The organism is Blastomonas sp. (assembly GCF_046294995.1).
GTDB lineage: Bacteria > Pseudomonadota > Alphaproteobacteria > Sphingomonadales > Sphingomonadaceae > Blastomonas.
This window is the reverse complement of the sequence record NZ_JBKBOG010000001.1, coordinates 920,500-968,598: the sequence shown is the minus strand read 5'-3', so window position 1 is coordinate 968,598 and position 48,099 is coordinate 920,500. Positions and strand designations below refer to the sequence as shown.

Here is a 48,099-nt window from a genome sequence, read left to right as displayed (position 1 = left end):
TGGCGACCATGCTGACGCGGGCAAATCCGGTCAGGATGATCAACAGATTGTCGCCCTCATCACCCTGGCCCATGATTTCCTGGCCCTTGCGATAGCGCACGAAGTGGCCCCGCAGGATGATATCGGACAGTTCGTCGGTTTCGCAGTCGGCAAATAGGCTATGGCTGGCCAGCAGTTCGGCAAGCTCATTGGCGTGCATGATTGACCTCACCCCTTCCTTTCTGTCTGGCTGCGCATTGATTGAGCAATTTTGCTTCAACCCCCTTGCCGCTGCCGACAGATTTCGTTTCCCACGAATCGCAGTACGCCGCTGTGCGCCACCGCACAATGCTGTCAATTACGGTAAAATACGGATGAAGAGGTGTGGTAAATTAGGGCATGACGACGCGTTTTGCGGTCAGGCCGCAGCGCGAAGAGCATGCATCACGTCATTTCGTGCCGGAGCCCGAACCCCGGCTGCAGCTCAGACGAGGCGGCTTTGCGCCAAAGCTGCTTCGATGAAGCTGGCGAACAGCGGATGCGGATCGAACGGCTTGCTCTTGAGCTCGGGGTGATACTGCACGCCGACGAACCAGCTGTGGTCGGGCCGTTCGACGATCTCCGGCAGCACGCCATCTGGCGACATGCCTGAGAACACCAGCCCACCCTTTTCAAGCCGGTCATGGTACGCGGTGTTGACCTCATAGCGGTGCCGGTGGCGCTCGCTGATCGTGTCGCTGCCGTAGATGCCGCGGACCCGGCTGTTGCCCGAGAGCTTTGCCGGAAACGCGCCCAGCCGCATCGTGCCGCCAAGGTCACCCTCGGCGCTACGCTTCTGCAGGCCCGATTCGCCCATCCACTCGGTGATCAGACCGACGATCGGCTCGTCGGTCGTGCCGAATTCGGTCGTCGATGCCGCAGCGATGCCCGATGTGTTGCGGGCCGCCTCGATGCACGCCATCTGCATGCCCAGGCAGATGCCGAAGAACGGCACATCGCGTTCGCGCGCAAAGCGGACCGAGGAGATCTTGCCCTCGCTGCCGCGTTCGCCAAAGCCGCCGGGCACCAGGATGCCGTGCATCGGCTCAAGCAATGCGGCCAGCTCGTCGTCGGGCAGCTTCTCGAACAGCTCGGCATCGAGCCATTTGACATTGACCTTGACCCGGTTGGCAAGTCCGCCATGGACCAAGGCTTCGTGCAGCGACTTGTAGGCATCCTGCAGCCCGACATATTTGCCGACGACACCGATGGTGACTTCGCCCTCGGGATGTTCGTGCCGGTCCATGATGTCGGTCCAGCGCGACAGATCGGGCTGCGGCGCATCGGTGATACCGAACGCGCGCAACACCTCGTCGTCGAGGCCCTCGGCATGATATTGGGTGGGAACCGCATAGATGCTCTTGGCATCGAGCGCGGGGATGACGGCTTCCTTGCGGACGTTGCAGAACAACGCAATCTTGGCGCGATCCGAATCGGGCAGCGGATGTTCGCAGCGGCACAGCAGGATGTCCGGCTGGATCCCCAGCGAGGTCAGTTCGCGGACGCTGTGCTGGGTCGGCTTGGTCTTCAGCTCTCCGGCTGCAGCGATATATGGCACCAAGGTCACGTGGACGAAGATGCTGTTTTCACGGCCGATGTCGTTGCGCAGCTGGCGGATCGCCTCGATGAACGGCAGGCTTTCGATATCGCCGACCGTCCCGCCGATTTCGCACAGCACGAAATCGAGATCCTCGGTCTCGGCCTGAGCGAATTCCTTGATCGCATCGGTGACGTGCGGGATGACCTGCACCGTGGCGCCCAGATAATCGCCGCGCCGCTCGCGCTGGATGATCGTCTGGTAGATGCGGCCCGAAGTGACGTTGTCCGACTGGCGCGCCGACACGCCGGTGAAGCGCTCGTAATGGCCAAGGTCGAGATCGGTCTCGGCGCCGTCATCGGTGACGTAGACTTCGCCATGCTGATAGGGCGACATCGTGCCCGGATCGACATTGAGATAGGGATCGAACTTGCGGATGCGCACGCGGTATCCGCGTGCCTGTAGCAGTGCGCCAAGGCTGGCGGCCATAAGGCCTTTGCCAAGCGATGAAACCACGCCGCCGGTGATGAAAATGAAACGCGCCATGGGAGAAATCCGTTAGCCGTTCACGCGCAAGCCTGACAAGCGCGCGAATCCGCATGGGAAACAAAAAACTGTGCACATGCCGCAAAGATGCGGCGGGTGGATCAGTTGGCGGGGGGTGCTTCGGCAGGCGCCGGTGCAGGTGCTGCCGGAGCCGCGTCGGCAGGCGCCGTATTCTGCGCACCTGCAGCCGACAGCGGATCGCCGCTTGCCGGCATGCCCGGGGTAATCGGACCAGGCGCGGCCAGCGGATCAGCCAGAGGCGCTGCTGCACCGCGCTGGAGCGAGGTATCGATATCGCCGGTCGAGTGCATGTTGGCGGCCATCACCGCCAGAACGATGCTGAGCAGAACGAACATCGTCGCAAGCACCGCGGTCATCCGGGTGAGCAGGTCGCCCGCGCCGCGCGCGGACATCAGGCCGTTGGGGCTGCCGCCAACGCCCAGCGCGCCGCCTTCGGAACGCTGCATCAGGATGACACCCACCATGGCGGCAGCGATGATCGTCTGCACGATGGTGATGAACAGGAAAATCGACGACATGAACGGTCAGACCCAGACAAAAGGAGAAGTGTTGGCGCGCACATAGCGATTAGACTTCGCCAGCGCAACTGGCGCTGGCTGGTGCGATTAGACTTCGCCAGCGCAACTGGCGCTGGCTGGTGCGATTAGACTTCGCCAGCGCAACCAGCGCTGCAGGGGGGCGCCAGCGCAACCGGCGCCGCCTTGCGTCAGCGCGGGGCGGCCTGGATGATCGGCAGGAAGGTTTCCGCCTTCAGGCTGGCCCCGCCGACCAGCGCTCCGCCGACATCGGGGATGGCCAGGATTTCCGCCGCGTTGCCCGAGTTCACCGATCCGCCATAAAGAATGCGAACGCCTGCGCCTTCGGCACCCATCCTGTCGGTCAATGTCGCGCGCAGCGCAGCATGCATCGCGGCGATGTCGTCTGCCACCGGAACGCGGCCCGTGCCGATCGCCCAGACCGGCTCATACGCCACCGACAGCCAGTCTGCCGAGGCCGATTGCGGCAGCGATGCGGCCAGTTGTGCGGTAACGATGGCGATCGCATTGCCGCTGTCGCGCTCATCCAGCGTCTCGCCCACGCACAGGATCGCGCCAAGCACGGCATCGTGCAACGCCTCCGCCTTGGCGGCAACATCGGCATCGGTTTCGCCCTGATCGGCGCGGCGCTCGGAATGGCCAACGATCGAGAATGTCGCGCCGGCCTCCTTGATCATCGCCGCAGACAGGCATCCGGTGTGCGCGCCCGACGTCTTGGCATGGCAATCCTGCGCACCGATGTGCACACCGCCAGCGCTTTGTGCGAACGCTGCGATCAAGGTTGCAGGCGGGCAAATCCCGACATCGACCCCGGTATCGCTGCCCGCAGCATCAGCAATTGCCTTCAATATCGCAAGATCGGCGCTGCTGCCGTTCATCTTCCAGTTGCCGACGATATAGGGTTTGAGCTGGCGCATGGTGATCTGTCCCCAGGGGTTCGTTTTGCGAATTGTGCGCGGCGGCTAGCAAATCGAAACGGGCTTGGCCAGTGCCGGGCCACGACACCCAAGCGGAAGGGTTGATGCCTGCGCCAAAGCCCCCTAAAGCTCGCCCGCGTTTTCACCTCACGTCTTAACAGGGCAGGCCGCTTTCCGGCGCCGCCTCATATGACAGGCTCTTCGATGATCAGCTTCTTTCGTTCGTTTTTCCAGTCCAAGATCGGCCTGGCGATCAGCTTCATCTTCTTGGCGTTGATCGCGGTCGCCTTTGCGGCGTCCGACGTCACCGGCGGAGCGACATTCGGCGGGGTGAGCAGCGAAAGCGTGGCGGAAATCGGCGGCGACGAGATCAGCACGGCGGAGCTTTCGTCCACCGCCACCAACGCGTTCAACCAGTTCCGTCAGCAGAGCCCGGAGATGGACATGGCCGCGTTCGATGCACAGGGCGGTATCGACAGCGTGCTGGAACAGATGATCGGCAGCTATGCGGCAGCGGCGTTTGGCGACATCATCGGTCTGGGCGCCAGCAAGCGGCTGGTCGACAGCGAAATTTCCGGCATTCAGGCGTTTAAGGGCGCCGACGGTCGGTTTGACGAAACCCTGTTCCGCAATGCCCTTGCCCAGCAGGGCCTGACCGAGGCGCGGGTGCGCGGCGATATCGCGCGCGGTCTGGTCAGCGACCAGCTGATGGTCCCCGCAAGCTTTGGCGCAAAGATGTCCGCGCAGATGGCGTTGCCTTATGCCGGCCTGATCCTCGAAGGCCGCGAAGGCGAGATCGCCTTCGTCCCCTCGGCGGCTTTCGCCCCCAAAACGGCGCCAACCGATGCGCAGTTGCAGACGTTCCTCACGCGCAACGCCGCGCGCTACCGCATCCCCGAGCGCCGGGTGCTGCGCTATGCAACCTTCATCACCGATCGCTTCCGCGACCAGATCAAGGTCAGCGATGCCGAGATCGCCGCGTTGTACAAACAGCGGTCGGCGGAATTCTCCGCCACCGAAAAGCGTGACCTGGAACAGCTGATCGTCCCGACCGAAGCGGCCGCCAAGGCCATCGCGGCGAAGATCAACGGCGGCGCCACCATGGCCGCAGCCGCCCGGGAAGCCGGACTTGAACCCGTCGATCTTGGCCTGCTGTCCAAGGCCGAGCTGACCCGGGCCGCATCGCCTGCGGTCGCCAACGCGGTGTTTGCCGCCTCGTCGGGCACGGTGGCCGCGCCCGCCCGCTCTGCGCTGGGCTGGCATGTCGTCCGCATCGACAGCATCACCGCGATTGCAGGGCGCAGCCTGGCGCAAGTGCGCGCCACGCTGGAAAACGAGATCGCCCAGGACAAGCTGCGCAAGACCGTGTCCGATTTCACTGCCGATCTGGAAGACCGCATCGCCGATGGCGCATCGCTGGCCGACATCGCCAGGGACGAAAACCTGACGCTGGAAACAAGCCCCGAGCTGCTCGCCAACGGCCAGGCGCCAGGTAGCCCCGATTTCGTACCGGTCGGCGCCTATCAGGCGATGCTTCCGGTCGCCTTCGGGCTTGAGGAAGATGCCGGGCCGCAGCTGGTCGAAGTGCAGCAGGGCAAGGAATATGCGATCTTCGAAGTGCGCGACATCAAGCGCGCTGCCCCTCCCCCGCTTGCCGGTATCCGCGACCGGGTTGCGCAGGACTGGGCGCTGGCACAAGGCCTGACCGCCGGCAAGTCGTTGGCCGACAGCATCGCCAAGTCGTCGCGCACCAGTGCCGAGCTTGCCAAGGCAGTGGCCGGCGCCAAGGTGCCGTTGCCGGGGATCGAGAAGATTGCCACCAACCGCCAGACGATCATGCAGCAGCAGGGCCGTGTGCCGCCGCCGGTGGCCTTGATGTTCAGCATGGCCGAGGGCACGACCAAGGTGCTCGAAGGCCCGAACCGTACCGGCTGGTTCGTCGTCCATCTGGCGAAGATCAACCGCGGTGATGCGAGCAAGGTGCCCGAATTGCTGCAGGTGACACGCACCCAGCTGGGCGAGGTGCTCGCTGACGAATATTCGCAGCAGCTGATGACAGCGATGAAGGCGGCGACCAACGTGAAGCGCAACCCGGCCGCGATCAAGCGCGTTAAGGACCAGCTGACCGGTCGCACCCGAGAGAATTGATGGCTGGGTCGGCAAGCCATTTGGGCACGGTTAGCCAAAACGTCGAGCACGCGGCGCAGGCGCTGGCTGAAGGGCGGTCGGCACTGATATGGCGGCGGCGCATAGCCGATACCGAGACCCCGGTGTCGGCGGCGCTCAAGCTGATCGAGCCCGAACGCGGCGATTTCCTGCTCGAATCGGTCGAGGGCGGCGAGACGCGCGCACGACACAGCTTCGTCGGCATCGCGCCCGATCTGGTGTTCCGCGCATCGGGTGAGAGCGCCGAGATCAATCCAGCCTGGGCCACCGACCGCACGGCATTCGCGCCCTGTTCTGAAGGATCGCTGCAAGCGCTGCGCACGCTGGCCGAACGCTGCCGGATGGATGTTCCTGCCGAACTGCCGCGCGCGCTGGCGTTCCTGGTGGGTTATTTCGGCTATGAAACCATCGGCCTGGTCGAGCATCTGGCCCGCGCACCGCAATCGGAACTTGCGCTGCCGGACATGCTGTTCGTGCGCCCGACGGTGCTGCTGATCTTCGACCGGCTGAAGGACGAGCTGTTCCTGATCGCGCCGGTCTGGGCCGAAGGCGACGTCGATGCCGCGCGTCTGATCGCGGCGGCTGAAGACCGGCTTGATGCTGCCGAGCGCGCACTGCAATCAGCGCTGCCGACGCCATCGCGCGATCCTGCAGCAGACCCGCAGGCGCTTGTCCCCTCCCCCGTGCTGGCGCCGGGCGCCTATGGCGAGATGGTGCTCAAGGCCAAGGATTACATCGAAGCAGGCGATGTCTTCCAGGTCGTGCTCGCGCAGCGCTTCACCGCGCCGTTCGCACTGCCGCCGATCGAGCTCTATCGCGCGCTGCGCCGGGTGAACCCGTCGCCGTTCCTCTATTTCCTCGATCTGCCCGGCCTCGCGCTGATCGGATCGAGCCCCGAGATCCTGGTGCGGGTTCGCGATGGCGAGGTTACCATCCGCCCGATCGCCGGGACACGCCCGCGCGGCAAGACCCCGGCGGAAGACATCGAGAATCGCACCAGCCTGCTCGCCGATCCCAAGGAACTCGCCGAACACCAGATGCTGCTCGATCTGGGCCGCAACGATGTCGGGCGTGTGGCCAAGGCGGGCACGGTGCGGGTCACCGACAGCTTCACCGTCGAGCAGTACAGCCACGTGATGCACATCGTCAGCAACGTGGTGGGTGAGCTGGTCGAAGACCGCGACGCCATCGACGCATTGTTCGCAGGGTTTCCCGCAGGCACCGTCAGCGGCGCGCCCAAGGTGCGTGCGTGCGAGATCATCGCCTCATTGGAGCCCGAAACACGCGGCGCGTACGCGGGCGGCGTCGGCTATTTCGCGCCCGATGGTTCGGTCGACAGCTGCATCGTGCTGCGCACCGCGATCGTCCGCGATGGCACGATGCACGTCCAGGCAGGCGCCGGCATCGTCGCCGACAGCGTGCCCGAATACGAACAGCGCGAATGCGAAGCCAAGGCCGGCGCGCTGTTCGCCGCCGCACGCGAGGCGCTGCGGCTGGCCAGCGAAGCAGGATACGGCCAATGATCCTTGTTATCGATAACTACGACAGCTTCACCTACAACCTCGTCCATTATCTGATGGAACTGGGGGCCGACGTCCGCGTCGAGCGCAACGATGCGCTGACCGCGCGCGAGGCGCTTGCCACCAACGCGCAGGCGTTCCTGATCTCGCCTGGCCCTTGCACCCCCAACGAGGCGGGGATTTCGCTCGATCTGGTCGCGGCGTGCGCCGATGCGGGCAAGCCGCTGCTCGGCGTGTGCCTGGGGCATCAGTCGATCGGCCAGCATTTCGGCGGCGAGGTCATCCGTGGTGGGCTGATGCACGGCAAGACATCGCCGGTGACGCACGATGACAGCGGCGTGTTCGCCGGGCTCCCCTCACCGTTCGAGGCAACGCGCTATCATTCGCTGGTGGTGCCCGAGGCGAGCCTTCCGTTCGAATTGATCGTCAACGCGCGCGTCGCGGTAACCGACGGCTCCACGCCGCATGTCATGGGCTTTGCGCATGCCAGCCTGCCGATCCACGGCGTGCAGTTCCACCCCGAAAGCATCGCGACTCAGTTCGGCCACCGGATGCTCGCCAATTTCATGGAGATTGCCGGTATAGAGGTCCGCCCCATGCGCGCCGAGTTGCTGGCATGAGCCGCCTTCCCGACACCCGCCATCCGCTCAGCCGCGACGATGCCGCCGAAGCCTTCAGTGCAATCCTCGACGGCACCGTAAGCGACGAGGCGATCGCGCAGTTCCTTGTCGATCTATCGAACCGGGGCGAGACCGCGATCGAGATCGCCGCTGCCGCGCAAGGCTTGCGCGACCGCTTGATCCCGATTTCCGCGCCCGCCAATGCGATCGACGTCTGCGGCACCGGCGGGGATGGGCACCACAGTCTCAATGTTTCGACCGCCGTCTCGCTAGTCGTCGCCGCGTGCGATGTTCCGGTCGCCAAGCATGGCAACCGCGCGGCATCGTCCAAGGCGGGGGCCGCCGATACACTCGAGGCGCTGGGAATGGACATGGCCGCTGCCGGCGCGACCGCCGAGCAATCGCTCGCCGAGATCGGCATCTGCTTTTTGTTCGCGGTCAACCACCACCCCGCGATGCGCCGCATACAGCCGATCCGGCAGAAGATCGGCAAGCGGACGATCTTCAACCTGATGGGCCCGCTCGCCAATCCGGCGCGGGTCAATCGCCAGCTGATCGGCATCGCACGCCCCGGCTATGTCCATGTCTATGCCGAAGCGCTCGAGATGCTGGGCACCGAGCATTCGCTGATCGTCTCGGGCGACGAGGGTCTCGACGAACTGTCGCTCGCAGGCGGCAACGAGGTCGCCGATATCGGCGCCGATGGCGTGATCATGAAGCGCTGGTCGGCAAGCGACGCAGGTCTGCCGGTCCACCCGATCGAGGCGATCCGCGGCGGAGATGCGGCGTTCAACGCTGCAGCACTGCGCCGCCTGTTGCAGGGCGAGGCCGGGGCGTACCGCGATGCGGTGCTGTTCAACGCAGCCGCCGCGCTGCTGATCGCGGGCGAGGTCGACACGCTGGCCGATGGCGCCGAAGAAGCGGCAGAAGCGATCGACAAGGGGCTCGCAAACGCGCTGCTGAATTGCTGGATCGATTTCACGAAGGCCGCCGCATGAACAAGCTCGAGGAAATCTGCTCGGTCAAGGCGATCGAGGTTGAGCGCCGCAAGGGGCTGGCGACGCTCGCCGAGATGGAGCGCCGCGCCGCCGACGCGACTGCGCCGCGTGGCTTTGCCAAGGCGCTGGTCCAGGCTTCGCTCGACGGCTTCGGCCTGATCGCCGAGATCAAGCGCGCCAGCCCGTCCAAGGGCCTGATCCGCGCCGATTTCGATCCCGCAGCGCACGCGGCAGCCTATCAGGCGGGCGGCGCCGCGTGCCTCTCGGTGCTCACCGATGTGCCCTATTTCGAGGGGCATGACGATTTCCTGCTCGCCGCGCGCGCCGCGTGCGACCTGCCCTGCCTGCGCAAGGATTTCATGGTCGATGTCTGGCAGGTGGCCGAAAGCCGCGCGCTGGGAGCCGATGCGGTGCTGATCATCGTCGCCGCGCTCGACGATGCGACGATGGCGGATATCGAGACCGCCGCGCTAGACCTCGGAATGGACGTGCTGGTCGAGGTCCACGACGAGGACGAACTTGCGCGGGCGCGCAAGCTGCGCTCGCCGCTGATCGGGGTCAACAACCGCGACCTGCGCAGCTTCGAGACCGATATCGCCAACACCGAGCGGCTGGTGAAGCTGATCCCCGAGGGCTATATCCCGGTCTCGGAAAGCGGCATCTACACGCACGAGGATTGCGTGCGGCTCAGCCAGCATGGCGTGCGCAGCTTCCTGGTCGGAGAATCGCTGATGCGGCAGGAGGACATCACCCGCGCAACGCGGCTGCTGCTCACCGGATCGGCGGACTGATGGCCGACCTCACCCATCTCGATGCGAGCGGCGCGGCGCATATGGTGGATGTCTCGGCCAAGGCCGATACGGTGCGCGAAGCGGTCGCCGAAGGCCTGATCAGCATGGCGCCGGAGGTAATCGCGGCGATCCGCGCGGGCGACATCAAGAAGGGCGACGTGCTGGGCACGGCGCGGATTGCGGGCATCATGGCGGCCAAGCAGACCAGCAGCCTTATCCCTTTGTGCCATCCGCTGCCGATCAGCAGCGTAAGGATCGATTTCGATTACACCGACACCGGCGTCCGCGTCGAAACGCGGGTACGCACTTCGGGCAAGACCGGGGTGGAAATGGAAGCATTGATCGCCGCCAGCATCGCGCTGCTCACCATCTACGACATGGCCAAGGCGCTGGACAAGGGCATGGTCATCGGCCCCGTCCGGCTGCTCGCCAAGAGCGGTGGCAAATCGGGCGACTGGGCCGCGCCCTGATGGCAGGCGGCCTGATCCCATTGGAGGAAGCCCAGGCGCGGCTGCTGGCCCTCGCGGCAGCAAAGCCTGCAGTCACTTTAGGATTGCTTGAGGCGACCGGCCATATCCTCGCCGAGCCGCTGGTCGCGTTGCGCAGCCAGCCCGCCGCCGATCTCTCCGCGATGGATGGCTATGCCGTCCGCGCCGCCGACCTGCCCGGCCCGTGGACCGTCATCGGCGAAAGCGCGGCAGGACGCCCCTTCCTCGGTACCCTAGCGCCAGGAAATGCGGTGCGGATTTCCACGGGCGCCATCATGCCGGGTGGCGCCGATACGGTCGTCGTGCAGGAAGATGTCGCAATCGACGGCACCGGTTTGACGCTGACCGGTGAGGGTCCTGCATCCGCAGGTGCGCATGTGCGCCGCGAAGGCCATGATTTCACGGCCGGAACCGAGCTTGCGGCGGCGGGAACGCGCGTCGATGCACGGTTGCTTGCGCTTGCGGCGATGGCGGGTCATGGGCGCCTCGTGGTCCACGCCCCCGTGCGCGTCACCATCCTGAGTACCGGTGACGAGCTGGTTGCGCCCGGCGCGCCGCTGCCTACCACCGCCCATATTCCCGCGAGCAATGGCGTGATGCTGTCGGCCCTGCTCGATGGGCTTCCGGTCGAAATCACGATGCCGCCGTTGCTGCCCGATCGCCTTGATCGCATTGCAGCGGCATTTGCGGACCACAAGAATGCCGACATCATCGTGACCACCGGCGGCGCATCGGTGGGCGATCACGACCTGATCCAGCCAGCACTGCTGCACAGCGGAGGAAACGTCGATTTCTGGCGGATCGCGATGCGGCCGGGCAAACCGGTGATGGTCGGGACCATAGGGGATGCCATCGTGCTTGGCCTGCCTGGCAACCCGGTCTCGTCTTATGTCACAGCGCTGCTGCTTTTGCTGCCTCTGGTAAAGACAATGTCCGGATATCAGCAGGTTATGCCGCATGTCTCGCACGGGGTTGCCGGTGCGACATTTGCCGCCAATGGTGCGCGCCAGGATTTCGTGCGCGCGCAGATGGTCGGTGGTGCGCTGGTGCCGGTGCGCAGCCAGGACAGCGGCGCATTGTCATCGCTGACCGCCGCCGATGTGCTGGTCATTCGGGCGGCCAACCAAGCCGAGGCAGCACCGGGCGACCGGCTCGACTATATAGCGCTCTGACCGGCGGGATTATACAACCCCTTGACCTGACCGCGTTTGTTTCGTAATTGTTCCTTATTCGTTCGACCGCCGACCCGCCGGCGCAGAAAGGAACATCCAGCATGCTGACCCGCAAACAACACGATCTGATCCGCTTTATCCAGGTACGGCTGGAGGAAGACGGCATTTCGCCCTCGTTCGAGGAAATGAAGGAGGCGCTGGACCTCAAGTCCAAATCGGGCGTCCACCGGCTGGTCAGCGCGTTGGAAGAACGCGGCTTCATCCGCCGCCTGCCCAACCGGGCCCGCGCGCTCGAAATCCTCAAACTGCCCGAAGCCAGCGTCAAGCCGCGCGCCAAGGAACTGGCTGCAGCGGCGGCTGCCAAGACCGACGCGGCCAAGAGCAACATCGTCAGCATGGAAGCCGTGCGCAAGGCCCAGGCATCGGTTCCGGCCAATAGCAACGTTCTGGAAATCCCGCTGCACGGCCGGATCGCTGCCGGTGTGCCGATCGAGGCCTTCGAGGGCACCGAAATCCTTCCCGTGCCCGCCGCGCTGCTGGGCAGCGGCGAGCATTACGCGCTCGAAGTGTCGGGCGATTCGATGATCGAAGCTGGCATCCTCGATGGCGATTTCGCGCTGATCAAGCGCACCGAGTCCGCGCGCGATGGCGAAATCGTGGTTGCGCTGGTGCGCGGCGAGGAAGCAACGCTCAAATATCTGCGCCGTGAGAACGGCCGCATCCGGCTCGATCCCGCCAATGCGTCCTACGATCCGCAATTCTATGCGCCGCACGAGGTTCAGGTTCAGGGCAAGCTTGCCGGACTGCTGCGCCGCTATCACTGATCTGTCGATGTGGGTGAATGCCGGGCAAGGAGCAGTGCATGAATATCCTGGTCGACGCCGACGCATGCCCGGTGAAGGATGAGATCTACAAGGTAGCGCTGCGCCATGCCGTGCCGGTCATGATCGTCAGCAACAGCCCGATCCGCGTGCCCGACCATCCGCTGATCGGCCGCACCGTGGTCAGCGACGGGTTCGATGCGGCAGATGACTGGATCGCCGAAAGGGCAGACCCCCGAACGGTGGTGGTCACCGCCGACATTCTGCTGGCCGACCGCTGCATCAAGCTGGGCGCCGTGGTGCTGGCCCCGAGCGGCAAGCCCTTCACCGCCAACTCGATCGGCAGCGCCGTCGCCACCCGTGCGATCATGGCGGATCTGCGCGCGGGCGGGGATATCGTCGGCGGACCTGCGCCGTTCAGCAAGGCCGATCGGTCACGCTTTCTCCAGACGCTCGACGAGACCCTCGTCCGCCTGAAACGCGCGGCATAGTCTCGGCGGTTCGGGGGCAGCAACGCTTCGGATCACACACCGTACTCGCCAACCCCGGCGCACCGGCAGGCAATCGCTAGAATGACGTCACCAGCGGCATGATTCCGGGAATGAGCGCCGCACGGGCGTGCTGCCGCATCAACTGCTCGGCCTCCTCTGCCCGGCCTTGCAGGATCGCCCGCCCGACCGCCAGATGCTCCTGATGCGCCGCCGCAAGGTGTCGCCAGGCGGTATCCAGATCGTCCCAATCCATCGCTAGCGCAGCCGCCGACGCGAGCGGCAGGTGGTTGTTGCGCGACAATGCGACGCCGATGGCGCGGTTACCGCTCGCACTGATGAGCAGATCGTGAAAGGCGAGATTGTAACTGTAGAACCGGTCGATGTCCTCCGGCTCCATCTGCCCGGAGGCAAACAGCGCATCGCCCTGCGCCAGGCAGGCGCTCAGCTTGCGGGCAAACGCCGGGTCGATCGGCCGGCTGGCGATGATCCGCACAGCCAAGCCTTCGAGCACGCCGCGCACCTCAATGGCATCGTCGATCTGCGCGGGGGTCGGCCCGCGGGCGGCATAGCCGCGCGCACCGACACGGCAGACCAGACCTTCCTGCTCCAACGTGCGAAGCGCGGTGCGCACCGGCATCCGCGAGACGCCGAACCGTTCTGCCGTGGCAATTTCCGCGATCCGCGTGCCGTCGGCGATCTCGCCCGAAACGATCATCTTGCGCAGTGCAAACAGCACGCGCTGGCCCGGTTTCATGCGCTTGTCCATCGGCGGTTTCATACGCCATGGTGAGGCCTCGGCAAGCCCTGAATGTTGGTTGCCCTCTGCTTGCACCCCACGCTCAGGGCCGCGCCTGTCCCCTGCCCCGCTGCCGTGCGGCACGATCACCCGATCCTGGCAAACCCTGCCGCGCCGCTGGGGACCCGTGCCAAAGGTTCGACGGCGGCCGCCGTGTGCAGCGCGGTTTGCAGCGCGGCTGCCGGATCATCCGTGCCCCCCATCATCGCTTCCATCGTCCGCAGGCACAGCGCGACGTTCTCGTCTGCCAGCGTATAGAAGACCTGCTTGGCCACCCGGCGGGTGCGAACCAGCTCGGTGCGGCGCAACTCTGCCAGCTGCTGGCTGAGCGCAGGCTGGCCGATCCCGGTCGCTTCATCGATCTGACCGACGGTCCTCTCCCCTGCCAGCAGCGACGACAAGATCATCAACCGCTGCGGCTGGGCATAAGCGCGCAACTTCTCGGTCATCGCTTCTGCCAGCGCCCGGCTCTGGTACAGCGCGGTCATGTTGCCGCGACCTTCTGGCAGAACCAGTCCGCCGCGCCCTCGGCAGGTTGCCCGGCCGGGTCGGGCGCGCGCAAAAGGTCGTCACCGGGCTGCCAGCCTTCGGGGATCATCACCGATCCGTCATCGGACCGCTGCAATGCCGCCAGCAGCCGCAGCATCTCGGCCACCGATCGCCCGACATTGTGCGGGTAGGTGGTGATGGCGCGGACGACGCCGGTGGGATCGATGAAAAAGGTGGAGCGCATCGCCACGCTGCTGCCAGCGGAATCGTCGATCATGCCATAGGCCCGCCCGACCGCCATCGAGGGATCTTCCACCACCGGAAAGCTGATGCTGACGCCAAAGCTGTCACGGATCGCGCGCAGCCATGCATGGTGCGCATACAGGCTGTCGACCGAAAGGCCCAGCAGCGCGCAGTCCATCGCCTCGAACTGCGCAGCGGCACGCTGCATCCCGATGAATTCGGTGGTGCACACCGGGGTGAAATCCGCAGGATGCGAGAAGAACACCAGCCACCGGCCGCGAAAGTCGTGCAGCGCCTTTTCGCCTTGGGTGGTGCGTGCGGTAAAATCGGGTGCGCCATCGCCGATGCGAACCGGCGGAACGGGGTCGGTGGACATATTCATGCGTTCGATCTCTCACGAAGCGAGGTGCCAAATCAATTGGCTTGACGATCGACCCTTAATTAATTACATACTTCTTGTAAATATGAATTCGAGAAGGATTGCCCCATGTCCGACCCCGCCCTCGCCTCTGCCACTGCACAGATAAAGACCGCCCAGACCGGCGTTCCGATCATCAAGTCGTTCTTCGACAAGGCCACCAACACGGTATCCTATGTCGTCCACGACTCAGTATCCCTGCGCGGAGCGATCATAGACAGCGTGCTGGACTATGACGCCGCATCGGGTCGCACCTCCTTCTCTTCGGCAGACGCGATCATCGCTTATGTCGGGGAGAAGGAGCTTGCGATCGATTGGATGCTCGAAACGCATGCACACGCCGATCATCTGTCTGCCGCACCCTATCTGCAGCAGAAGCTGGGCGGCAAGATTGCCATCGGCGCGTCGATCACGCTGGTGCAGAACGTGTTCGGCAAGCTGTTCAATGCCGGCACCGAGTTCGAGCGCGACGGAAGCGATTTCGATGCCCTGTTCCACGATGGCGATCACTTCCACATCGGCAATCTCGATGTCACCGTGCTGCATGTTCCCGGCCATACGCCGGCCGACCTTGCCTATGTCATCGGTGATGCGGTGTTCGTCGGCGACACCATGTTCATGCCCGATTACGGCACCGCGCGCGCAGATTTTCCCGGTGGCGATGCGCGCACCCTGTTCCGCTCGCTGCGCCGCATCCTTGAATTGCCTGGCGATACCCGGCTGTTCATGTGCCATGACTATCTGCCCGAAGGGCGCGAACATTTCGTGTGGGAGACGACGGTGGCCGAACAGCGCGCGCGCAACGTGCACGCACATGACGGTATCACCGAGGACGAATTCGTCGCCATGCGCGAGAAGCGCGATGCCGGGCTGGATATGCCCAAGCTGATCCTGCCCTCGATCCAGGTCAACATGCGCGCCGGCCATCTGCCAGAGCCCGAGGCCAATGGCGTGCGCTACCTCAAGATCCCGCTCGACACGCTGTGACCGGACCTGTGATCTTGCCTGGATTTCCGGATGCAATGCCGCTGCAGGGCCTGGTCGGCGGGCTGATGATCGGCCTGTCGGCCGCGATCATGCTGCTGGCGCTGGGGCGGATTGCTGGGGTCAGCGGACTTGCCGCACGCGCCACCTGGCTTTCGCAAGGCGGCGCTCCGCGCGGCGTGGCGATCGCGTTCATCATCGGCCTGCCGCTGGGCGCACTGCTGGTCAGCGTGATATCGGGCGGCATTCAGGCAACCTTCCCGGCCAGCCCGTGGCCGTTGCTGATCGGCGGATTGCTGGTCGGCTTCGGCACCCGGCTGGGGTCGGGCTGCACGAGCGGGCATGGCGTCTGCGGCATGTCGCGCCTCTCGCCGCGCTCGCTGTTTGCCACCGCCATGTTCATGACCGCCGGTTTCTTGACTGTCGGCCTGCTGCGCCTGGGAGGATGGCTGTGAAACAGACCGCAATCGCGCTTGCCGCAGGGCTGATCTTCGGCGCTGGCCTGGCCATTTCCGGCATGGCCGATCCGCAGCGGGTGCAGGCGTTCCTTGATCTGTTCGGCGCTTGGGACCCGACGCTCGCCTTTGTCATGGGCGGGGCGATGATTCCGATGGCAATCGCCTGGCGCATCCAGCGCCGGATGGCCGCGCCGGTGGCAGTCAGCCGTTTCGAACTGCCGGGAACCAACAAAATCGACCGCAAGCTGGCGATCGGCGCGCTGATCTTTGGCGCAGGCTGGGGAATCGGCGGACTGTGCCCCGGCCCCGCCATCGCAGACCTCGCCATCGCCCCGGCGTCCGCCGCGACGTTCATTGCCGCGATGCTGGCAGGCATGGCGGTTCACAGGTTCGCGCTACGATAAAGATATGCCGCCAGCTGCGGAACGGGAGAGTAATATGCAGATCACCAGACTGACCGACCGCATCAGCGTTTCGCCCCAGATCGCGCCGGGCGATGTCGCAGAACTCGCTGCGCTTGGCTTCCGTGCGATCATCTGCAACCGCCCCGATGACGAGGAGCCAGGGCAGGTCTCCGAGGCGACCATATGTGAAGAGGTGACACGGCACGGAATGGCCTTTGCCTATGTCCCTGCGGTGTCTGGCGCCATCACCGCTGCCGACGGCGAGGCGATGGCCAATGCGCTTGCGACCCTGCCCGCACCGGTGCTCGCTTATTGCCGCTCGGGCGCGCGTTCGACCAAACTGCATGAGATGGCGCAGGGCGCCGCCCAACCGGCCCCTGCCCCGTCGGTTGCCACCAGAACCCATGACGTCGTGATCGTCGGTGGCGGCAGCGCGGGTATCGCCACTGCCGCCAGCCTGCTCAAGCGCAATGCGCGGCTGGATATCGCGATCATCGAACCGTCCGAGGTGCATTATTACCAGCCCGGCTGGACGATGGTCGGCGGCGGCATCTTCGATGCGCCGTTCACCCGCCGGTCGCAGGCCTCGGTGATGCCCGACGGCGTCAAGTGGATCCGCGCGTCTGCCAGCGGCTTTGCGCCCGAGGACAACCGCGTCATCCTGTGTGACGGCAGTGATGTGCACTATCGCGTGCTGGTCGCCTGTCCGGGTATCAAGCTCGATTGGGATGCGATACCGGGGCTGCGCGAAACGCTGGGGACCAATGGCGTGACCTCGAATTACGGCTACGACCTTGCGCCGTACACCCGCCAACTGGTCGACGGGCTGAAGGGCGGCCGCGCATTGTTCACCCAGCCGCCGATGCCGATCAAGTGCGCAGGCGCACCGCAAAAGGCGATGTACCTCTCGTGCACCCGCTGGGAGAAATCGGGCGTGTTGCCCAGCATCGACGTGCAGTTCCACACCGCTGGCGCCGTGCTGTTCGGCGTTCCCGCCTATGTCCCGGCGCTGATGGAATATGTGGATCGGTATGGCGCGCATCTCAATTTTGAATCGAAGCTGGTGGCGATCGATGGCCCGGGCGGGCTCGCGACATTCGAGCAGAAGCGGGGCGACACGGTGACCCGGGTCGAGGAGCGTTTCGACATGATCCATGTCGTGCCGCCACAGACCGCGCCCGATTTCATCCGGTCAAGCCCGCTCGCCGCCGCATCGGGGTTCATCGATGTCGACGAGGCGACGCTGCGCCACAGCAAATATGCCAACGTCTTCGCGCTGGGCGATGCCTGCTCGGCCTCCAACGCCAAGACCATGGCCGCCGCGCGCAAGCAGGCGCCGGTGGTCGCGGTCAACGTGCTCGCCGCGCTTGAAGGCAAGCCACCGGTCGCAGATTATGACGGCTATGGCAGCTGCCCGCTCACGGTGGAATCGGGCAAGATCGTGCTCGCCGAATTCGGCTATGGCGGCAAATTGCTGCCCAGCTTTCCCACCTGGCTGATCGATGGCACAAGGCCTTCGCGGCTGGCATGGTTACTCAAGGACACCATCCTGCCGCCGGTGTATTGGCATGGTATGCTCAAGGGGCGTGAATGGATGGTCAAACCGCACACGATCGGCAGTTGACAGGTGCGCCCTCCCGCCAACTTTGCCCGCTATCTGCCGGTGCTCGAATGGGGCCGGGGCTATAACCGCACGATCCTGACCAACGATCTGGTTGCCGCCGCAATCGTCACCATCATGCTGATCCCGCAGAGCCTGGCCTATGCCATGCTCGCAGGCCTGCCGCCCGAGATCGGCCTGTACGCCTCGATCCTGCCGATCGTCGCTTATGCGCTGTTCGGCACCAGCCGCGCGCTGGCGGTCGGGCCGGTCGCGGTGATCTCGCTGATGACGCTGACCGCAGCGAGCAGCATCGCCCCGCCGGGCAGCGCCGAATTCATCGCAGCGGCCTTGGTGCTCGCCTTGCTGTCGGGGGTGATGCTGATCATCATGGGCGTGCTGCGGCTGGGCTTTCTCGCCAACCTGCTTTCGCACCCGGTGGTCTCCGGGTTCATCACCGCATCGGGGCTGATCATCGCGACCAGCCAGCTGAAATCGATCCTCGGAATCCAGGCCAGCGGCGAGGCGATGCCCGAGCTGGTGGCGACGCTGCTTGCCAACCTCGCCAGCATCAATCTTCCGACAGTGATCATCGGCGTTACATCAACCGCGTTCCTGTTCTGGGTACGCAAGGGTCTGAAGCCGCTGTTGATGAAGGCGGGCCTCAAGGCGCGCACCGCCGACCTTACCGCCAAGGCCGGGCCGATCGCCGCGGTTGCGGTATCGACGCTTGCGGTGGTGCTGCTCGATCTCGAAGCGCAGGGGGTTAGGGTCGTCGGCCAGATCCCGCAGAGCCTGCCGCCGTTCACCGTGCCGCTGTTCGATGCGGAACTGTGGCAACGGCTCGCCATCCCCGCATTGCTGCTCAGCGTCATCGGTTTTGTCGAGAGCGTCTCGATCGCGCAGACACTGGCCGCCAAGAAGCGCCAGCGGATCAACCCCGACCAGGAGCTGATCGGGCTCGGCGCGGCCAATGTCGCCGCCTCGTTCACTGGCGGCTATCCGGTCACCGGCGGCTTTGCACGCTCGGTGGTGAACTTCGATGCGGGGGCCGAGACGCCTGCCGCCGGCGCCTTCACCGCGATCGGCATCGCCATCGCGGCGCTGTTCCTGACCCCGTATCTCGCCTCGCTGCCGATCGCGACGCTGGCTGCGACGATCATCGTCGCGGTGCTCAGCCTCGTCGATTTCAAGACACCGCAGCACATCTGGCGCTATTCCAAGCCTGATTTCGCCGCGATGGCCGCCACGGTGCTGGTGACATTGCTGGCCGGGGTCGAGCCGGGCGTGATCGCTGGAGTCGGCCTGTCGCTGGCACTGTTCCTGTGGCGCGCATCGCGGCCGCATGCCGCCATCGTCGGGCGGGTGCCAGAGACCGAGCATTTCCGCAACATCAAGCGCCACGACGTGCTCACCGACCCGCGCATCCTCACGATCCGCATCGACGAGAGCCTGACCTATCTCAACGCGCGCTGGCTCGAGGAGTTCGTGCTCGAGCAGGTCGCAGAGCATCCGCAATTGCGTCACCTCATCCTGATGTGCTCGGCGGTCAACGGCATCGATGCCTCCGCGCTCGAGAGCATCGAGGCGATCAACCACCGGCTCTCCGATGCGGGGGTCCAGCTGCACCTGTCGGAGGTCAAGGGGCCAGTGATGGACGCGCTCGAACGCTCGCACCTGCTCGCGGACCTGACCGGCAAGGTCTGGCTGTCGCAGAACGACGCCTTTTCGCAGATCATCCAGCAGATGCTGCGATCTGATGATCCGGACGCAGCAGCGGACCCTTATCTGTCCAGAGGGCTGATCTGACCGACGGGCGCGAGGGGCCGATCACCGCATTTATCCGCCATTCGTCGTGGCCGGGTTGCCCGACCCGGCAAACACCGATAGTCCTTCCACTCATGACCCTCATTGCGAAACAAGAGCGTTGACCAGCATGACGAAGAAAACGGCCGCCGCCAATTGGCTCGGGCTTGTCCGTCGCAGGACGGCCGCTTTGATCGGCGCGGCGTTTCTCGCCAGTACGCTGGCCAGCCCAGCCCTTGCAGCGCCCGATCCGGGCAAGAAAGCCTGTGCGCAGGAAGCGCGCACGCTGTGTCCCGCCGAGATGAAATCGATGAGCCGCAAGAAGGTCGAGGCCTGCATGATCGCCAAGGTCGAAAAGACCTCCCCGCAGTGCAAGGCGGCGATGTACCGGATCAAGGCGGAGCGCGAACAGGCGCGCAACTAGACCCGCAAGCCCGGTGGCCCCGGTTTTCGCGTTGACGCTCCGACCCCAACAATCCTTTGGCAACCGCGCGCTGCCTGCGTTACGACGAGCGCTATGAGCCAGGCAGAAACGTCCAGTTCCCGTTTGCTGCCGTGGTTCGGCTTTCTGTTCATGTGCCTCGGCATGTTCATGGCCATTCTGGACATCCAGATCGTCGCGACATCGCTTCCTGCCATCCAGCAGGCGCTGGACATGACACCCGACCAGATGATCTGGGTGCAAACCGCCTATCTGACAGCCGAAATCGTCGCGATCCCGCTGACCGGATATCTCACCGCAAAGCTGGGGATGCGCTGGCTGTTTGTGATCGGCGTTTCGATATTCACGCTAGCATCGGCAGGTTGCGGGGCCAGCGACAGCTTCGAGGCGCTGATCGGCTGGCGGATCGTGCAGGGCTTTGCCGGTGGCACGCTGATCCCGGCGGTGTTTTCCGCCGTTTTCCTTCTCTTCCCTGCCAGGTCGCAGGGCCTGGCGACGACGATCGCCGGGGTGGCTGCGGTGTTCGCGCCCACGGTCGGCCCCATCGTCGGCGGCTGGATTACCGAAACCTATTCCTGGCACTGGTTGTTCCGCATCAACATCGTGCCCGGCGTGCTGGCCGCGATCGGCGCGACGTTGACCCTGCGCGGCGAGGCCAGCAATGCCCGCTGCGCGCGGTCGATCGACGTTCTCGCGCTGGTATTGCTCGCTGCTGGACTTACCGCGCTGCAGATCGGGCTCAAGGATGCGCCGACGCTGGGGTGGCTGTCCCCGCAAATTGCGGCGCTGCTCAGCGGCTTTGCCGTCTGCGCGATATGGTTCGTGCGGCGCACTTGGCATTCGGCGTCTCCGCTGGTCGAGCTGCGCTGTTTTGCCGACCGCAATTTCGCGGTGGGCTGCGGGCTGAGCTTTATCCTGGGCGCAGGCCTGTTCGGGTCGACCTATCTCATGCCATTCTTCCTGGGGCTGGTGCGCGAACACAATGCGCTGCGGATCGGCGAGATCATGCTGGTCACCGGCATCGCGCAACTGCTGGCGGCGCCGGTCGCGGTGTATCTCGAGCAGCGCGTCGGCGCGCGCGCGCTCAGCCTGTTCGGCTTCGTGCTGTTCGCTGCAGGTTTGCTCGCCAGCACGGACCAGACCGCCGACACCGATTTTGCCGAGATGCTCTGGCCGCAGATCATGCGCGGCGTCGCCACCATGTTCTGCCTGCTGCCGCCCACGCGCATCGCATTGGGCTATCTCGCGACCGAGAAGGTGGCTGACGGCAGCGGCCTGTTCAACCTGATGCGCAACCTTGGCGGCGCGATCGGGCTGGCGCTGATCGACACGACGATCTTCAGCCGCGCCGCGACCTATGGCGCCGACATCGCCGCCAGGCTGCAGGCGGGCAGCGTCGAGACCGCCGTCAAGATCGGTATTCCGCGCGATGCCTTTCTCGAACAGATCGGTACCCCGCCCGACGAGTTTACCGAGGAACTGGTCCGCCCATTGGTAGAACGACAGGCATTGGTCGATGCCATCAACGACGCCTGGCTGCTGATCGGGCTGTTGACGGTGCTGGCGGTTTTTCTGGTATTCCTGATCCGTCGTGCCCCGGCTAAAGGTGCGCCCGCGCAGGCCAACGTAAAATGAAGGACATGAGTATGGATCGCCGCGAATTCGGCATGGGGCTTACCGCCTTGGCCTTCGCCGGGTTGGCCGGGTGCGCGTATGCAGGACGCGGGTCGCGGACGACGGATTCATCGCTCCTTCCCGATCCCGAAGGCCTGCTCGATCTGCCGCCGGGCTATGCCTATCGCGTGATCTCCCGCGCCGGTGACCGGATGGACGACGGGCACGTGGTTGGCGACCGTGCCGATGGCATGGGGTGCTTTGCGCTCGGCAACGGCCGTGTGGCGCTGGTTCGCAACCACGAACTGCAGGTCAAGCATCACGGCACCGGTCCGTTCGGCAGCCGCGCGGTGGCGCTGGCCTATGACCGCTCGGGCGATAGCCGCGCGCTGCCGGGTGGCACATCGACTTTGGTCTATGACCTGCGCAGCGGCAGGGTCGAGGCGCAGTACCAGAGCCTTGCCGGGACCATCCGCAACTGCGCGGGCGGCATCACCCCCTGGGGCAGCTGGCTGACCTGCGAGGAGGATGTGACCCGCGCGGGCAATGGCGTTGCCCGCGACCATGGCTGGGTGTTCGAGGTTCCCGCCGCACACAAGGGCCTGGTGGATCCGGTGCCGCTGACCGCGATGGGGCGCTTCAACCACGAGGCCGCCGCGATCGATCCGGCGACAGGCATCGTCTATCTGACCGAGGACCGCGACGATTCGCTGTTCTACCGCTTCCGGCCCGCAGCGCGCGGACAGCTCGCCGCGGGCGGGCGGCTGCAGGCGCTGGCCTTCGTCGAACCGGGGCTGGATGATACCCGCAACTGGTCCGGGATCACATTGGCGCGCGGGGCGACGCGCCCGGTGCGCTGGATCGACCTGACCGGCACCGAGAGCCCCGAGGACGATCTGCGGCTGCGCGGTCATGCTGCGGGCGCGGCCCGCTTCGCGCGCGGCGAAGGCGTGCATTTCGGCAACGGATCGATCTATTTCTGCTGCACGTCGGGCGGCGCGGCCAAATTGGGCCAGGTGATGCGCTATGTCCCCAGCCGCTTCGAGGGCAATGCGGACGAACGCTCATCTCCCGGCATGCTGCAGAATTTCGTCGAATCCGACGATCCCGACCTGTTCAACTTCGGCGACAATCTCACCGTCGCGCCCAATGGCCATCTGGTCGTTTGCGAAGACCAGTATACGCTTATCAAGAACAATCATCTGCGCGGCGTGACGCCGACAGGTGAGCTGTACACGCTGGCGCGTTGCCGCATTCAAACGGAACTTGCCGGAGCATGCTTCTCCCCGGACGGATCGACGCTGTTCGTCAACCTCTACAGCCCGGCGATGACGCTGGCGGTCACCGGGCCATGGACCAGAGGCTAATGGCCGCCTGGCTGAGCGGACTCGCCGGGACCGCTCAGCGCAGCGTGACGACTTTGGCCTCGCCACCGGCAAAGCGCAGCGTCTGGACGTACTGGCCCTGGCGGACGACGACCTGGTTGATCTGGCGCGGATAGATGTCGCGCAGGATGGTCGATCGCAGCTCCAGCGCTTTTGTCTTGCCGGGCAGCGTACCGGTATAATCCACCCGAACATCGCGCACGCCGACCTCGACCGACGATACCGCAAGCGGCACCGCAGCCCCGTCAGCCGAGACGCTGAAATGCGCGAGCAGATAGGTCTTCAGTTCCTCGATCGCCTCAGGGTCGTCGAGACTGGTCTGCGCATCGGGGGCGATCTCGGCCAGCGCAGGTTCGAGGTCGTGCGCCTCGAACCGGTGCGATACCGTGACGACGCCATCGTCGCCCAGAGTCACGACGCTCATCGCGTCATGCCCCCGGTGCGCGCCCGCCTGCGGGGCGAGCGTTGCCATTCCGATCAGCGCCAGTGCGCCTGCAAGCGAACGTCTGCGCATCATTTCGGCGGCGCATCATAGGTGCGCAGCGAATCCGGCAGCACCTTCATGTCCGAATCCTTCATGCGGTTCTTGGCATCCTCGGGTGTGTCGATTCCCAGCGTCTGGGGTGCGATCTGGCCGGTATAGACATTGTTCGACCGGTCGGCATCTGCAGTTTCCCAAAGCGGATCGACCTCGGCCCGGACCAAGGTCTTGGTCGTCACGAACTGCCAGGTCACCGCCTGCTGGTTGTAACGCCACACCTCGGCCGGAATCCTCGCGGTCTCGCTCGATCCATCGGTGAAGTCCATCTTGAGGATCACCGGCATCACCAGCCCGCCGCGGTTTGAGAAGCTGAACCGGTAGAAATTGTCTGTCACCTGCCGCGCCGCTTTTTCCTCCGCGGTCAGGTCGGCGAAGGTTTCGGATGCCTTGCGCTTGTCGGCAGCGGTGGCATCGAGCGGATCGATGCTGTCGTAGAAGTCCCGCGTTGCAGGATCCCGCTCGACGACGGTTCGTTGGCCGGCGTTGCGCTGGGCGGTGAGCGATCCGGGCTCGGCGTCGCGCTCCCGCTTGCGGGCGGCAGCCGCTGCGGCCGCGTCTGCAGGTTCAAGCGTCGCGCGCACCACCTTGTCGAGCGAAATGTCGACATGGTCGGTCGAATAGAACCAGCCGCGCCAGAACCAGTCGAGATCGACGCCCGAGCTTTCCTCCATCGTGCGGAAGAAGTCATAGGGCGTTGGGTGCTTGAACCGCCAGCGCTCCGAATACTCGCGGAAAGCGCGGTCGAACAACTCGCGGCCAAGCACCGTTTCACGCAGGATGGTGAGCGCGGTTGCAGGCTTGCCATAGCCATTGGCACCGAACTGCAGCACCGAATCCGATTGCGTCATCAGCGGCATCTGGTTGGTCGACAGCATGTACTCGGCGATGTCCTTGGGCTCGCCGCGCCGCACGGGGTAATCCTTGTCCCACAGCTTTTCGGCCTGGAATTGGAGGAAGGTGTTAAGCCCCTCGTCCATCCACGTCCATTGCCGCTCGTCCGAGTTGACGATCATCGGGAACCAGTTGTGACCGATCTCGTGGATCACCACACCGATCAGCCCGTATTTGGCGCGCTCGGTATAGGTGAGGTTGCCTGTCTTCTTGTCCTTCACCGGGCGCGGCCCGTTGAAGGTGATCATCGGGTATTCCATCCCACCGACAGGACCGTTGACCGACTGCGCCACTGGATAGGGATAGGGAAAGGCGAACTTGCCATAGACGTCGATGGTGTGCGCGATTGCCTTGGTCGAATACGCATCCCACAAGGGCCGCGCCTCCTTGGGGAAGAAGCTCATCGCCATCACCAAAGGCTGGTCGGCATAATCCTGGCGTACGCCCAGCGCGTCCCACGCGAACTTGCGCGAGGAGGCCCAGCCGAAATCGCGGACGTTTTCAGCCGCGAACACCCAGGTCTTCTCGCCCGAGGCCTTGCCCCGCTCTGCAGCCACAGCCTCGTCCGGCGTCACGACATAGACCGGGCTGGCGGCCGACTTGGCCTGTTCGAGGCGCTGTCGCTGCGCAGCAGTGAGCGCCTGATCGGGGTTCTGCAGCACGCCGGTCGCCGCGACGACATGGTCGGCGGGAACGGTCAGCGCGACGCGATAGTCACCGAACTCCAGCGTGAACTCGCCCGAACCCAGGAACGCCTTGTTGTGCCAGCCCTCGTAATCCGAATAGACGGCCAGCCGCGGAAACCACTGCGCGCCTTCGAAGATGCAATTGCCGTCCTCGCCTGGCTGGGTGAAGCATTCATAGCCCGAACGGCCGCCAACAACCTTGTTCTCGACCATCGGGAACGACCATTCGATGAAGAAGCTGGTCTCGCCGCCGTTGGGGGCGACCGCCTGACCCAGATCGATCCGCAACAGGCTGTCGACCACGGTGAACGGCAGGGCGCGACCGTTGGCATCGCGGACGGCGGAGATGGTGAAACCGCCTTCCCACTCCTGCAGCCTTTTGACCCGGCGCACTTCTGCCAGGCTGATCTTGTCGCCCGAGACCGTCTCGGTCATCGCCGCGATCGAGCCGCGTTTGTAATCGTTCTGGTCGAGCAACAGCCACAGATACGGCAGCGCATCGGGCGAGTTGTTCTGGTAGCGCACGGTCTGGGTGCCGCTGACCGTGCGCTTGGCCTCATCGAGCCGCGCCTGCACGTCGTAATCGACCTTCTGCTGCCAATAGCGATAGCCCGGCGCGCCCGAGGCGTTGCGATAATCGGTCGGCGTCGGCCAGTCCTCGCCCTCGAGCTGACGGAACTTGTCCTCGTAATTGCCCTTGGTCTGTTCGACGGGCGCGGCCAGCGCAGGCCAGGCGAGACAGGATACCGCGCAGGCAAGCGCGGATGCGGACGTGGAGAATTTGCGGCGCAAGGCGACCCCCTTATTCGGGGCTTGCTGCCCCGGTCTGTTTATGGCCGACAGGAATGTGACACTATAGCATGCGCGTCAATGGGTGAACGTGCAGGTGTCGCGCTATCCGTCGCAGGGGTCCCCCATGGGCTAGAGATTTCAGGCCGCCTGGGCCTTGCCGAGCAGGTCGTAGGGATCGATCCCGCGTGCCTTGAAGCGGTCGTGCGCCAGGCCATAGAATTTGGGCGGGGTAATGTTCAGCCGCTTGCGCGCCTCTGCCAGCGGCTCGGCGAGCAGCGACGCTATCGACTGTTCCGAAATGCGCGGACAGGCCCGGCCAAGCGCGCGCGCTTCGTTGATCGCCTTGAACACCGGCGCATCGCTGCGGATCGTCCGCTTCATGTTCAGCCCGCCCATATAGGCAATGAAGATATTGCCAGGCGCCGGGTTCTGACCGTAGGTGAACGCCAGCACGCACTGCTCGCCCAGCGCGTCGCGGCCATAACCGGTGAGCACATGCAACAGGTCGTGCGTGTCACGCAGCCGGTTGACGTACCATTCGATCAGATCGCCATAGCGACGGCCGCGCTGGAACCGGTCATATTCCTCGACCAGTCCGGCAGCGCTCAGACCTTCGCGTTCCATGAAATCGACATAGGCATGCGCGACGCTGCCCTGCGGCATCGCGCGCAACCGGACATGATCGTCCAGCAGGTCGGGGAGGTAAGGCTCGTCGGCCCGCAACTTTTTTCCGAAATCGCCGTACACGAAGGCGCGCGCCTCATCGACGAGTGCCATGCGCGGCAGACACTGGAAGATGTGGAACACCTGCTCGGTGTCTTCCTTGTCGGCGATCAGTTTGCGGAAATGATGCATCGCCTTGAAGGGCCGGAACTTCGGAACCGGACGATCGGGGTGGCGGAATACGGGTTCGGTCATAATGGCACCTGATCAGCAGCAGCCGGACATACGCGCTTACACAGGTGTAAATAGCATAGGGCCGATCGCGTGAAAACCAGGCAAACGTCTTGCGGTCTTTCGAGCGGGACCGCCGGCCCCGCTCGGTTTGACGTCAGACGATCAGAGAGCCGCACCACCACGCTTGGGACCGATGAAGAACCATGCGATCAGACCGATGACGGGAAGGATGAGAATGACGGCGGTCCACAGCAGCTTGGCTCCCATCGAAGCGCCGCTCGACCAGACGCTGAACAGCGCGATGATGTCGAGCACGAGAATGATGAGGCCGAAAATGCTGTAGTCCATGATGCTTCTCCAGGGGTTCGCAGGCAAGGATTTGCGCCACTCCTCCTCCCTACGACTTGGCGCCCTCAGGGTTGCAATACGACCTTGGTCCATTCGTCCTGATTGTCGCGGAAGTTGCGATATCCATCGGCGGCCTGGTCCAAGGGCAGCCGGTGGCTGATCAGGAAGCTGGGATCGATGACGTCGCGCTCGATCAGGTCGAGCAGCTCGGCGGTGTATTTGCGCACATGGGTCTGGCCGGTCTTGAGCTGCAATCCCTTCTGCATGAACGCGCCAAGCGGGAAGTGATCGGCCTGGCCGCCATAGACGCCGGGCATCGAGACGCGTCCGCCCTTGCGGCACGCCATGATCGCCTGACGCAGCACATGCGCGCGATCCTGCGGCAGCCCCACCGTCTGCTTGATCCTGTCGGAGATATTGTCGATCGACATCCCATGCGCTTCCATGCCGACGGCGTCGACCACCGCATCGGGACCCATGCCGCCGGTCATCTGCTTGAGCGCGTCGAGGACATTGGTCTCATGATAGTTCAGAGGCTCTGCGCCGAGACTTTCGGCCAGTGCAAGACGTCCGGGCACGCCGTCGATGGCGATGACCCTGCCTGCACGCTGCTGAAAGGCGCTGAGGATGGTGAACAGTCCCACCGGACCACAGCCCCATACCGCGATCGTATCGCCTGGCTCGATATCGGCGTTGATGGCGGCCATCCATCCTGTCGGCAGAATGTCCGAGAGGAACAACAGCCGGTCGTCGGGAATATCCTCGGGCACGACCATCGGCCCCACATCGGAATAGGGCAGTCGCACATATTCGGCCTGTCCGCCGGCATAGCCGCCGGTGAGGTGCGAATAGCCGAACAGCCCGGCCATAGGATGCCCGAACGCCATTTCGGCCTCTTCCTGGTTTTCGACCGGGCACGAATTGTCGCAGGCGCTGTACAGTTCCTTCGAGCAATAGAAGCACTGCCCGCAGAAAATGGTGAACGGCACCACGACCCGCTGGCCAACCGCAAGCGTGCTTTCCTTGCCCACCTCGACGACGCGTCCCATGAACTCATGGCCCAGAATGTCGTCTTTCTCGACGCGCGGAATGACTCCGTCATACAAATGCAGGTCCGATCCGCAGATCGCGGTCGAGGTGACCTCGATGATCGCATCGCGCGGGTTGACGATCTGGGGGTCGGGCATCTGGCGGACCTCGATCTTGCCTTTGCCCTGGAATGTGGCTGCTCGCATTGCGTGTTCCTTTGTCTGTGTCTGGCGCTGGTCGGGCGTAAGCGCTCAGGCCTCGTCCCGCCGGTCGGCATAGCGCGCGGTGGCAATCTCGCCGGTCTCGACCAGCATCCTGATCCGGCGCAGATCGCGCAGCAGGCCCTTTTCGACCTTCGTCTCGAGCATGGCATCGGTCTGCAGTCCCTGGCGGAAATCACCCGGCTTGACCGCCATCACCGCCTCGACCGCGGTTCCCTTGCCGGAATTGTCGGTCAGGCGTATCCGCCCGTGCATGTCGGCATATTCGGGGCCTTCGGATCGCCAGACCAGCAAGCCATCGTCCTGGCTGTCGATAAGCCTCAGCATCAACGGCTTGCCCGCCATCTCGCGCAGACTGTCGGAAGGAAGCAGCTGCCCGGGCTGGTTGCCTTCGGGGAACGGAAGATATTCCATCGCGCTCCAAAGCTCGGGCAGCGAACGCCAGGCCTCGACGATCTGCTCGGGCGTCGCCTGAATCGTCACGGTGGCGCCTGCAACCCGATAATCGCCAAAACGCCCTGCATGGCGCGCGGTGCGCGCAGGCGCGGCGTCATGGTTGGCGGCGGCGCGGTTTTTTTGAAGGATCAGGGCCCCGCTGGCCGAGGCGAATGCGGCTGCAAGCCCGTAACGGACCCAAGTGGAAAATGTCATCTCTGGCGCAGTCCCTTTGTCACATCATGGTGACACGGCGCCCGTCAGGGTTTGTCGGGGGGTGGGAAAAGGCACCGTGTCGCCATTGCGTCTAGCGCACGACAAAGAGGCGCTTCATCACATGTGTTGGGATTTCGCGGGTAATTTTGCCTCAACTGTCGCCCTGCTGGGCTCGGGCCAGCGGAATGCTGGCATGAAACGCCAAGCCTCCGGGCTTCATTTCCAGCGCGGTGCTGGCGTCCAGCTCGTACTGGATCGCGCGCTCGAGAAAATCGCGCGCAAGCGCTGGCGGCACGGCGGAATCATCGCCCAGGCCGCGACCGCCTTCCTGCCAGTGGAATTCGAGAACCGGTGGCTCGATGTCGTCGGCAACGGTCCAGGATATCGCCAGCGTCAGCGCGTTGCCGCTTTCGACGCGGCACGTGACCGCATGGCTCGCCAGCTCATGTACCGCCAGCCCAAGCAGGTTCGATGCCTTGATGCCCAGCATCATGTCGGGTCCCGAAACCTTGACCAGGCTTTCGTCCTGCAACTGGTACAGCAACAGTTCGTCGAACACGATATCGCGCAGGTTGACCAGCCCGGTGGGCGACCGGGTCGACAGCGACTGGGTGCGGGCGAAGGCGTTGAGCCTGCCGTCGAACGTCAGCAGAAACTCCTCCATCGTTTCACAATGGTCTGCTGTGCGGCGCGATAGCGCACGGACCGCGCCGAGCATGTTGCGGACCCGGTGCTGCAGTTCGGCCAGCATGAGTCCTTCCTGATCGCGCAGCCGCTTCAGATCGTCGATATCGGTCGATGTGCCCAGCCACTCGATGATCGCGCCATCGGCATCCAGAACGGGTCCGGCCCGGGTCTTGTGCCAGTAATAGCGATCCTCATCGGCCTTGAGGACACGAAACTCGACCTCGAAGACGTTCTGCTCCGGCGCTGCGCGCCAGGCGGCTTGTGCCGCTTCGCGATCATCGGGGTGGACGACGGCCAACCAGCCGTCCCCGATATAGTCTTCCTCCGTCTGGCCGGTAAACGCCTGCCATTGGTTGCTGGCCCAAAGCCATGCGCCATTGCGCTGGGCACGCCACACCAGCAACGGCAGGGTGTCGATGAAGTGATTGAGGGTCTGCACCGGACCCGACCAGCTAGAGCGCATACTGGCTCTCCTGCTTGGAATCCGACTGGCCATCATCATCGCAGATCCTGAGATAGCCGCTGTCGAACAATGCGACGCTTTTCAGCTGGGGCCAGTCGAGTATCGTCAGCATCTTGTGTTCCAGTTGAATAAGGCCTTCGCGGCGAAGGTCCTGCAGGGTACGGTTGACATAGACCGGGGTCATGCCGAGAAGTTCGGAAAGCTCGCTTTGCGTAAGGTGAAAGGCGCAATCCCATCCCTGGGTCAGGCGCGACCCCCGCTGCCGGGTGTACAGCTCGCACATCAGGTGTGCCAACCGCTCGCGTGCGGTGCGCTGGCCGAGCGAGGTCGAAAGCTCTCGCTGGATCGCTGCGGAAACATGCATGTCGCACCATAACGCGTTTTCGAGCTCTGGATGCTCGCGCCGCGCGATGTCGAGAAAATCATCGTCCAGCGTGGTCAACGAGACCCCGGTCAGCGCAGCGATGCTGTGGTCCATGGCCTTGGCGAGGTGCCCGTTGATGTCGAACAGATCGCCGGGCAGCAGCACTGACAGAATCTGCCGCCGGCCATCCTCGAGCGTCTTGTAACGGATCGCCCAACCCTTGAGCAGAAGGTGCAAGGGACCTGTCCCGTCGCCTTGGCGCAGCAGGTCGGTCCTTGCCTCGATATACCGGATATTGCGCGCGGCCAGCGTCTCGAGCCACTGCTCGGTGGCATCCTCCAACTCTCCAAAAGCACGCAGCTTGTGGGTTATATGCGGAGTCAACGCAAAGCCTTCCAACACACCGTGAACGGGAACTTACGCACACGGTGCGAGTATGTTGCATGGGTGTAATGCCTTTCAGGGTGCAGCTAATCGGGTGGTCGATGCTACATACGAACTTGCAGGGATGCCGTGTCCTTCTGGTGGAAGACGACTTTCTGATTGCGGACGACTTCGCCCGTAGGCTGGCGTCCGCCGGTGCCGAGGTCATCGGTCCTGCAGCAACGTTGAGGGCCGGGCTGGCGTTGTACGAGACGTCGGGCACGATCGATGTCGTCATCCTTGATATCAACCTGCGCGGCACGCCGGTGTTTCCGCTCGCCCATCGCCTGACCGAAGACAAAGTGCCGTTCCTGTTCTGCACCGGCTATGGCGAAGAGCCCATCAGCGCCATCTTTGCCAATGTGCCGCGTTTCGAGAAACCGACTTCGCAGCACGGCTTTGCCCAAATGATCGATCTGATCAAGCAGATGCAGCTCACCTCCGACCACCGCCCCTATCGCGCGGCCGCGACATCGCAGCACTCTCCTATGTAAGTTCGCCGACCTGCGCGTGCGGCTAAGGCAGCATCCTCAACTATCAGTCGAGAGGATACGACAATGCGTACCACTGTAATTCTGGCGGCCGCCCTGATGGCCACGGCATGCGATACCCCAGACAGCCAGCAGGCCGACCGGGCGGCAGCCGATGGTGCCATGACCGACGACAACATGATGGCCGACGGCCAGCCCGGCGCAATGGCAGCAGGGGACACCATGGCTGGCGAAAACGTGCCCACCGATGCGTATGTGACCCGCGCTGCGATGTCCGACATGTACGAAATCGAGGCCGGAAAACTCGCTGTGAAGAATGGCGAATCCGCCGAGACCCGCCGGTTCGGCCAGATGATGGTCAATGATCACACCAAATCATCCGAGGATATGAAGTCGGTGCTGGCCAGCGCCATGCCCAATGCTACGCCTCCGGCCCGGCTTGATGCAGAGCACCAGCAGATGATCGATCGCCTGAAAGCTGCCAATGGCGCGGCATTCGATCGCGAATATCAGACTCAGCAGATGATGGCCCACCGCAAGGCTCTCGCGCTGCACGAGGGTTATGCCGCCAACGGCGACAATACCGAACTCAAAGCCTTCGCGCAGAAGGTCACACCGGTCATCCGCAAGCACCACGATCAGGTCAACACCATGGCCGGTGCCACAGGGGCAGCCGCCGCTGGTGCGAACACCGGCTCGACCACCGGCCAAGCGAACAACCGCCAGGGTACGACCAACCAGAGCGGAGCTGCGGGAACGCCTCCTGGTCAGTAATCTGGCGGTCTATCCTTGCTTCATCCCACTGGCGACCTTCGGGTCGCCATTTTTTTGGCGGGATGAAGCAGCGGGGGACGCAAGCCCCCCGCGGTCAACCGTCTTCCGCGTTCGCATCTGACGCCAGACCACCGCGATCGGCGTGCTTGGCGGAATTACCCTGTGCGTCCTTGGGGCCGAAATAGCGGTTTTCGCTCTGTCCGCCCTCGAACGGCGTATCCGAACCGCCGTTCTTCTCCTTGCCGGTATGCGGGTTGGGGTAGGCACCCCCACCCGATTCTCCTGCGCCGCCCTTCCCGGTCTGGTCCTTCATCGTGTCCGAAATGGCATCCTCATTGACGTGGTCATTGGCGTGGTCATTGGCGGGGGTCCGGGATTGATCGACCATTGTGGTCTCCTGCAGCTAGCCGACATTGGCGGAAAGACCACGAGAGTAGCGCAGTGCAAGCGTGCCATCCCTAACATAAGCGGGCCCTAACATAGGCGGGAGCATGCAGCGGGGGAATGCGCGACACCAGGGTATCCTGCTGTCTCCGTCGACGGCGGCCAACACCATCAGGAGCCTCATCATGGCACACACCCATTCGCGCAATACCCGCCCCGCACCGCCAAAGGGCCGCCCTGCCCCGCACCCATCCGGTCACGACACGTCCGGCGGCTCGTTTCTGGGCAGCTCGATCAAGGGGCTATTGCTGACCGCAGGCGCGATCGCCATCGCCAACCTGGGCCGCAAGATGGCGGTACAGGCCCCGACCGCGCTGGCGCAGGATTGGTGCGAAGGTCTTGCCAAAGAACACAAGGCGACGCTCGCGGTGATCGACAAATTGCAGGACGTCTCCCCCGAGCATCCCGAACGCCGCGCCGTTTTGCTGACCAGCCTGACCCACATGATCACCAAGCATGCGCTGCAGGAAGAACAGGTGATCTATCCGATGCTGCGCCGCCAGGATGGCGACGGCTCTGCCGATGCGCTCAACCGCGATCACGGTGCGGTCAAGGCGCACCTGTATGAACTCGCCCATTTCGACAAGGCGGACCCGCGCTTTGCCGAGACGCTGTCGACACTGCGCAGCGAGCTGGAAGAGCATATGCGCGAGGAGGAAGATACGCTCTTCCCGGCCCTTCGCGCGTCGCTCAGCGATGAGGAAAACACCCGCATCACCCGCGAGATGAACATGGCAGGGCTGTTGCTCGCCTGATTTTGGAGCACGGCGCGGTCGGGATCATGACCGCGCCGGCTTACTCTGCGCGCGCGATCGCAACAGCCATGTCCTGACCGCTGCCCTGCACCAGGACCGTAAGCTCTCCACCCTGTGTGGTCTGAAGCTGGGCGAAATCGCGGGCACCGGTGATGGTGCTGACCTGGGTGACCGCATAAATCCCTGGCTCGAAGCCCGCGATGGTGACCGCAGTACCGTTGCTGCAGTGCGCGCGGCCCGGCTGCAGGCACAGCACCGCCTGGCGCGCATCGCCGCAGCCGGTGGCGAGGCCGTCGAAATCGTGCACGGCCAGTCGCCGATCGAGTGGCTGGCGCTGGAAACAGCCCCAGTCGATCAGCGGCAGGAAATCGGCCAATATCTTCTGCGCGTCGTACATGCCCTGGATCGGCACATGCGGATGCCGGTTCGGCCAGCGCATCCCGCCCCCTGCCCCGCCGCTTGCCAGGTGCGCCCACTGCATCCGGCGGAAATATTCGATGTCGAACGCGTCGGGCAGCGTTATGCGTTTGTCCTTGAACGAGTGGATCGGGCCGTGCTCGCTGTCGTGCAGCGGGCGCCCCGGAGGGCATTTCAGTGCCGACTGCGCCATCAGCCGTGCCGTGGCCTGTGCTGGCGCCAGCGTATCGCGCGGGTTGTCGATGGTGCCGCGCTCGTAAAGATGGATGCTGGCGAAATCGAGCGACGGATGGCGAAAGACGATGTCGTCGAGCGCGGGCCGCTCCTTCAGCGCGGGGGCAAAGACCGATACCGTCTGGAGGTGGCTGCGGCCGTGCAGGCGGATCTCGTCGCTACGCAGCGAGGCCGAAATATCGCTGACAAAATCATGACAGGCCGCCGCATCGCCGCCAGCGTAATTGAGGTCGATCTCGTTCCACAGATCCCACGCAAAGATCGCCCCGCTGCTGCCCCAGCGGCGGGTGGCAAAGCCGAGGCGGTTCTTGATCGCGGTGCGCGTATCGGGGCAGGTGAACATCTGGGTGATCTGCGCGCTCGGTCCGCCATTGGCGCGCGCATACGGGTGGGTACGCCATCGCCGCGCCATCCAGAAGGTGTCGAATGGAGTCAGCACAAAGCGGACGCCATAGACCTCACCCAGCGCGATCAGGTCGTCCCACATCTGCACCATCGCCGGCGAAAACTGCCCGCAACGGCTTTCCAGATTGCGGTGACGCACCTGATTGTAATCGAGCATCAGCCGAAGACACGTCACCCCCATATCGCGCAGCATCGCGAAGTGGCGCTCCACCGCCACCGGATCACGGCGGCGATACAAGGGTGCGAGCGTCGGCCAGGTGATCGCGTCGTTGAACCCTACTGGAGCCCAACTCTTGCCGCTCTCCGTCTCGAAATACGGTGCCCCCGCCGCGCACCCGATCCATTCCTGGGTGGGAGACGACACCGCCAAGCGTTTCACGGCGGCCTGATCGCTGGGTTCGGCAAACCTCATTCGGCGGCCACGACGCCCAGGCCCGCAAGGGCATCGAGGCGCCAGCGGGCGTCGAGCCTGCGCCAGGTGGCAAGGGCCTGGCCGACGATCTGGTCCATGTTGTAATAGCGGTAGGTAGCGAGCCTGCCGACAAAGGTGACGTGTTCGCAGGCGCCGGCAAGCCTGGCATATTGGCGGTACATGTCCTGCGCATCCGGGCTGGGGATCGGGTAATAAGGATCGCCCTCGTCGGCGGGGTATTCGCGGGTGATGCTCGTTATCGGTGCCTTCTGCCCGGTAAGGTGCTTGTACTCGGTGATCCGGGTATAGGGTGTGTCATAGTCAGGATAGTTGACCACCGCCACGGCTTGCGCCTGCTCGCAGTCGAGCGTCTCGTGCTCGAAGCGGAGCGAACGGTATGGCAGCCTGCCCAGCCGGTGATGGAAATACTCGTCGATCGGTCCGCTCCACACCACATGGTCCCAGCTGATCTCGATGGGCAGCTCCTCATAGCCCTGCCCGGTCATCACGTCGATCGCGGGATGATCGAGCATGTTGCGGAACATCGCGGTGTATCCCTTGTCGGGCATGCACTGGTGCCTGTCGGTGAAGTAGCGGTCATCGGTGCTGGTGCGCGCCGGCACCCGCGCGGCGACGCTCTTGTCGAGCTGGCTGGGATCGACGCCCCATTGCTTGCGGGTGTAGCCCTCGAAGAACTTCGCGTACAGATCCTCGCCGACCTGCGACACCACGGTATCGCGCGAGTTTTTGATCTCGCCGACATCCACCGCGACCGAGGCGAGATAGGCTGCGGCCTGTTCATCGTCCTGAAGGTCGAGCCCGTAGAGCATGTTGAGCGTGGTGCGGTTGATCGGCATCGGCACCTGCTGCCCGTCGACCTCAGCCAACACCCGGTGTTCATACGGGATCCAGCCGGTGAATCGCGAGAGATAATCGAGAATGTCGCCCGAGTTGGTGTGGAAGATGTGCGGCCCGTATTTGTGCACCAGGATGCCCGCAGCATCGCGATGATCATAAGCGTTGCCGCCGATATGGTCGCGCTTGTCGATGACCAGCACGGTCTTGCCAGAGGCGCTGGCCAGCCGCTCGGCCATCACTGCGCCTGCAAAGCCAGCGCCGACGACCAGCACGTCATAGTGCTTGCGGGCAGCCGGGCGCCTGCTGGCGAGCCGGGTCACCTGGCGGGTGATCAGGCTGGACTCGATATGCCCTGCGATCGTTGCTGCTATGCCGTCCCAGCTCTTGTCGGCAAGGCACGCCGAAGCTTCGCTCGCCCATTGCGCGCGGACTTCGTCCGATGCGCTAAGCAGCGCCTCGCACGCTGCGACCTGCTCGGCCGCGGTCCCGGCGATGCGGATGCTGCCCAGAGACCCGTAGGTGTCGACGACATCCCGGATCGGGGTCGAGACCACGGGCAGGCCGCACGCCATGTACTCGGGCGTCTTGGTCGGGCTGATGAATCGGGTCGAGGCGTTGAGCGCGAACGGCATCAGGGCGATGTCCCAGTGCACCGCATAGGCCGGCAGCTCGGCATAGTCGCGTCCGCCCAGCCAGTGGATGTTGGCCGCGCGCGGCAGGCTGTCAGGCGAAATCTTGACGACGGGGCCGATCATCACGAACGACCAGTCAGGGCGCAGCCGCGCCATTCCGGCGAGCAGACCCAGGTCCATGCGCTCGTCGATGACGCCGTAAAAGCCCAGCCGCGGTCCCGGCAGAGCCGACTGGTCGGCTGGATCGGGCGTGGTCGCAGGATCGGCGGCGAAGTGGCCGATATCGACCCCCGAGGGCAGGCACAAAAGGTCGGGACGCCGCTCGCGCCGCGCCTCGTAAAGACTGCGTCCACCGCACAGCGCAAGATCGGCGCGCTGCAGCAGCCGCGCCTCGCGCTCGGCGATGTCGGCAGGGGCAAAGGCGAAGTTGGCAAGCTCGTCCATGCAGTCATAGACCACCAGATCGCAGCGCACCTGCTCGCTGAATGCCAGCATCATCGGCGTGTAGTACCAGAAGATAAGCGGCGCGCGCGTCGACCGCGTCTCCTCGCGCAGTAGCGCCGCCAGCGCGTGCGCCACCTGCGCCGCATCGAAGCCCTCGGGCATCACCGGCACGATCCGCACCACGCCGGCCGCGACATCGGACCGTTCGAGCCGGGGTGCCACGCACTGCGCATCGCCGCGCGGCTCTTCCCAATAAACCACGTCGAACGTCCCGGCCAACCGGGTCATGATATGCTGCGGCCGCTGGAAAACCAGATCCCAGCGCAGATGCGAAAAACACACGATCACCGGGCGAGCAGAAGGGGCAGGCGTGGTGCTGTGCTGAAACGGGCGGTGCATCGGGATGTCTCCAGAACAAAGGGGGAAGACACCTTTAGGCCACGGCACGACGGCCCGGTCTTACATAGGTAATTCTGGACTGCCGTCCGTCAAATAATCCCGAATGGTCACCCATGTTATTGGTCGCGGCATGGACAGGCGTCACGCTCCACGCGCCCGGCCCGGAATCCCCCGTACCGGCCCCCGAAAGGAGCAAATGACATGACCTCAATCTTCGGCATGGCGCTGCTGCCATTGTGGATCATGGGCGTCCCCGTGATCGGCGCGCTGATCTCGCTCGCACTCCCGGCACCGCGCACCAACACGATGCCGCGATCGCGCCCTTTGGACGACCGGACCATCGTTCCGCCTGCAAATCCGCGCGTCTGATCGGGTGAAAGGCAACCGGCAGAATGCCTGGCGGTAAATTCGGTATCGACAGGCATTCAGCTGCTTTGGCTCCATCATCACACCACAGGATGACCCATGACCCAAACCATATCGAAACTTGAAGAAGGCCAGCTGCCTGGGCTGGAGGCCAAGCTCGACCCCAAACCCGAATGGCAGCCGCGCTATCCCGGCTCAGGCCGACTGGATGGCAAGGTCGCCATCGTGACCGGCGGCGACAGCGGGATCGGGCGCGCCGTCGCCGTGCTGTTTGCACGCGAAGGCGCCAACGTCGTCATATCGCATCTGGAAGAGGATGAGGACGCTGAGGATACGGTGCAGATGATCGAGGCCGAAGGCGCCAAGGGCGTGGCGATTGCAGGCGATATCGGCGACCCCGCCCACTGCGGCAAGATCGTCGATCTGGCGATCAGCACCTACGGACAGCTGGACATCCTTATCAACAACGCCGGTGAGCAGCATCCCGATCAGAACATCACCGATATCTCCGACCAGCAGCTCAAGCGCACCTTCCAGACCAATGTCTATGGCATGTTCTATATGGTGCAGGCGGCGATGCCGCATCTGAAGGCCGGTGCGAGCATCATCAACTGCACCTCGGTCACGATGTATCAGGGAGCGGATGAACTGCTCGATTATTCGGCCACCAAAGGCGCGATCACGGCCTTCACACGCAGTCTCAGCCAGAACCTCGCCGAGAAGGGCATTCGCGTCAACGGCGTCGCGCCGGGCCCGATCTGGACGCCGCTCAATCCCTGCGGTGGCGCAAGCGAGGAGAAGCTTGAGCACTTCGGCGAGTCGACGCCGATGGGACGCCCCGGCCAGCCCAACGAGGTCGCCCCCTGCTTCCTGTTCCTGGCTTGCGAGGACTCGAGCTACATGAGCGGACAGGTGCTGCACCCCAACGGCGGGGTCATCGTCGGCAGCTGACCCCCCACAGCCGGAACCGTGCAGCGATCCGACGAAGCTGCCGGTTCCGAGCCTGTGCAAGCGGGCTGGCGAGCCCGCTTTCAATCACTGCCAAATCGCGGTGCAGCGCATCCCGTTCCCCAAGATGCGTCACCGCCCCATAGGAAAGGAAGCTAACAATGGCGGACAACAACCAGAACTGGAATCCGGACAGCAATCTTCACGGCGAGCGTCGGTCGGAGAACGACCGGGCGCGCGCGGCCGATCACCGGGGCGGTGGCCATGATGGCGATTGGCGCCAGCCGCACCAGCAGGGTCATTATGGCCAGCGTGGTCAAGGCGACTACCAGCAATCCCGCTACGATCAGGGTGGTCAGCAAGGCGGCGGGCATCGCGACCGGGGTCAGGGTGGCTATGACCATCGCGGCCAGCCAAACCAGCACGATGAACAGCCATACCAGCCCGGCGGTCGCTTTGCCGATCCTGCCAAATATGGCGGCGGAGGCTCTGGCCCGGTCAGCTATGGCGGCAGCGGCGGATTCGGCCAGGACGGCCAGGACTATGCGCAGGTCGGTGGCTTCGCGCAGGGCGGCGGATGGGGCGGCGCGGGCCGCGGCGACGATCGTTCCCGTGGATACAGCGACCCCAATGCTTATGGCCAGTCGACAGGATCCAACCCGTCAGACCGCGGCCAGGAACGAGGTCAGCATCAGGGCCAGGGCAACCTCGGTCGCCATCAGGGCGGCAATGACGATGGCCCGCACGCGCACGATCCGCACTATTCCAGCTGGCGCCGCAAGCAGATCGAACAGCTTGACCGCGATTATGCGCGGTTCAACCAGCAGCGGCAGGGCAAGTTTGACGAGGAGTTCAACGACTGGCGAAGCAAGAATCGCGAAGATGGCCAGCAAGTGGGCGACTCGTCGGGCCGGACCGGCGGAATTAGCGAGGACGACCCGACTGCTACATAACTTATGTCAATTTTGATGCACTGGTGTTGATCCTGGGGGGCGTTTTCGCCCCCCTTTTTTGTCGATCCGTCGCACGCAACGCTTGCCGCTATACCAGTATAGCGACGCCATCTGAACAAAATGAAAGTTTGTAACACAAGGGGCCGTAGCGAAAGACCAGTCACATGAGCTTATCTGCAAACATGCCAATCGCGTTGCCGCCTCACGCCCGGTACAGCCAGTCTGCCATCGAGCCGCGTTGCGATTTCATCCAGCAGGGAGACACTGTGTTGCGTCCTCGCCTGGTCGTCGATGGCTGGGGCGCGGGCTATCGCATCACCTTCGATGGCCGCAGACAGCTGACCCATCTGTATCTGCCGGGCGAAATCATCGGTGTGTGGCGCAGCAACCAGCCCAGTTTCTACCATTCGGTAATGTCGGTGACGCGGCTGGCGCTGATCGAATTCACGGCGCTGCCGGACAGCGACGTCGTCCAGGCGGAATGCGCGCTGATCGAGCGGCAGCTTGAAAACAGCATTTTCCGGCTGGGTTGTCTCAACGCCTATGAGCGCATGGCGCATCTGTTCCTGGAACTGGGCGAGCGGCTTGAGCTGCGCGGATTGGCTGCGCGCGATTCCTATCGCATGCCTTTGACCCAGGAACTTCTTGCCGATCTCGTCGGTATATCGTCGGTCCATGTCAACCGCACCTTGCAACAGATGCGGGCGGACAAGGTGATCCGGCTGGTTCATGGCGAACTGACCCTGACGGATCCTGCAACGCTGGCAGAACAGGTCCATTACCAGAACCTGCACTGACCGCGCTGGCCGAGCGGCAGCGGACCCGGTCTTCGGATCGCGTCCGGGCCGCGCGGCTTTCGGCGAAGCTATCGATGGAGCATGAATGACACTGGACTGGATTACAGTGGTGGGCACCATCGGCGCGATGGCATCGGTGGCGAGCTTCACCCCCCAGGCATGGAAGATCATCCACAGCCGGTCCACCAAGGGGCTGTCGCTGGGCATGTTCGCGCTGACGTGCCTGGCCTTCGCGTCATGGACCACCTTTGGTTTGCTCAAGGGAGAGTGGACCCTGATCATTCCCAACGCCATCTGCCTGGGCTTTGCGCTGTTCATCTTTGCGATGATCGCCCTGCCCGAGCGCAAGACGCGCGAAGTCGCCGAAACGCTCGACCCTGTGTCCTGAGCTTTGCCATGGTCTTGGAGTGCCCATGATGGCATAGCTGCTGTCACACCGGGAGGATCCAAGCATGGCCAACAGCACTCCTGCACTCGCGCGCACATCTGCGCTTGCGATAAGCTTTGCCGCAATGGTGCTGCTCGGCGGGATGTTGCGGCAGACCGCCATTGCGATCGGCGGGATGCTGGACATGACGCTCAATGGTTCGTCGGCGCGGGAATTGCTGATGCAGTTCACTCCTTGGCAGCGCGATATCCATGCGCATGCAACCCTGATCTATGACGGGCTGTACCCGCTGGCTTATGGCGCCTTCTTTGCCGGGCTTGCCATCCGGTTGGGAGGTAGCCGGGCAAGGTGGATCGCGCTGACCATGCTGGCAGGAATGATCGCCGATTATGCGGAGAACATCGTCCAGCTGCTCGCCTTGAGCGGTCGCGCCGACCTGCTCGATGCCAAGACGCTGCTGACGCCGATCAAGTTCGCGCTCGCGGGAGCAGCGGTGATCGCGACCATCGTCCTTGCCGTCAGGACGGGGCTGACGGCGCTGCGCCGCACCTGACCTGTCAGAGGTGCTGGCTCAGAGGTGCTGGCGCCCGCGGAACCGCCATCTGCCAATCGGCTCCCAGGGACCGCCCATATAGCGGTGCAGTTCCAGTCCCGTGATCTCCAAACGGCGCGACGCGAATTCGGCCGCCAGCTGCTGCAGCAAGGCTTTTGCGACGGCCGGTTCAACCTTGTTCTGCACGGTAATATGAAGCCTTGGCTGGCCCTGGTCCTGCGCGGTGAGCAATCCGTGCAGCCCTTCGGCCATCAGATCCCGGATGGTCAGCAACGCTGGCGAATGGATGCGATAGGCGACCCCGCGTCCCAGGTTCATGACTTCGCTCAGCCGGGCATCGGGTGCCGCGAACTCGGCCACCAGCGCCTTGACCCGAGCCATCGCCTCGGCCTCATAAGCCCCCGGGAGGTGATGAAACAGCGTGATGTGCGCATCGAGCACATTGCGCTTGGGCGGGAAATGCGCGCGGCGCAATGCATTGGCCCATGCCTGGTCGGCTGGGCCCATGCTGGCGGTCATGATGATCGGTTCGCGTCGCACCTGCGTGCCTTAGCCCGCCCAAGTCGATACACAAAGGGGGCGCCGAACAATGCTGCCCGGCGCCCCCGCTTGCGACCCGTTAGGGATTGGTCTTGCAGCCGCCTTATGCGGGCACGGCCTGCTTTTCCTTGATCTTGGCGAGGACGTTCTCAGGAGCGGTGACGCCATAGGGATCTTCGTCGAGGCCGGCGTCGTTGATGCCGGGCTCTTCGAACCAGTCAGTGATCACGCCGTTGTCGACGACCATGGCATAACGCCAGCTGCGATCGCCGAAGCCGACATGGTTCTTGCGGATCAGCATGCCCATGCGGCGGGTGAAATCGCCCGAGCCGTCGGGAAGCAGCTTTACCTTCTGGACGCCCAGCGACTTGCCCCACTGGTACATCACGAACGCGTCGTTCACCGACACGCAGTAGATTTCGTCGATGCCCTGGGCGCGGAAATCGTCATACAGTGCTTCGAAGCCGGGCACCTGCGAGGTCGAGCAGGTCGGTGTGAAAGCGCCGGGGAGCGAGAAGATGACGACGCGCTTGCCTTCCAGCAGGTCGCCGGTCAGCTGGTCCTGCCAGCGGAACGGGTTGGGGCCTTCGATGCTTTCGTCGCGCACGCGCGTTTTCAGGCAAACATTGGGAACGTCACGTCCGATCATAGTGAACTCCTTTGAACGATGGGAAACATGTTCTGCAGCGCAACATTTAGCTAACACAGGCCGCCGTGTGAAATGAATAGATTGGGCTGGGCTGATCGCTTTTTTCGATGAGTTGATCGCATTGGTTGGGACACTCGGTTGGACCGGGTCCATGGATGCGTGACATGCTTGCAATGACAGGCAGATAGCTTCAATCTGACCGTTTCCGGAGGATCTCAATGCTGATGTCACGCCCGCTTGGCTGGTTCTGGTTGCTCGCAATCGTCCTGCTCGCATGGAATGTCATCGGTCTGGTGGCGTTGCTGTTTGATCCGGTGATCGGCCTGGGCGATGTCAGCAAACTCGCGCCGGAACAGCAGGCGATATATGCCTCCCGCCCTGCCATCGCCTTCTATGGCTTCGTGCTGGCGACGTTTGCAGGCACCGCAGGCGCAATCGCGCTGCTGCTGCGCAAACATTTCGCGCTCTGGCTGTTCGTCGCGTCGGCCATCGGCTTTGTGATGCAGAATGCGTGGCTGTTCAAAGACCCCTCGAACCTGACCATCGAGGTGCTGGGCTTCCAGGCGCTGGTGGCAGGATCGATCGCGCTGGCAATCTGGTTGGCGTTGACCGCGAAGAAGCGCCGCTGGAGTCGGTAGGCCTACATCTCCCCCCGCGCGCGGCGCAGGGCGAACCATTTTTCGACGTTGCGGTTGTGATCGGCCAGCGTGTTGGCGAACACATGGCCGCCGGTACCATCGGCGACGAAGTACAAGGCCTCGGTCTTTGCAGGGTTTAGCACGGCTTCGATGGAGGCGCGCCCCGGATTGGTGATCGGCCCCTTGGGCAAGCCGGTCATCGCATAGGTGTTGTAATCGTTGACGTCGGAAATCTCCGACTGGCGGATCCGCCGGCCCAGCGGCTTGCCGCGCGTGATCGGATAGATGATCGTCGGGTCCGCCTGGAGCATCATGCCCTTGCGGATGCGGTTGGAATAGACCCCTGCGATCATCCGGCGCTCGGAAGGCTTGCCGGTTTCCTTCTCGACGATGGCGGCCAGCGTGACCGCCTCTTGCGGGGTCTTGACCACGGTGTCGGGCGAACGCTTCGGCCACAGTTCGGCGATGGTGTCCTGCATCGCCTTCTGCATCCGCAGCATCACTGCGATGCGTTTCTCGCCGCGTTCGAAGCTGTAGCTTTCGGGCAGCAGCGAACCCTCTTCGGGCACCGGAACCTCGCCGGTCAGCAGCGGCTCGCGCATCAGCTTTTCCTGCACCAGGATGCTGGGCATTCCCTCGGGCACGGTCACCATCCGCCGCACCACATCACCGCCTTGCAGGATGCTCAGGATCTGCGCATTGCTGGCGCCGGCAGGAATGATGAACTCGCCGGCCTTGATCGGATCGTCGCTGCCAAACACCCTGGCGCGGTTGAGGAAGGCGCCTGCCGAACTGATCGCGCCTTCGTCCTCGAGTACCTGGGCAGCGCGGGCCAGCGAGCTGCCGCCGGGGATGATAATCGACAGCTCCTGCTGCGCCGGCCCGTCGCCGGTCCAGCCCCAATAGAAATTGCCGCCGATCAGCAGCACAAGCGCCGCAGCGCCAGCCAGAACGATGCATCCCAGACGGCGCAGCATATCCGGCTCAGACCGCCTTCATGATAAGGCTGGCATTGGTGCCGCCGAAGCCGAAGCTGTTGTTGAGCACCGCCTTGACTTCACGCTTCTTGGCCGTGTGCGGCACCAGATCGACGCCCTCGCAGCCCTCATCCGGGTTATCGAGGTTGAGCGTTGGCGGCACGATCTGGTCACGAATGGCCAAGATGCAGAAGATCGCCTCGACCGCGCCTGCGCCGCCCAGCAGATGGCCGATCGCCGACTTGGTCGAGCTCATCGAAACGCCCGAAATGGCATCGCCGAACAGCCGCTTGACCGCGCTCAGCTCGATCGTGTCGGCCATGGTCGATGTGCCATGCGCGTTGATGTAATCGATATCGGACGGGGTCATGTTGGCGCGCTTGAGCGCCATTTCCATCGAGCGATAGGCACCGCTGCCTTCTGGATGCGGCGCGGTGACATGATATGCATCACCCGACAGGCCGTAGCCGACGACCTCTGCGTAAATCCTGGCGCCGCGCGCCTTGGCGTGTTCGTATTCCTCGAGCACGACGACGCCTGCACCTTCGCCCATCACGAAACCGTCGCGGTCCCGGTCATAGGGGCGGCTGGCCTGTTCGGGGCGGTCGTTATAGGTCATGTTGAGTGCGCGCGCCTGCGCAAACCCTGCGATGCCGATCGGGCAGACGGTCGCTTCGGCGCCACCTGCCAGCATGACATCGGCGTCATCCAGCGCAATCATCCGCGCCGCATCGCCGATCGAATGCGCGCCGGTCGAGCAGGCGGTCACGACGGCATGGTTGGGACCCATCAGCCCGTATTTGATCGACACCTGACCCGAGATCAGGTTGATCAACCGCCCATGCACGAAATGCGGCGAAACGCGGCCCGGACCCTTTTCGGCAAGGAGCAGGGATTCGCTCTCGATCCCCGGCAGTCCGCCGATGCCCGATCCGATCGAGCAACCGGCGCGATAGCGCTCCTGCTCGCTCATTTCAGTAAGGCCAGCGTCTTCAAGCGCCTGGCCTGCAGCATCGATGCCATAGATGATGAACGGATCGACCTGACGCTGCACCTTGTGGTCAACGCGCAGACTGGGATCGAAGCCGTAAGGATGATCGGCGGGCTTTACTTCGCAGGCGATCCGGCACTTCTGGTCGCTCGCATCGAAACGGGTGATCGGCCCGGCGCCTGAGCGTCCGGCGATCAGGTTTGCCCATGCCGTTTCGACATCCGCCCCCAGCGGTGTGACCAGTCCCAGACCCGTTATGACTACGCGGCGCATCGGCCTTACTCCTGCCTATCTTCAGTGCGGTCGCGGCGCCGTAAATCGTGCGGCGCAGACCGGAACGAAAAATGGCTTCCCCGGTCGCAAGGCGACAGACAGGGAAGCCATCCTATTTCACATGGTCGCCATCTGCATCGTGGCGACGCTGCCCACCTGCGACCGCGAACGCGGTGTGCGCAGGCTCATCGGGCCCAGCCCCTGTTTCAGCTGCAGATCAGCCCTTGTGGGTGTCGATGTATTCGATGGCATCGTTGACGGTGCTGATCTTCTCGGCGGCGTCATCGGGAATTTCAACTCCGAATTCTTCCTCGAAAGCCATCACCAGCTCGACGATGTCCAGGCTGTCAGCGCCAAGATCGTCGATGAAGCTTGCGTCCTCGGTGACCTTCTCCGCTTCTACGCCAAGATGTTCGATCACGATCTTTTTAACGCGGTCCCCAGTCTCACTCATTCAGAGTTCCTTCAATTGTGTGTCAAATGGATGGGCGAATGAAAATACCCGCCCGCCCTAATGCCGGTTTTGGTCGCTGGCAAGAGGCGGGCGCAGGCAAACATGGTGCCTGCGACGGTTCGCCGTCCGCCAGCGAGGGATTACAACATGGCCATGCCGCCATTCACATGCAATGTCTGGCCGGTGACATAGCCCGCCTGCCTGCTGGCAAGATAGACGACAGCCGCAGCAACGTCATCCCCCTCGCCCAGTTTCCCTGCCGGAATGCGACCGAGCAGCGCGGTCTTCTGCGCTTCGGGCAGCACTTCGGTCATGGCCGAGGCGATGAAGCCCGGCGCGACGCAGTTGACCGTGATGTTGCGGCTGGCAAGCTCGGCCGCCAGCGCCTTGGACATGCCGACGAGGCCTGCCTTGGAGGCGGCGTAGTTGGCTTGGCCCGGATTGCCCGTGGCGCCGACGACGCTGGTGATCGAGATCATCCGGCCGAACCGCGCCTTCATCATCGGCTTGGCGGCAGCGCGGCACAGGCGGAACGCAGCTTCCAGGTTGACGCGGAGCACATCGGACCACTCGTCGTCCTTCATCCGCATCGCCAGGTTGTCGCGGGTGATCCCGGCATTGTTGACCAGAATATCGAGCCCGCCCAGCGCCTCGACCGCGCGCGGCACCAGGCCATCGACCGCAGCGGGGTCGGACAGATCGCACGCGAGCGTGACATGATCGCCGCCCAGCGTGCTCGCGAACTCCTTGAGCTTGGCTTCATTGCTGCCCGACAGCGCGAGCCGCGCGCCATGCTCGGCCAGCCCGCGCGCAATCGCGGAACCGATGCCGCCGCTGGCCCCGGTAACGAGTGCGGTCATGCCTGTAAGATCGAACATTTGAGACTCCTTAATTCCAAACCACCAACAGGGGGTTCACACCGCCTCCAACAGGCTTTCGATATCGCGCATATCGACAAGGCTTTCGCACGCCACGTCATCGACGATACGCTTGATCATCGGGACCAGCACCTTGCCGCCCAGTTCGATGAAATGATCGACCCCGGCCGCGTGCATCGCGATGACGGATTCGCGCCAGCGGACCATGCCGGTGACCTGCTCGACCAGCAACGCGCCGATCTCAGCCGGATCGCTGACCGGAGCGGCGGTGACGTTGGCGAACAGCGGCACGATCGGCTGACGGATTTCGGTTTCGGACAGCGCGCCTGCCATCCGGTCAGCAGCGGGCTGCATCAACGCGCAGTGGAACGGCGCCGAGACCGGCAGCATCATCGCCTTGCGCGCGCCCAGTTCCTTGGCGATCGGCAGGCACCGCTCGACCGCGCTCGCATGGCCCGAGATCACCGCCTGGCCGAACGCGTTGTCGTTGGCGACCGCGCAGACCTCGCCCTGCGCAGCCTGCCCGGCGGCCTTGACCGCTTCATCGAATTCGATGCCCAGCAGCGCGGCCATCGCGCCGACGCCGACGGGCACCGCTGCCTGCATCGCCTGCCCACGAATCCTGAGCAGCTGCGCAGTGGTTGCCAGATCGAACGATCCGGCCGCGCACAACGCGGTGTATTCGCCCAGGCTGTGCCCCGCGACATAGGCGAAGCTGACCGGGCTGCCGGAGCCTGCTTCATGCTGCAGCGCGCGCAGCGTGGCGATCGCATTGGCCATGATCGCAGGCTGCGCATTCTCGGTGAGCTGAAGTTCGTCGGCATCGCCTTCGCACATCAGCCGGAACAGGTTCTGCCCCAGCGCTTCGTCGACTTCCTGGAAGACCTCGCGCGCCTGAAGGCTGCTCGCGGCGAGCTCCTTGCCCATGCCGACCTTCTGGCTGCCTTGTCCGGGAAATATGAATGCGCGTGTCATGATCCTGCTGTCCCTCGCCCCGATCTGTTTCGTCGCCGCCAGGCCCCCTGGTCTTGCGCAACAAGCGCCGCCCGTTATCCCCGTTGCCGCAGCGTTGCAAGGTGCTTGCAGGCAGTTAATCGATCACTTAACACCTTGGCATGGACGATACGCTTTTTGCCGCATCACTGGAAACGGTTT

At 64.0% G+C, this 48,099-nt stretch carries 53 protein-coding genes (1 of these 53 only partly in view); 28 read left to right on the top strand and 25 right to left on the bottom strand.

Going from position 1 to position 48,099, the window contains the following annotated elements; all coding sequences use genetic code 11:
• From ACK4R0_RS04560 to tpiA, 4 genes are all read right to left on the bottom strand, one after another.
• On the bottom strand, positions 1–199 hold a 199-nt coding region (locus ACK4R0_RS04560; protein WP_409670815.1), incomplete at its 3' end, for a cyclic nucleotide-binding domain-containing protein.
• Positions 200–463: 264 nt separating this feature from the next.
• Positions 464–2,101, bottom strand: coding sequence for a CTP synthase (locus ACK4R0_RS04555; protein WP_409670812.1), 1,638 nt, complete (start codon positions 2,099–2,101; stop codon positions 464–466).
• 101 nt (positions 2,102–2,202) lie between these two features.
• Positions 2,203–2,631, bottom strand: coding sequence for a preprotein translocase subunit SecG (secG, locus tag ACK4R0_RS04550; RefSeq protein ID WP_409670916.1), 429 nt, complete (start codon positions 2,629–2,631; stop codon positions 2,203–2,205).
• 197 nt (positions 2,632–2,828) lie between these two features.
• Positions 2,829–3,575 carry a triose-phosphate isomerase gene (tpiA, locus tag ACK4R0_RS04545; protein WP_409670809.1) on the bottom strand — a complete coding sequence of 249 codons (747 nt, stop codon included), beginning with the start codon at positions 3,573–3,575 and terminating at the stop codon, positions 2,829–2,831.
• A gap of 204 nt (positions 3,576–3,779) precedes the next feature.
• Between tpiA and ACK4R0_RS04540 the strand changes: the two genes are divergently transcribed.
• From ACK4R0_RS04540 to ACK4R0_RS04500, 9 genes are all read left to right on the top strand, one after another.
• A complete protein-coding gene (locus ACK4R0_RS04540) occupies positions 3,780–5,723 on the top strand; it encodes a peptidyl-prolyl cis-trans isomerase (RefSeq protein ID WP_409670806.1) in 1,944 nt (647 codons plus the stop codon).
• Positions 5,723–7,264 (top strand): anthranilate synthase component I family protein, encoded by a 1,542-nt coding sequence (locus ACK4R0_RS04535; RefSeq protein ID WP_409670803.1) that lies wholly within the window; start codon positions 5,723–5,725, stop codon positions 7,262–7,264. Before ACK4R0_RS04540 ends, ACK4R0_RS04535 begins: the two co-directional genes overlap by 1 nt.
• Positions 7,261–7,881, top strand: a complete 621-nt coding sequence (locus ACK4R0_RS04530; RefSeq protein ID WP_409670800.1) for an anthranilate synthase component II — start codon at positions 7,261–7,263, stop codon at positions 7,879–7,881. Before ACK4R0_RS04535 ends, ACK4R0_RS04530 begins: the two co-directional genes overlap by 4 nt.
• Positions 7,878–8,879 (top strand): anthranilate phosphoribosyltransferase, encoded by a 1,002-nt coding sequence (trpD, locus tag ACK4R0_RS04525; protein ID WP_409670798.1) that lies wholly within the window; start codon positions 7,878–7,880, stop codon positions 8,877–8,879. Before ACK4R0_RS04530 ends, trpD begins: the two co-directional genes overlap by 4 nt.
• Positions 8,876–9,670, top strand: coding sequence for an indole-3-glycerol phosphate synthase TrpC (gene trpC, locus ACK4R0_RS04520; RefSeq protein WP_409670795.1), 795 nt, complete (start codon positions 8,876–8,878; stop codon positions 9,668–9,670). Before trpD ends, trpC begins: the two co-directional genes overlap by 4 nt.
• Positions 9,670–10,140, top strand: a complete 471-nt coding sequence (moaC, locus tag ACK4R0_RS04515; protein WP_409670792.1) for a cyclic pyranopterin monophosphate synthase MoaC — start codon at positions 9,670–9,672, stop codon at positions 10,138–10,140. The genes trpC and moaC overlap by 1 nt, the downstream gene beginning before the upstream one ends.
• Positions 10,140–11,330: a molybdopterin molybdotransferase MoeA gene (locus ACK4R0_RS04510; RefSeq protein ID WP_409670789.1), complete on the top strand. Its 1,191-nt coding sequence runs from the start codon at positions 10,140–10,142 to the stop codon at positions 11,328–11,330. The genes moaC and ACK4R0_RS04510 overlap by 1 nt, the downstream gene beginning before the upstream one ends.
• A gap of 101 nt (positions 11,331–11,431) precedes the next feature.
• Positions 11,432–12,154 carry a transcriptional repressor LexA gene (lexA, locus tag ACK4R0_RS04505; RefSeq protein WP_409670786.1) on the top strand — a complete coding sequence of 241 codons (723 nt, stop codon included), beginning with the start codon at positions 11,432–11,434 and terminating at the stop codon, positions 12,152–12,154.
• 38 nt (positions 12,155–12,192) lie between these two features.
• Complete coding sequence (locus ACK4R0_RS04500; protein ID WP_409670783.1) at positions 12,193–12,642, top strand: YaiI/YqxD family protein; 450 nt, start codon at positions 12,193–12,195, stop codon at positions 12,640–12,642.
• 76 nt (positions 12,643–12,718) lie between these two features.
• Here ACK4R0_RS04500 and ACK4R0_RS04495 read toward each other — a convergent pair whose 3' ends face one another.
• The 3 genes from ACK4R0_RS04495 to ACK4R0_RS04485 all read right to left on the bottom strand — a co-directional run bounded on the left by ACK4R0_RS04495 (position 12,719) and on the right by ACK4R0_RS04485 (position 14,552).
• Positions 12,719–13,408 (bottom strand): GntR family transcriptional regulator, encoded by a 690-nt coding sequence (locus tag ACK4R0_RS04495; protein ID WP_409670780.1) that lies wholly within the window; start codon positions 13,406–13,408, stop codon positions 12,719–12,721.
• A 116-nt stretch (positions 13,409–13,524) separates the two neighbouring features.
• Entirely contained in the window at positions 13,525–13,926 is a 402-nt protein-coding gene (locus ACK4R0_RS04490; RefSeq protein WP_409670777.1) for an ArsR/SmtB family transcription factor, read from the bottom strand.
• Entirely contained in the window at positions 13,923–14,552 is a 630-nt protein-coding gene (locus tag ACK4R0_RS04485; RefSeq protein ID WP_409670774.1) for a peroxiredoxin, read from the bottom strand. Before ACK4R0_RS04485 ends, ACK4R0_RS04490 begins: the two co-directional genes overlap by 4 nt.
• 105 nt (positions 14,553–14,657) lie before the next feature.
• On the opposite strand from ACK4R0_RS04485, the gene ACK4R0_RS04480 reads away from it, so the two are divergent.
• From ACK4R0_RS04480 to ACK4R0_RS04445, 8 genes are all read left to right on the top strand, one after another.
• Positions 14,658–15,575 carry an MBL fold metallo-hydrolase gene (locus tag ACK4R0_RS04480; protein ID WP_409670771.1) on the top strand — a complete coding sequence of 306 codons (918 nt, stop codon included), beginning with the start codon at positions 14,658–14,660 and terminating at the stop codon, positions 15,573–15,575.
• A 35-nt stretch (positions 15,576–15,610) separates the two neighbouring features.
• Entirely contained in the window at positions 15,611–16,027 is a 417-nt protein-coding gene (locus ACK4R0_RS04475; RefSeq protein WP_409670768.1) for a YeeE/YedE family protein, read from the top strand.
• Positions 16,024–16,434: a DUF6691 family protein gene (locus ACK4R0_RS04470; protein WP_409670765.1), complete on the top strand. Its 411-nt coding sequence runs from the start codon at positions 16,024–16,026 to the stop codon at positions 16,432–16,434. The genes ACK4R0_RS04475 and ACK4R0_RS04470 overlap by 4 nt, the downstream gene beginning before the upstream one ends.
• A 34-nt stretch (positions 16,435–16,468) precedes the next feature.
• Complete coding sequence (locus ACK4R0_RS04465; RefSeq protein ID WP_409670762.1) at positions 16,469–18,058, top strand: TIGR01244 family sulfur transferase; 1,590 nt, start codon at positions 16,469–16,471, stop codon at positions 18,056–18,058.
• Between the two features lie 3 nt (positions 18,059–18,061).
• Entirely contained in the window at positions 18,062–19,843 is a 1,782-nt protein-coding gene (locus ACK4R0_RS04460; RefSeq protein WP_409670759.1) for a SulP family inorganic anion transporter, read from the top strand.
• Positions 19,844–19,970: 127 nt separating this feature from the next.
• Positions 19,971–20,264 (top strand): hypothetical protein, encoded by a 294-nt coding sequence (locus ACK4R0_RS04455; protein WP_409670757.1) that lies wholly within the window; start codon positions 19,971–19,973, stop codon positions 20,262–20,264.
• 93 nt (positions 20,265–20,357) lie between these two features.
• On the top strand, positions 20,358–21,917 hold the full coding sequence (locus tag ACK4R0_RS04450) for a DHA2 family efflux MFS transporter permease subunit (RefSeq protein ID WP_409670754.1): 1,560 nt from the start codon (positions 20,358–20,360) through the stop codon (positions 21,915–21,917).
• 11 nt (positions 21,918–21,928) lie between these two features.
• A complete protein-coding gene (locus ACK4R0_RS04445) occupies positions 21,929–23,263 on the top strand; it encodes an alkaline phosphatase PhoX (protein WP_409670751.1) in 1,335 nt (444 codons plus the stop codon).
• A 34-nt stretch (positions 23,264–23,297) separates the two neighbouring features.
• Here the strand turns inward: ACK4R0_RS04445 and ACK4R0_RS04440 are convergent, their stop codons facing one another.
• The 8 genes from ACK4R0_RS04440 to ACK4R0_RS04405 all read right to left on the bottom strand — a co-directional run bounded on the left by ACK4R0_RS04440 (position 23,298) and on the right by ACK4R0_RS04405 (position 31,235).
• Positions 23,298–23,798: a DUF6702 family protein gene (locus ACK4R0_RS04440; RefSeq protein WP_409670748.1), complete on the bottom strand. Its 501-nt coding sequence runs from the start codon at positions 23,796–23,798 to the stop codon at positions 23,298–23,300.
• The gene (locus ACK4R0_RS04435; RefSeq protein WP_409670745.1) at positions 23,795–26,191 is read right to left on the bottom strand and encodes a M1 family metallopeptidase; all 2,397 of its coding nucleotides are present in this window, start codon (positions 26,189–26,191) and stop codon (positions 23,795–23,797) included. The genes ACK4R0_RS04440 and ACK4R0_RS04435 overlap by 4 nt, the downstream gene beginning before the upstream one ends.
• Positions 26,192–26,329: 138 nt before the next feature.
• The gene (locus ACK4R0_RS04430; protein WP_409670742.1) at positions 26,330–27,109 is read right to left on the bottom strand and encodes a Coq4 family protein; all 780 of its coding nucleotides are present in this window, start codon (positions 27,107–27,109) and stop codon (positions 26,330–26,332) included.
• A gap of 141 nt (positions 27,110–27,250) precedes the next feature.
• On the bottom strand, positions 27,251–27,436 hold the full coding sequence (locus ACK4R0_RS04425; RefSeq protein WP_409670739.1) for a PLD nuclease N-terminal domain-containing protein: 186 nt from the start codon (positions 27,434–27,436) through the stop codon (positions 27,251–27,253).
• A 65-nt stretch (positions 27,437–27,501) separates the two neighbouring features.
• Complete coding sequence (locus ACK4R0_RS04420) at positions 27,502–28,671, bottom strand: zinc-dependent alcohol dehydrogenase (protein ID WP_409670737.1); 1,170 nt, start codon at positions 28,669–28,671, stop codon at positions 27,502–27,504.
• Between the two features lie 45 nt (positions 28,672–28,716).
• Positions 28,717–29,337 (bottom strand): hypothetical protein, encoded by a 621-nt coding sequence (locus ACK4R0_RS04415; RefSeq protein WP_409670734.1) that lies wholly within the window; start codon positions 29,335–29,337, stop codon positions 28,717–28,719.
• 151 nt (positions 29,338–29,488) lie between these two features.
• Positions 29,489–30,487, bottom strand: coding sequence for an HWE histidine kinase domain-containing protein (locus tag ACK4R0_RS04410; RefSeq protein ID WP_409670731.1), 999 nt, complete (start codon positions 30,485–30,487; stop codon positions 29,489–29,491).
• Positions 30,477–31,235, bottom strand: coding sequence for a Crp/Fnr family transcriptional regulator (locus ACK4R0_RS04405; RefSeq protein WP_409670728.1), 759 nt, complete (start codon positions 31,233–31,235; stop codon positions 30,477–30,479). Before ACK4R0_RS04405 ends, ACK4R0_RS04410 begins: the two co-directional genes overlap by 11 nt.
• Positions 31,236–31,375: 140 nt before the next feature.
• Between ACK4R0_RS04405 and ACK4R0_RS04400 the strand changes: the two genes are divergently transcribed.
• Together ACK4R0_RS04400 and ACK4R0_RS04395 are read left to right on the top strand one after the other, a co-directional pair.
• On the top strand, positions 31,376–31,768 hold the full coding sequence (locus tag ACK4R0_RS04400; RefSeq protein ID WP_409670725.1) for a response regulator: 393 nt from the start codon (positions 31,376–31,378) through the stop codon (positions 31,766–31,768).
• A 63-nt stretch (positions 31,769–31,831) separates the two neighbouring features.
• The gene (locus ACK4R0_RS04395; protein WP_409670722.1) at positions 31,832–32,539 is read left to right on the top strand and encodes a DUF4142 domain-containing protein; all 708 of its coding nucleotides are present in this window, start codon (positions 31,832–31,834) and stop codon (positions 32,537–32,539) included.
• 94 nt (positions 32,540–32,633) lie between these two features.
• On the opposite strand, the gene ACK4R0_RS04390 is transcribed toward ACK4R0_RS04395, so the two are convergent.
• Positions 32,634–32,927, bottom strand: a complete 294-nt coding sequence (locus ACK4R0_RS04390) for a hypothetical protein (RefSeq protein ID WP_409670719.1) — start codon at positions 32,925–32,927, stop codon at positions 32,634–32,636.
• A gap of 181 nt (positions 32,928–33,108) precedes the next feature.
• Here ACK4R0_RS04390 and ACK4R0_RS04385 point away from each other — a divergent pair, with 181 nt between their 5' ends.
• Positions 33,109–33,738, top strand: coding sequence for a hemerythrin domain-containing protein (locus ACK4R0_RS04385; protein WP_409670716.1), 630 nt, complete (start codon positions 33,109–33,111; stop codon positions 33,736–33,738).
• Between the two features lie 40 nt (positions 33,739–33,778).
• On the opposite strand, the gene ACK4R0_RS04380 is transcribed toward ACK4R0_RS04385, so the two are convergent.
• Both ACK4R0_RS04380 and glf read right to left on the bottom strand, forming a co-directional pair.
• Positions 33,779–35,173 (bottom strand): hypothetical protein, encoded by a 1,395-nt coding sequence (locus ACK4R0_RS04380; protein WP_409670713.1) that lies wholly within the window; start codon positions 35,171–35,173, stop codon positions 33,779–33,781.
• 29 nt (positions 35,174–35,202) lie between these two features.
• Positions 35,203–37,539, bottom strand: coding sequence for a UDP-galactopyranose mutase (gene glf / locus ACK4R0_RS04375; protein ID WP_409670709.1), 2,337 nt, complete (start codon positions 37,537–37,539; stop codon positions 35,203–35,205).
• Positions 37,540–37,740: 201 nt separating this feature from the next.
• On the opposite strand from glf, the gene ACK4R0_RS04370 reads away from it, so the two are divergent.
• From ACK4R0_RS04370 to ACK4R0_RS04345, 6 genes are all read left to right on the top strand, one after another.
• Positions 37,741–37,908, top strand: coding sequence for a hypothetical protein (locus ACK4R0_RS04370; RefSeq protein WP_409670706.1), 168 nt, complete (start codon positions 37,741–37,743; stop codon positions 37,906–37,908).
• 96 nt (positions 37,909–38,004) lie between these two features.
• Complete coding sequence (locus ACK4R0_RS04365) at positions 38,005–38,856, top strand: glucose 1-dehydrogenase (protein WP_409670703.1); 852 nt, start codon at positions 38,005–38,007, stop codon at positions 38,854–38,856.
• A 158-nt stretch (positions 38,857–39,014) separates the two neighbouring features.
• Positions 39,015–39,806, top strand: coding sequence for a hypothetical protein (locus ACK4R0_RS04360; RefSeq protein ID WP_409670700.1), 792 nt, complete (start codon positions 39,015–39,017; stop codon positions 39,804–39,806).
• Between the two features lie 266 nt (positions 39,807–40,072).
• Positions 40,073–40,603: a Crp/Fnr family transcriptional regulator gene (locus ACK4R0_RS04355; protein ID WP_409670697.1), complete on the top strand. Its 531-nt coding sequence runs from the start codon at positions 40,073–40,075 to the stop codon at positions 40,601–40,603.
• An 85-nt stretch (positions 40,604–40,688) separates the two neighbouring features.
• Positions 40,689–40,991, top strand: a complete 303-nt coding sequence (locus ACK4R0_RS04350) for a SemiSWEET family sugar transporter (RefSeq protein ID WP_409670694.1) — start codon at positions 40,689–40,691, stop codon at positions 40,989–40,991.
• A 64-nt stretch (positions 40,992–41,055) separates the two neighbouring features.
• The gene (locus tag ACK4R0_RS04345) at positions 41,056–41,544 is read left to right on the top strand and encodes a hypothetical protein (RefSeq protein ID WP_409670691.1); all 489 of its coding nucleotides are present in this window, start codon (positions 41,056–41,058) and stop codon (positions 41,542–41,544) included.
• Positions 41,545–41,562: 18 nt separating this feature from the next.
• On the opposite strand, the gene ACK4R0_RS04340 is transcribed toward ACK4R0_RS04345, so the two are convergent.
• Both ACK4R0_RS04340 and ACK4R0_RS04335 read right to left on the bottom strand, forming a co-directional pair.
• Positions 41,563–42,051 (bottom strand): 2'-5' RNA ligase family protein, encoded by a 489-nt coding sequence (locus ACK4R0_RS04340; protein ID WP_409670913.1) that lies wholly within the window; start codon positions 42,049–42,051, stop codon positions 41,563–41,565.
• Between the two features lie 136 nt (positions 42,052–42,187).
• Complete coding sequence (locus tag ACK4R0_RS04335; RefSeq protein ID WP_409670688.1) at positions 42,188–42,733, bottom strand: peroxiredoxin; 546 nt, start codon at positions 42,731–42,733, stop codon at positions 42,188–42,190.
• 224 nt (positions 42,734–42,957) lie between these two features.
• Between ACK4R0_RS04335 and ACK4R0_RS04330 the strand changes: the two genes are divergently transcribed.
• The gene (locus ACK4R0_RS04330; protein ID WP_409670685.1) at positions 42,958–43,371 is read left to right on the top strand and encodes a hypothetical protein; all 414 of its coding nucleotides are present in this window, start codon (positions 42,958–42,960) and stop codon (positions 43,369–43,371) included.
• A 2-nt stretch (positions 43,372–43,373) separates the two neighbouring features.
• Here ACK4R0_RS04330 and mltG read toward each other — a convergent pair whose 3' ends face one another.
• From mltG to fabD, 5 genes are all read right to left on the bottom strand, one after another.
• Positions 43,374–44,348, bottom strand: coding sequence for an endolytic transglycosylase MltG (mltG, locus tag ACK4R0_RS04325; protein ID WP_409670682.1), 975 nt, complete (start codon positions 44,346–44,348; stop codon positions 43,374–43,376).
• A 7-nt stretch (positions 44,349–44,355) separates the two neighbouring features.
• Positions 44,356–45,612 (bottom strand): beta-ketoacyl-ACP synthase II, encoded by a 1,257-nt coding sequence (fabF, locus tag ACK4R0_RS04320; protein WP_409670679.1) that lies wholly within the window; start codon positions 45,610–45,612, stop codon positions 44,356–44,358.
• A gap of 217 nt (positions 45,613–45,829) precedes the next feature.
• On the bottom strand, positions 45,830–46,066 hold the full coding sequence (locus ACK4R0_RS04315; protein WP_409670676.1) for an acyl carrier protein: 237 nt from the start codon (positions 46,064–46,066) through the stop codon (positions 45,830–45,832).
• A gap of 140 nt (positions 46,067–46,206) precedes the next feature.
• Positions 46,207–46,944: a 3-oxoacyl-[acyl-carrier-protein] reductase gene (fabG, locus tag ACK4R0_RS04310; protein WP_409670673.1), complete on the bottom strand. Its 738-nt coding sequence runs from the start codon at positions 46,942–46,944 to the stop codon at positions 46,207–46,209.
• Between the two features lie 36 nt (positions 46,945–46,980).
• Positions 46,981–47,919, bottom strand: a complete 939-nt coding sequence (gene fabD, locus ACK4R0_RS04305; protein WP_409670670.1) for an ACP S-malonyltransferase — start codon at positions 47,917–47,919, stop codon at positions 46,981–46,983.
• 140 nt (positions 47,920–48,059) lie between these two features.
• On the opposite strand from fabD, the gene ACK4R0_RS04300 reads away from it, so the two are divergent.
• Positions 48,060–48,099, top strand: partial view of a phosphotransferase family protein gene (locus ACK4R0_RS04300; protein WP_409670667.1) — the beginning only. It continues 1,358 nt past the right edge of the window; 40 of the gene's 1,398 nt are visible here — the first part of the coding sequence; its start codon is at positions 48,060–48,062; its stop codon lies beyond the right edge, outside the window.

Coding starts and splice junctions, on each gene's coding strand:
- ACK4R0_RS04345 (WP_409670691.1), top strand. CDS start 41,056: ATGGCCAACAGCACTCCTGCACTCGCGCGCACATCTGCGCTTGCGATA.
- ACK4R0_RS04390 (WP_409670719.1), bottom strand. CDS start 32,927: ATGGTCGATCAATCCCGGACCCCCGCCAATGACCACGCCAATGACCAC.
- ACK4R0_RS04540 (WP_409670806.1), top strand. CDS start 3,780: ATGATCAGCTTCTTTCGTTCGTTTTTCCAGTCCAAGATCGGCCTGGCG.
- mltG (WP_409670682.1), bottom strand. CDS start 44,348: ATGCTGCGCCGTCTGGGATGCATCGTTCTGGCTGGCGCTGCGGCGCTT.
- ACK4R0_RS04465 (WP_409670762.1), top strand. CDS start 16,469: ATGCAGATCACCAGACTGACCGACCGCATCAGCGTTTCGCCCCAGATC.
- ACK4R0_RS04330 (WP_409670685.1), top strand. CDS start 42,958: ATGTCACGCCCGCTTGGCTGGTTCTGGTTGCTCGCAATCGTCCTGCTC.
- ACK4R0_RS04530 (WP_409670800.1), top strand. CDS start 7,261: ATGATCCTTGTTATCGATAACTACGACAGCTTCACCTACAACCTCGTC.
- ACK4R0_RS04370 (WP_409670706.1), top strand. CDS start 37,741: ATGACCTCAATCTTCGGCATGGCGCTGCTGCCATTGTGGATCATGGGC.
- trpC (WP_409670795.1), top strand. CDS start 8,876: ATGAACAAGCTCGAGGAAATCTGCTCGGTCAAGGCGATCGAGGTTGAG.
- ACK4R0_RS04475 (WP_409670768.1), top strand. CDS start 15,611: ATGCCGCTGCAGGGCCTGGTCGGCGGGCTGATGATCGGCCTGTCGGCC.
- tpiA (WP_409670809.1), bottom strand. CDS start 3,575: ATGCGCCAGCTCAAACCCTATATCGTCGGCAACTGGAAGATGAACGGC.
- ACK4R0_RS04485 (WP_409670774.1), bottom strand. CDS start 14,552: ATGAATATGTCCACCGACCCCGTTCCGCCGGTTCGCATCGGCGATGGC.
- ACK4R0_RS04425 (WP_409670739.1), bottom strand. CDS start 27,436: ATGGACTACAGCATTTTCGGCCTCATCATTCTCGTGCTCGACATCATC.
- glf (WP_409670709.1), bottom strand. CDS start 37,539: ATGCACCGCCCGTTTCAGCACAGCACCACGCCTGCCCCTTCTGCTCGC.
- trpD (WP_409670798.1), top strand. CDS start 7,878: ATGAGCCGCCTTCCCGACACCCGCCATCCGCTCAGCCGCGACGATGCC.
- ACK4R0_RS04410 (WP_409670731.1), bottom strand. CDS start 30,487: ATGCGCTCTAGCTGGTCGGGTCCGGTGCAGACCCTCAATCACTTCATC.
- ACK4R0_RS04510 (WP_409670789.1), top strand. CDS start 10,140: ATGGCAGGCGGCCTGATCCCATTGGAGGAAGCCCAGGCGCGGCTGCTG.
- fabF (WP_409670679.1), bottom strand. CDS start 45,612: ATGCGCCGCGTAGTCATAACGGGTCTGGGACTGGTCACACCGCTGGGG.
- ACK4R0_RS04340 (WP_409670913.1), bottom strand. CDS start 42,051: ATGGGCCCAGCCGACCAGGCATGGGCCAATGCATTGCGCCGCGCGCAT.
- ACK4R0_RS04365 (WP_409670703.1), top strand. CDS start 38,005: ATGACCCAAACCATATCGAAACTTGAAGAAGGCCAGCTGCCTGGGCTG.
- fabG (WP_409670673.1), bottom strand. CDS start 46,944: ATGTTCGATCTTACAGGCATGACCGCACTCGTTACCGGGGCCAGCGGC.
- ACK4R0_RS04350 (WP_409670694.1), top strand. CDS start 40,689: ATGACACTGGACTGGATTACAGTGGTGGGCACCATCGGCGCGATGGCA.
- ACK4R0_RS04440 (WP_409670748.1), bottom strand. CDS start 23,798: ATGATGCGCAGACGTTCGCTTGCAGGCGCACTGGCGCTGATCGGAATG.
- ACK4R0_RS04420 (WP_409670737.1), bottom strand. CDS start 28,671: ATGCGAGCAGCCACATTCCAGGGCAAAGGCAAGATCGAGGTCCGCCAG.
- ACK4R0_RS04535 (WP_409670803.1), top strand. CDS start 5,723: ATGGCTGGGTCGGCAAGCCATTTGGGCACGGTTAGCCAAAACGTCGAG.
- ACK4R0_RS04315 (WP_409670676.1), bottom strand. CDS start 46,066: ATGAGTGAGACTGGGGACCGCGTTAAAAAGATCGTGATCGAACATCTT.
- ACK4R0_RS04415 (WP_409670734.1), bottom strand. CDS start 29,337: ATGACATTTTCCACTTGGGTCCGTTACGGGCTTGCAGCCGCATTCGCC.
- ACK4R0_RS04450 (WP_409670754.1), top strand. CDS start 20,358: ATGAGCCAGGCAGAAACGTCCAGTTCCCGTTTGCTGCCGTGGTTCGGC.
- ACK4R0_RS04335 (WP_409670688.1), bottom strand. CDS start 42,733: ATGATCGGACGTGACGTTCCCAATGTTTGCCTGAAAACGCGCGTGCGC.
- fabD (WP_409670670.1), bottom strand. CDS start 47,919: ATGACACGCGCATTCATATTTCCCGGACAAGGCAGCCAGAAGGTCGGC.
- ACK4R0_RS04490 (WP_409670777.1), bottom strand. CDS start 13,926: ATGACCGCGCTGTACCAGAGCCGGGCGCTGGCAGAAGCGATGACCGAG.
- ACK4R0_RS04395 (WP_409670722.1), top strand. CDS start 31,832: ATGCGTACCACTGTAATTCTGGCGGCCGCCCTGATGGCCACGGCATGC.
- moaC (WP_409670792.1), top strand. CDS start 9,670: ATGGCCGACCTCACCCATCTCGATGCGAGCGGCGCGGCGCATATGGTG.
- ACK4R0_RS04555 (WP_409670812.1), bottom strand. CDS start 2,101: ATGGCGCGTTTCATTTTCATCACCGGCGGCGTGGTTTCATCGCTTGGC.
- ACK4R0_RS04500 (WP_409670783.1), top strand. CDS start 12,193: ATGAATATCCTGGTCGACGCCGACGCATGCCCGGTGAAGGATGAGATC.
- ACK4R0_RS04445 (WP_409670751.1), top strand. CDS start 21,929: ATGGATCGCCGCGAATTCGGCATGGGGCTTACCGCCTTGGCCTTCGCC.
- ACK4R0_RS04455 (WP_409670757.1), top strand. CDS start 19,971: ATGACGAAGAAAACGGCCGCCGCCAATTGGCTCGGGCTTGTCCGTCGC.
- ACK4R0_RS04385 (WP_409670716.1), top strand. CDS start 33,109: ATGGCACACACCCATTCGCGCAATACCCGCCCCGCACCGCCAAAGGGC.
- ACK4R0_RS04430 (WP_409670742.1), bottom strand. CDS start 27,109: ATGACCGAACCCGTATTCCGCCACCCCGATCGTCCGGTTCCGAAGTTC.
- ACK4R0_RS04495 (WP_409670780.1), bottom strand. CDS start 13,408: ATGGACAAGCGCATGAAACCGGGCCAGCGCGTGCTGTTTGCACTGCGC.
- lexA (WP_409670786.1), top strand. CDS start 11,432: ATGCTGACCCGCAAACAACACGATCTGATCCGCTTTATCCAGGTACGG.
- ACK4R0_RS04480 (WP_409670771.1), top strand. CDS start 14,658: ATGTCCGACCCCGCCCTCGCCTCTGCCACTGCACAGATAAAGACCGCC.
- ACK4R0_RS04360 (WP_409670700.1), top strand. CDS start 39,015: ATGGCGGACAACAACCAGAACTGGAATCCGGACAGCAATCTTCACGGC.